Annotated in this window: 47 protein-coding genes and 4 tRNA genes (1 of these 51 running past the window's edge); 6 read left to right on the top strand and 45 right to left on the bottom strand. The window is 62.0% G+C overall.

The window, feature by feature from the left end; genetic code table 11:
• The 4 genes from I2G40_RS07195 to I2G40_RS07180 all read right to left on the bottom strand — a co-directional run.
• A protein-coding gene (locus I2G40_RS07195; protein WP_324252582.1) for a sugar transferase crosses the window boundary here: on the bottom strand, nt 1–565 show its 5' portion. 137 nt of this gene lie to the left of the window's left edge; only the first 565 of its 702 coding nucleotides appear in the window; the start codon lies at nt 563–565; its stop codon lies beyond the left edge, outside the window.
• 84 nt (nt 566–649) lie between these two features.
• A complete protein-coding gene (locus I2G40_RS07190; protein WP_195544640.1) occupies nt 650–1,240 on the bottom strand; it encodes a hypothetical protein in 591 nt (196 codons plus the stop codon).
• Nucleotides 1,241–1,566: 326 nt separating this feature from the next.
• The gene (thrS, locus tag I2G40_RS07185) at nt 1,567–3,330 is read right to left on the bottom strand and encodes a threonine--tRNA ligase (protein ID WP_055251577.1); all 1,764 of its coding nucleotides are present in this window, start codon (nt 3,328–3,330) and stop codon (nt 1,567–1,569) included.
• Between the two features lie 207 nt (nt 3,331–3,537).
• Nucleotides 3,538–3,969, bottom strand: a complete 432-nt coding sequence (locus I2G40_RS07180; RefSeq protein WP_055251579.1) for a double zinc ribbon domain-containing protein — start codon at nt 3,967–3,969, stop codon at nt 3,538–3,540.
• Between the two features lie 566 nt (nt 3,970–4,535).
• Between I2G40_RS07180 and I2G40_RS07175 the strand changes: the two genes are divergently transcribed.
• The 4 genes from I2G40_RS07175 to I2G40_RS07160 all read left to right on the top strand — a co-directional run bounded on the left by I2G40_RS07175 (nt 4,536) and on the right by I2G40_RS07160 (nt 9,350).
• Nucleotides 4,536–5,990 (top strand): NAD(P)/FAD-dependent oxidoreductase, encoded by a 1,455-nt coding sequence (locus tag I2G40_RS07175; RefSeq protein ID WP_195544639.1) that lies wholly within the window; start codon nt 4,536–4,538, stop codon nt 5,988–5,990.
• A 1-nt stretch (nt 5,991) separates the two neighbouring features.
• Nucleotides 5,992–7,392: an NAD(P)/FAD-dependent oxidoreductase gene (locus tag I2G40_RS07170; RefSeq protein WP_195544638.1), complete on the top strand. Its 1,401-nt coding sequence runs from the start codon at nt 5,992–5,994 to the stop codon at nt 7,390–7,392.
• 4 nt (nt 7,393–7,396) lie between these two features.
• Nucleotides 7,397–7,795, top strand: a complete 399-nt coding sequence (locus I2G40_RS07165; RefSeq protein WP_195544637.1) for a DUF1667 domain-containing protein — start codon at nt 7,397–7,399, stop codon at nt 7,793–7,795.
• A gap of 466 nt (nt 7,796–8,261) precedes the next feature.
• The gene (locus I2G40_RS07160; RefSeq protein ID WP_195544636.1) at nt 8,262–9,350 is read left to right on the top strand and encodes a M24 family metallopeptidase; all 1,089 of its coding nucleotides are present in this window, start codon (nt 8,262–8,264) and stop codon (nt 9,348–9,350) included.
• A 351-nt stretch (nt 9,351–9,701) separates the two neighbouring features.
• On the opposite strand, the gene I2G40_RS07155 is transcribed toward I2G40_RS07160, so the two are convergent.
• The 30 genes from I2G40_RS07155 to I2G40_RS07010 all read right to left on the bottom strand — a co-directional run bounded on the left by I2G40_RS07155 (nt 9,702) and on the right by I2G40_RS07010 (nt 46,123).
• Nucleotides 9,702–11,045 carry a bifunctional folylpolyglutamate synthase/dihydrofolate synthase gene (locus I2G40_RS07155; protein ID WP_195544635.1) on the bottom strand — a complete coding sequence of 448 codons (1,344 nt, stop codon included), beginning with the start codon at nt 11,043–11,045 and terminating at the stop codon, nt 9,702–9,704.
• A gap of 280 nt (nt 11,046–11,325) precedes the next feature.
• Nucleotides 11,326–14,022: a valine--tRNA ligase gene (locus I2G40_RS07150; RefSeq protein ID WP_195544634.1), complete on the bottom strand. Its 2,697-nt coding sequence runs from the start codon at nt 14,020–14,022 to the stop codon at nt 11,326–11,328.
• Nucleotides 14,023–14,233: 211 nt separating this feature from the next.
• On the bottom strand, nt 14,234–15,643 hold the full coding sequence (gene clpX / locus I2G40_RS07145) for an ATP-dependent Clp protease ATP-binding subunit ClpX (RefSeq protein WP_195544633.1): 1,410 nt from the start codon (nt 15,641–15,643) through the stop codon (nt 14,234–14,236).
• Nucleotide 15,644: 1 nt separating this feature from the next.
• A complete protein-coding gene (locus tag I2G40_RS07140; RefSeq protein WP_055309566.1) occupies nt 15,645–16,265 on the bottom strand; it encodes an ATP-dependent Clp protease proteolytic subunit in 621 nt (206 codons plus the stop codon).
• Between the two features lie 163 nt (nt 16,266–16,428).
• Entirely contained in the window at nt 16,429–17,730 is a 1,302-nt protein-coding gene (tig, locus tag I2G40_RS07135) for a trigger factor (RefSeq protein ID WP_324252581.1), read from the bottom strand.
• Nucleotides 17,731–17,818: 88 nt separating this feature from the next.
• Nucleotides 17,819–17,902 (bottom strand) — tRNA-Leu (locus I2G40_RS07130).
• A gap of 140 nt (nt 17,903–18,042) precedes the next feature.
• Entirely contained in the window at nt 18,043–20,874 is a 2,832-nt protein-coding gene (locus I2G40_RS07125; RefSeq protein WP_195544632.1) for a molybdopterin-dependent oxidoreductase, read from the bottom strand.
• On the bottom strand, nt 20,874–21,776 hold the full coding sequence (locus I2G40_RS07120; RefSeq protein ID WP_204986362.1) for an FAD binding domain-containing protein: 903 nt from the start codon (nt 21,774–21,776) through the stop codon (nt 20,874–20,876). The genes I2G40_RS07125 and I2G40_RS07120 overlap by 1 nt, the downstream gene beginning before the upstream one ends.
• Before the next feature lie 242 nt (nt 21,777–22,018).
• Entirely contained in the window at nt 22,019–23,374 is a 1,356-nt protein-coding gene (gene gdhA, locus I2G40_RS07115; protein WP_195544631.1) for an NADP-specific glutamate dehydrogenase, read from the bottom strand.
• A 257-nt stretch (nt 23,375–23,631) separates the two neighbouring features.
• Nucleotides 23,632–24,027 (bottom strand): DUF3343 domain-containing protein, encoded by a 396-nt coding sequence (locus I2G40_RS09705; RefSeq protein ID WP_195544630.1) that lies wholly within the window; start codon nt 24,025–24,027, stop codon nt 23,632–23,634.
• Nucleotides 24,028–24,056: 29 nt separating this feature from the next.
• Nucleotides 24,057–24,689, bottom strand: a complete 633-nt coding sequence (mobA, locus tag I2G40_RS07105) for a molybdenum cofactor guanylyltransferase (RefSeq protein ID WP_195544629.1) — start codon at nt 24,687–24,689, stop codon at nt 24,057–24,059.
• A 154-nt stretch (nt 24,690–24,843) separates the two neighbouring features.
• Nucleotides 24,844–24,940 (bottom strand) — tRNA-Sec (locus I2G40_RS07100).
• A 36-nt stretch (nt 24,941–24,976) separates the two neighbouring features.
• Nucleotides 24,977–26,944, bottom strand: coding sequence for a selenocysteine-specific translation elongation factor (selB, locus tag I2G40_RS07095; protein WP_195544628.1), 1,968 nt, complete (start codon nt 26,942–26,944; stop codon nt 24,977–24,979).
• Nucleotides 26,941–28,398, bottom strand: a complete 1,458-nt coding sequence (gene selA, locus I2G40_RS07090; RefSeq protein ID WP_229090700.1) for an L-seryl-tRNA(Sec) selenium transferase — start codon at nt 28,396–28,398, stop codon at nt 26,941–26,943. The genes selB and selA overlap by 4 nt, the downstream gene beginning before the upstream one ends.
• Before the next feature lie 76 nt (nt 28,399–28,474).
• A complete protein-coding gene (locus I2G40_RS07085) occupies nt 28,475–29,365 on the bottom strand; it encodes a molybdopterin dinucleotide binding domain-containing protein (protein ID WP_195544627.1) in 891 nt (296 codons plus the stop codon).
• Nucleotides 29,341–30,591 carry a molybdopterin-containing oxidoreductase family protein gene (locus I2G40_RS07080; protein WP_195544626.1) on the bottom strand — a complete coding sequence of 417 codons (1,251 nt, stop codon included), beginning with the start codon at nt 30,589–30,591 and terminating at the stop codon, nt 29,341–29,343. The genes I2G40_RS07085 and I2G40_RS07080 overlap by 25 nt, the downstream gene beginning before the upstream one ends.
• Nucleotides 30,592–30,713: 122 nt before the next feature.
• Nucleotides 30,714–31,553: a formate/nitrite transporter family protein gene (locus tag I2G40_RS07075; protein WP_195544625.1), complete on the bottom strand. Its 840-nt coding sequence runs from the start codon at nt 31,551–31,553 to the stop codon at nt 30,714–30,716.
• Nucleotides 31,554–31,592: 39 nt separating this feature from the next.
• Nucleotides 31,593–32,096, bottom strand: a complete 504-nt coding sequence (gene hycI, locus I2G40_RS07070) for a hydrogenase maturation peptidase HycI (RefSeq protein WP_195544624.1) — start codon at nt 32,094–32,096, stop codon at nt 31,593–31,595.
• Complete coding sequence (locus I2G40_RS07065; protein ID WP_117847579.1) at nt 32,096–32,677, bottom strand: formate hydrogenlyase maturation HycH family protein; 582 nt, start codon at nt 32,675–32,677, stop codon at nt 32,096–32,098. The genes hycI and I2G40_RS07065 overlap by 1 nt, the downstream gene beginning before the upstream one ends.
• On the bottom strand, nt 32,678–33,460 hold the full coding sequence (locus tag I2G40_RS07060; RefSeq protein WP_022095195.1) for an NADH-quinone oxidoreductase subunit B family protein: 783 nt from the start codon (nt 33,458–33,460) through the stop codon (nt 32,678–32,680).
• 2 nt (nt 33,461–33,462) lie between these two features.
• Entirely contained in the window at nt 33,463–34,179 is a 717-nt protein-coding gene (locus I2G40_RS07055) for a formate hydrogenlyase complex iron-sulfur subunit (protein ID WP_070097519.1), read from the bottom strand.
• Between the two features lies 1 nt (nt 34,180).
• Nucleotides 34,181–35,953 (bottom strand): hydrogenase large subunit, encoded by a 1,773-nt coding sequence (locus I2G40_RS07050; RefSeq protein ID WP_195544623.1) that lies wholly within the window; start codon nt 35,951–35,953, stop codon nt 34,181–34,183.
• A 3-nt stretch (nt 35,954–35,956) separates the two neighbouring features.
• Nucleotides 35,957–37,516: a hydrogenase 4 subunit F gene (locus I2G40_RS07045; protein WP_195544622.1), complete on the bottom strand. Its 1,560-nt coding sequence runs from the start codon at nt 37,514–37,516 to the stop codon at nt 35,957–35,959.
• Nucleotides 37,517–37,519: 3 nt separating this feature from the next.
• Nucleotides 37,520–38,173: a hydrogenase 4 membrane subunit gene (gene hyfE, locus I2G40_RS07040; protein ID WP_195544621.1), complete on the bottom strand. Its 654-nt coding sequence runs from the start codon at nt 38,171–38,173 to the stop codon at nt 37,520–37,522.
• Nucleotides 38,174–38,186: 13 nt separating this feature from the next.
• Nucleotides 38,187–39,644, bottom strand: coding sequence for a hydrogenase 4 subunit D (locus I2G40_RS07035; RefSeq protein ID WP_195544620.1), 1,458 nt, complete (start codon nt 39,642–39,644; stop codon nt 38,187–38,189).
• A gap of 15 nt (nt 39,645–39,659) precedes the next feature.
• Nucleotides 39,660–40,586 carry a respiratory chain complex I subunit 1 family protein gene (locus tag I2G40_RS07030; RefSeq protein ID WP_195239654.1) on the bottom strand — a complete coding sequence of 309 codons (927 nt, stop codon included), beginning with the start codon at nt 40,584–40,586 and terminating at the stop codon, nt 39,660–39,662.
• Between the two features lie 12 nt (nt 40,587–40,598).
• Nucleotides 40,599–42,617 carry a hydrogenase 4 subunit B gene (hyfB, locus tag I2G40_RS07025; protein ID WP_195544619.1) on the bottom strand — a complete coding sequence of 673 codons (2,019 nt, stop codon included), beginning with the start codon at nt 42,615–42,617 and terminating at the stop codon, nt 40,599–40,601.
• Complete coding sequence (locus tag I2G40_RS07020) at nt 42,610–43,227, bottom strand: 4Fe-4S dicluster domain-containing protein (protein ID WP_022095203.1); 618 nt, start codon at nt 43,225–43,227, stop codon at nt 42,610–42,612. The genes hyfB and I2G40_RS07020 overlap by 8 nt, the downstream gene beginning before the upstream one ends.
• A gap of 78 nt (nt 43,228–43,305) precedes the next feature.
• Nucleotides 43,306–45,528, bottom strand: a complete 2,223-nt coding sequence (fdhF, locus tag I2G40_RS09700; RefSeq protein ID WP_195239652.1) for a formate dehydrogenase subunit alpha — start codon at nt 45,526–45,528, stop codon at nt 43,306–43,308.
• 76 nt (nt 45,529–45,604) lie between these two features.
• Nucleotides 45,605–46,123 carry a 4Fe-4S dicluster domain-containing protein gene (locus I2G40_RS07010; RefSeq protein ID WP_022095206.1) on the bottom strand — a complete coding sequence of 173 codons (519 nt, stop codon included), beginning with the start codon at nt 46,121–46,123 and terminating at the stop codon, nt 45,605–45,607.
• Nucleotides 46,124–46,550: 427 nt separating this feature from the next.
• On the opposite strand from I2G40_RS07010, the gene I2G40_RS07005 reads away from it, so the two are divergent.
• Together I2G40_RS07005 and I2G40_RS07000 are read left to right on the top strand one after the other, a co-directional pair.
• Nucleotides 46,551–46,874 (top strand): type II toxin-antitoxin system RelB/DinJ family antitoxin, encoded by a 324-nt coding sequence (locus I2G40_RS07005; protein WP_158554596.1) that lies wholly within the window; start codon nt 46,551–46,553, stop codon nt 46,872–46,874.
• A complete protein-coding gene (locus tag I2G40_RS07000) occupies nt 46,867–47,343 on the top strand; it encodes a PIN domain-containing protein (protein WP_195544618.1) in 477 nt (158 codons plus the stop codon). The genes I2G40_RS07005 and I2G40_RS07000 overlap by 8 nt, the downstream gene beginning before the upstream one ends.
• Before the next feature lie 110 nt (nt 47,344–47,453).
• Here I2G40_RS07000 and I2G40_RS06995 read toward each other — a convergent pair whose 3' ends face one another.
• The 11 genes from I2G40_RS06995 to I2G40_RS06945 form a co-directional block, all read right to left on the bottom strand.
• Nucleotides 47,454–48,455 carry a hypothetical protein gene (locus I2G40_RS06995; RefSeq protein WP_195544617.1) on the bottom strand — a complete coding sequence of 334 codons (1,002 nt, stop codon included), beginning with the start codon at nt 48,453–48,455 and terminating at the stop codon, nt 47,454–47,456.
• A 332-nt stretch (nt 48,456–48,787) separates the two neighbouring features.
• Nucleotides 48,788–48,861, bottom strand: a tRNA-Gly gene (locus I2G40_RS06990).
• 6 nt (nt 48,862–48,867) lie between these two features.
• Nucleotides 48,868–48,944: transfer RNA gene (locus I2G40_RS06985), tRNA-Pro, on the bottom strand.
• A 91-nt stretch (nt 48,945–49,035) separates the two neighbouring features.
• Nucleotides 49,036–50,394: a branched-chain amino acid transport system II carrier protein gene (brnQ, locus tag I2G40_RS06980; RefSeq protein WP_195544616.1), complete on the bottom strand. Its 1,359-nt coding sequence runs from the start codon at nt 50,392–50,394 to the stop codon at nt 49,036–49,038.
• A 68-nt stretch (nt 50,395–50,462) separates the two neighbouring features.
• Nucleotides 50,463–51,602, bottom strand: a complete 1,140-nt coding sequence (locus I2G40_RS06975) for an aminotransferase class V-fold PLP-dependent enzyme (protein WP_195544615.1) — start codon at nt 51,600–51,602, stop codon at nt 50,463–50,465.
• On the bottom strand, nt 51,599–51,850 hold the full coding sequence (locus I2G40_RS06970) for a DUF3343 domain-containing protein (RefSeq protein WP_022095212.1): 252 nt from the start codon (nt 51,848–51,850) through the stop codon (nt 51,599–51,601). Before I2G40_RS06970 ends, I2G40_RS06975 begins: the two co-directional genes overlap by 4 nt.
• 19 nt (nt 51,851–51,869) lie before the next feature.
• Nucleotides 51,870–52,496, bottom strand: a complete 627-nt coding sequence (yedF, locus tag I2G40_RS06965) for a sulfurtransferase-like selenium metabolism protein YedF (protein WP_195544614.1) — start codon at nt 52,494–52,496, stop codon at nt 51,870–51,872.
• Nucleotides 52,497–52,554: 58 nt separating this feature from the next.
• A complete protein-coding gene (gene selD, locus I2G40_RS06960) occupies nt 52,555–53,604 on the bottom strand; it encodes a selenide, water dikinase SelD (RefSeq protein ID WP_195544613.1) in 1,050 nt (349 codons plus the stop codon).
• 70 nt (nt 53,605–53,674) lie between these two features.
• The gene (locus tag I2G40_RS06955; RefSeq protein ID WP_195544612.1) at nt 53,675–54,439 is read right to left on the bottom strand and encodes an acyl-CoA dehydratase activase; all 765 of its coding nucleotides are present in this window, start codon (nt 54,437–54,439) and stop codon (nt 53,675–53,677) included.
• 155 nt (nt 54,440–54,594) lie between these two features.
• A complete protein-coding gene (locus I2G40_RS06950) occupies nt 54,595–55,758 on the bottom strand; it encodes a double-cubane-cluster-containing anaerobic reductase (protein ID WP_195544611.1) in 1,164 nt (387 codons plus the stop codon).
• Between the two features lie 154 nt (nt 55,759–55,912).
• On the bottom strand, nt 55,913–57,196 hold the full coding sequence (locus tag I2G40_RS06945) for a double-cubane-cluster-containing anaerobic reductase (protein WP_195544610.1): 1,284 nt from the start codon (nt 57,194–57,196) through the stop codon (nt 55,913–55,915).
• Nucleotides 57,197–57,671 lie beyond the last annotated feature (475 nt).

The raw sequence follows: 57,671 nt of genomic DNA, 5'->3' as shown, positions 1-57,671 counted from the left end.
TACGATCAGTCGCTTGCCAAAGACCAGTAATTCCAGGCTGAACTGAGAGCAGCTCAGCCTTTTCTTCATCCGAAAAATGCTGTTCAAGCTCATCCCTTGTAATGGGACGGGGACCAATGACTGAAAGATCGCCGTTCAGCACATTGAGAAACTGAGGCATCTCATCGATGGAACATTTACGAATGAATTGACCAATCTTGGTAATGCGGGGATCATCGTTGACTTTGCGTTCGACTTCCCACTGATGTAGCTGCTCAGGACTCAAATACTTCTGCACATCACCCGCATCGGCAACCATGCTACGAAGCTTGAAGATCTTGATGGTCTTTCCGCCCTTGCCGACGCGCTCTTGCGTATACATAGGGCTGCCGGGTGATTCAAGGCTAATGAGCGCACACACTACAGCAAGAGGAATAAGCAGCAGAACACTCATCAAAAGACTGAAGGCTAGGTCGAACAGCCTCTTAAGAAAGCGATAGCCAAGCGTACCACTCGGTTTTATCTGATCGATAGCCAGTGCACCCTCCATTGATGCACAGTTCTCTCTTACTTCTTTAGCAGCCACAGTCAAACTTACGTCCCCGTTCCCCAGGGATCCCCCAATCGGTAAATTCAAAAATGCGAACGAATAGCTGGTGCAACGTCTCCCTTACGTTTTGCTGGGAACGTCAAGCGGTAGCAGCTCCCTAAATGTGGAGTCACCCTCGCCCACGTCTACCAGGCACCAGCGTTTATGACGGTCGATCTTTTTAACGCTGGCCTCTTGCCCCACCAAGGGACCCTGTTCTATGTGCAACACGCCGTCTTCTATGCGCGCAACGCTGTTGCGCACCACGCCGTCGTCGTCCAGAACGCTGCGGTACCAATCCTGCGCATCGTCCGGCATGGGCATGTACGCCCGCTCCCTGCTGCCGGCGATGCGACAGCCAAAGCTCAACTGGGCCAAAGCCCTATCGAGCGCGGCGGCATCGTGCGTGGCGACGAAGAAATATTCCTTGTACATGGGTTTGGTTTGGAGCGACCAGGCGCCATCCCGCTTAAACCAGAACTCCTTTTGCATCACAAAAGCGTCCTGCATCAGCTCGTGCGGGATAATGCAGCGAACCCTTTCGCAGGTCTCGCGCTCTTTTCCATTGGGGGTGTGAACCAGATACCAGCGGACACGGCCGTGCTGGCTGTTGGTGGTGACGCCGTTAAATGCGCCTGGCAGCTTCTCTTGGCGCCGTGCCGTCTGTTCCATGTCCTCGCCCCCTCTTTTGGCTTTGCGATGCACGCAAATGCAGGGGCGTTTAGAACAGGCTTCTCGCTCGCAGCTAGGCGCAGTCGCAAAAGTACAGGTTTTTGTATCGTTCAACAGATGACATTATACCAGAAATTAATCAGCGTTTGCCCAGATTGCGCAAAATGTACTGCCATTAGGTGCATCTCCATACCCCTCTATAAAAACCTGTACCTTTTTGTGCAACAAAAAAAGCCGCTCAACCAGCGGCTTTTCTTATTTCGGCATGAAAAAAGGCGACCGCCCTGTGTAGACGGTCGCCTTTGTTAATTGTTGTAAAGTTTGCCTTAGGCGCGGGTCTTGATCTCCTCGGTCACCTTGGCAACAAACTCGTCAACGCTCATCTGAACGGTCTCGTTGGAGCGATCGCGGACGGAGATGTTGCCGGCCTCGACCTCCTTCTCGCCCAGAATGAGCATGTAGGGCACGCGGTCAATGGAGCGGGCCTCGCGGATCTTGTAGCCGATCTTCTCGTCGCGGTCGTCGCAGACCACGCGGATGCCGGCCTCCTCCAGCTTGGCGCACACCTCGTGGGCGTAATCGCGGCTCTTCTCGGAAACCGGAAGTGCCTTGACCTGCACGGGGGCCAACCAAGTGGGGAACTTGCCCGCAAAATGCTCAATCAGAATGCCGATGAAGCGCTCGATGGAGCCAAAGCACACGCGATGCAGCATGATGGGGCGCTTCTTGGTGCCGTCGGCGTCCACGTACTCCAGATCAAAGTTGAGCGGCATCTGGAAGTCGAGCTGGACGGTACCGCACTGCCAAGTGCGGCCGAGCGAGTCCTCCAGGTGGAAGTCGATCTTGGGGCCGTAGAAGGCGCCGTCGCCCTCGTTGACCTCGTAGTCCATGCCCAGCTTCTCCAGAGCAGTGCGCAGGCCCTCCTCGGCGCGCGCCCAATCCTCGTCGGAGCCCATAGAGTCCTCGGGGCGGGTGGAAAGCTCGACGTGGTACTTAAAGCCAAACTTCTGGTACACGGAGTCGATGAGGTTGACCACGCCCACGATCTCGTCGGTCAGCTGGTCGGGACGCACAAACAGGTGGGCGTCGTCCTGGTTAAAGCAGCGCACGCGGAACAGGCCGTGCAGGGCGCCACGCAGCTCGTGACGGTGCACCAGACCAATCTCGCCGGCGCGGATGGGCAGCTCGCGATAGGAGTGCGGCTTGGAGGCATACACCAGCACGCCACCCGGGCAGTTCATGGGCTTAATGCAGTACTCTTCGTCGTCGATGACGGTGGAGTACATGTTGTCCTTGTAGTGGTCCCAGTGGCCCGAGGTCTTCCACAGCTGCTTGTTCATGATGAGCGGCGTGGAGATCTCCACGTAGCCGGCCTTGTGGTGGATCTCGCGCCAGTAGTCCAGCAGCGTGTTCTTAAGGATCATGCCGTTGGGCAGGAAGAACGGGAAGCCGGGGGCCTCGTCGCGCATCATAAAGAGGTCCATCTCGCGGCCGATCTTGCGGTGGTCGCGCTTCTTGGCCTCCTCCAGCATGTGCATGTGTTCGTCGAGCTCTTCCTTGGTGGCAAAGGCGACACCGTTGATGCGGGTGAGCATCTTGTTGTCCTTGTCGCCCTTCCAGTAAGCGCCCGAGACGCCGGTGAGCTTAAAGGCCTTCAGCGCCTTGGTGTAGCAGATGTGGGGGCCGACGCACATGTCGATGTAGTCGCCCTGCTGGTAGAAGGTGATGCGGGCGTCATCGTCCAGGTCGCCGATGTGCTCGACCTTGTACTTCTCGCCGCGTTCCTCCATAAGGGCGATGGCCTCGGCGCGGGGCTTCTCGTACACGGAGAACTTGAGGTTCTCCTTGACGATCTTCTTCATCTCGGCCTCGATCGCGGGGAAGTCGTCCTCGCTGATCTTGACGCCCTCGGGCAGGTCGACGTCGTAGTAAAAGCCGTTGTCGGTTGCGGGGCCGTAGGCAAAGTCGGCCTCGGGATAGAGGCGCTTGATGGCCTGCGCCATGATGTGCGCGGCGGAGTGGCGGATGACGTGCGTGACCTCGTCCTGCGGGAGCTCGGCCACCGAACCGTCATTGTAGAGTGCCTTCATGGGTATGTTTTCTCCTCTCGGATGCCTGATGCAAGTGCGTGCGATGCGCTCGGCGTTTTTGACTTGCATCATTATAGGCAGGTTGCCTTGGTATACAAGCGCCCGCCGCACCTTAATGGCACGGCGGGCGATTTTCTACGCATGCTTCATCGTGTGGGGCGGGGTGTGGGGCGCGCATGGCTTGCGGCCGGCCCGGCGATGGATGCGTTACTGAATGCGAGTTCGGCAGTACGGGCAGACCTTCCAGTGCGCATCGAGCGGGCGATGGCAGCTGGGGCAGACATTGCGAACCTGGGTATCGCACACCGGGCAGACGACGAAGTCCTTCTCGATGGGCGCGCCGCACTGCGGGCAGGTGCCGTACTGCGCAAGCTGGCGCTCGCGCAGGGCCATGTCCAACTCCTGCTCCTCGCGGTCGGACGCGTAAGAGTGCGGGCGCAGGACCAGGTAGGCAATGAGGCCTACAAACGGGATGAGGGCGATGATGCCCCATGCCACGTAGGCGCTGGCACCGCGGCGGCGAGCGTCGATGAACACATAGACGACCGACAGCACATACAGGGCGATGATAAAACCAACGAAGGCATAGACGACGCCCATAAGCTGCGGCGACATGAGCTCGGAGATGTACTTGGACATTACGGGTACCTTTCGGAATATTAACAGTCCGGTCAAGTTTACCACGGGGTTTGTTTTTATGGGACTACGGCTGGGTACGGGGCTGGCGCGGACACAAACATCTCAATCTGTAACAGGTGGAAGCGGAAACCGGGTCTAGATGTTACAGATCGAGACGAACGGATTACCAGTCAGACTAACGTCTCAATCTGTAACATCTGGGACCCAAATCCTCGTCTAACTGTTACAGATCGAGACATCCAAAATCCGCCGGAAGGTTCGTCTTGATCTGTAACATCTAGAACCCAAATCATCAGCTAACTGTTACAGATTGAGACAAAGAAAGCCGTCCGCACCGAATGTCTCAATCTGTAACAGTAACTCGGCAAAAACAGTCCCAGATGTTACAGATTGAGACAAATCTCCGACACCGAAGGTGGCATACGAGGTTGCCGACGTTGCCGGGTCTCCCCTCGTCTGCCGTTGGCGGGTGTTGCGGGGCTGTTCGCCGCATTGCCGCCGCGTTGGGGGTGTGCAGACCGTAGGATAGTCTTATTGACATCCTGTCAACTTGTCTTGGAGGCACCGTGGCAGAAACGTTTGATATCGCGATTGTCGGCGCGGGCATCACCGGATGCGCCATCGCACGGCAGCTCGCGCGGTTTGACCTGTCCATTTGCGTGGTCGAGGCGGCTAACGATATTGCGCTGGGCGCGTCGAAGGCCAACGGCGGCCTGGTGCACGCCGGTTACGATCCGGCACCGGGCACGGTTAAGGCGCAGGTCAACGCCCGTGGCTGCGAGTTGTACGGTAAGTGGGCGCAGGAGCTGGGCTTTCTGTTCTGCCGCACCGGGTCGATGGTGCTGGGATTTAACGATGAGGACCGCGCGCAACTGGAAAAGCTGCGGTGCAACGGTCATGTCAACGGTGTGCCCGAGCTGTCGATCATCGGACCCGATCGCATCCACGAATTAGAGCCGCGCGCCAGTGCCGATGCAACGTGCGCGTTGTGGTGCCCCTCGACTGGGTTTGTCGACCCGTTTGAGGTTGCCATCGCCGCGTTGGAGAACGCCGTGGCCAACGGGGTGACGTTTATGCGGTCCGCGTCGGTGGAAGCAATTGAAGTCGCGGGCTCGGGCGACAACGCGCACTTTACGCTGGCGACCCCCGCTGGCAACGTGCGCTGCCGCTACCTGATCAACGCCGCGGGCAACGGCGCCGCGGACATCTCGCATGTGACCGGCGCCGAGGAGTTCCAGATGGTCTGGCGCCAGGGAAACATTGTGGTACTGGACAAGGAGCCGCGCGCGCTCATGCCGCTCTACCCCGTGCCCACGCCGGTTTCCAAGGGCGTTATCGTCACGGGCACGGTCCACGGCAACACCGTGATTACCGCGACCGCCGCTGTGCGCGAGCCAGGCGACACGCAGACCTATGCAAGCGATGTGAACGCGCTGCTGACGGGCGCGCGCAAGCTGGTTCCCGATCTGGACACGCGCCGCGTGGTGCGCGCGTTTGCCGGCGGGCGTCCGGTCATTCAGGGGACTAACGACTTCTTTATTGGGCAGTCGGCCGTGGTGCCGGGGCTGTTTCAGGCGGCGGGCATTCAGTCGCCGGGTGTGGCGAGCGCGCCAGCCATTGCCGAGCGCATGGAGCAGGTGCTGCGCGATGCCGGCGTGGTCCTGCGCGAACGGAACGATTGGGACCCGATACGCCGCGCGCCGGATGACTTTGACCGCGCCCCGCTTGTGCGCAAGGAAGAGCTCATTGAGTCCGACCCCGCGTGGGGGCAGATTGTCTGCCGCTGCGAGACGGTACCCGAGGCCGAGATCGTGGCCGCGATCCGACGCCGCCCGGGTGCGGTTTCGGTCGAAGGCGTCAAGCGCCGCTGTCGTGCCGGCATGGGTCGGTGTCAGAGTGGCTTTTGCCAGAGCCGCGTGGTGGCGATCCTTGCCCGCGAGCTGGGCTGCGACCCCAGCGAAGTGCTGTTGGAGGATGCCGGATCCTGGCTGGTCGAGGGACCGCTGAAGGGGGTGCGCTAGGATGGCGACGTTGGATATGCGCGACGGACGCGCGAAAGCCGGAGCTGTAGCGTCGGTGTCGACGAAGGCCTTCGACGTGGTCGTCATCGGCGGCGGACCTGCTGGCATGGCGGCTGCGCTTGCCGCACATAATGCCGGCGCCCACGTGGCCATCGTGGAGCGCGAGCAGCATCTGGGCGGCATCCTGCGCCAGTGCATCCACCCCGGTTTTGGCCTTTCGCACTTTAAGCAGGAACTCACCGGCCCCGAGTACGCCCAACGCTTTATCGACCAGGTGCGCGCAACCGACGTTGCGCTGTTCTTGGGCAGTATGGTGATTGGGATTGATTCGGGCGAGGGCGCGGGCGCGAGCGCGTCGGGCGTGGACGAGGCCTCGGGAGCCACCGCAGTCCATACCGTCACGCTCATGAGCCGCGCCGGCATGCTTCAGCTCACCGGACGCGCGGTCGTCCTTGCCATGGGGTGCCGCGAGCGCACGCGCAGCGAGATCAAGATCCCCGGCAGCCGCCCCGCCGGCGTATTTACGGCCGGCCTGGCGCAGCGATACATCAATATCGAAAACCTCAAGCCCGGCTCGCGCGCCGTCATTTTGGGCTCGGGCGACATCGGGCTGATCATGGCGCGCCGCTGTACGCTCGAGGGAATTTCGGTCGAGGGCGTGTACGAGCTCATGCCGTACGCCAACGGTCTGCGCCGCAACGTCAAGAACTGCCTGGACGACTTTGGCATTCCGCTTCACCTGTCTACTACCGTCACACGCGTAATCGGACACGACCGCGTGGAGGCCGTCGAGGTGAGTAAGGTCGACGAGCACCTGGCACCCATTCCGGGGACCGAGCGCGTTGTTCCGTGCGACACGTTGCTGCTTTCGGTGGGTCTGATTCCCGAGAACGAGCTTTCGGTGGGCGCGGGCGTTGAACTTGACCCGCGCACGCGCGGCGCCGTGGTGGACCAGAGCCTGCAGACGGGCGTACCAGGCATCTTTGCCTGCGGCAACGTGCTGCACGTGCACGACCTGGCCGACAACGTGACAACTGAGTCCGAACATGCCGGCGCGGCTGCGGCGGCGTACGCGCTGGGCGGCGGCGCGGATGCCGAGGCGGGCGCTCCAGGCGCGGGTTGCCAGCTCACGGTCTCCCCTGCCAGCATTGCGGGATACGCGCTGCCGGGACGCATTACGGCCGTGGCGCTCACCAAACTGAACTTCCGCGTGCGCCGACCCGTCGACGCCGCCCGCGTGAGGATCTTGGCCGACGGCGAGGAACTGTTCACCGGCAAGGTCCGCGCGTTTAAGCCGGGCGTTATGGAGAGTTTCCCGCTACCGGCAAAGGTCATCAAACAAGCGCTCGACCTGGGTGCCAGCGAGATTATCCTTTCCGTCGAACCCGTTAAGGAGGCGTAGAGTCATGAGCACGAACGCAATCGAAAAGCTCAAGTTCAACTGCACCACCTGCCCGTCCGAGTGTCTCCTAACCGTAGAGGTGGAGCGTGACGCAGACGGCGCCCTGGTAGAGGTGCACTCCGTGACCGGCAACAACTGCCCACGCGGCGATAAGTTCGCGCATCAGGAGCTCACCTGTCCCACGCGCGTGCTCACGACGACCGTGGCCGTCTCCGGCGGCGACGAGACGCTGCTGCCTGTGCGCACGGCTGAGGCCATCCCGCTGGCACTCCACGCCCAAGCCATGAACCTCATCCGAGGCCTAGTCGTCAACGCCCCCATCCGCATGGGCGACGTCGTGCTAGAGAACCTCCTCAATACCAATATCGACCTCATCGCCAGCATGGACATCGACCCTGCCTAAGTAGCTCATTTGGGACGGGGCTCTTGTAGCTACCCCACCATCCACCCCGCCCCTCCTCAATTGCGGTGAAATAGTTCCTGATTTCCGCCAAACCCCGGCATCCAGGAACTATTCCACCGCAACCATCCTTGGAATCGGTATTTAGCTTGTGCCTACTTTAGTACCAATTCAAAACTATGCCGGATTACGGGGCTAATTCGGAGACCCCCATCCATACCGGCAATTTTCGATTTTTGATAAGCCGTCTACCTGCGGTTTTAATTTAGTGATTTTTCCCATGGTCAAGTAATACAGGTCCAGCCCCGTAATCCGCCATACTTTTGAAACCAGCCCATTTGGAACGGGCCTCTTTTAGCTACTTTTACCTATTAGCCCGCAAGTTTGACGCAGCTAAAATAGCCCCGTCCCAAATTGACTACCCTGGCATTGGGGATACCATGGTGGCAACCTAGCGAAAGGATGTTTCATGGCACATGTCGATGACCAGCGTGTGGCGCACGTGCTTGATGCGCTCGAGGCTCAGCACCCCGGCGCACAGCTGCTCGTAAACGACCCGTGGTCGATTTACTATCTGACCGGTTTTTATGCCGATATGTTCGAGCGTTTTTGCGGCGTGCTGCTCGCACGCGATAGCGAACCTGTGATCTTGGTCAACGCGCTGCATCAGCGACCCGAGTACGACAATGCCCGCGTGGCCTATCACACCGATACTGACGTAGTGGCCGACGCCATCGTTCGCGAGGTCGATCCGAACAAACCGCTCGGCATCGACACCGTCATGCGTTCCGGCTTTTTGATGCCACTCATGGAGCGCCACGCAGCCAGCGAGTTTTTCCTGGGCGACTTTGCCGTCACCGCCGCGCGCACCCACAAGGATGACGCCGAACAGGCGCTCATGCGCGCGTCCTCGGCCGCTAACGACGCCGTGATGGCCGACGTCATCAAGCTCGTCCACGAAGGCGTGACGGAGCGCGAGATTGCCGACCAGATGCTCGGCCTGTATCGCAAGCACGGCTGCGAGGGCTTTAGCTTTCCGCCCATCGTGAGCTTTGGTGCTAACGCCGGCGACCCGCACCACGAGCCCGACGACACCGTGCTCAAGCGCGGCGACGTAGTGCTGTTCGACATTGGCGGGCGTCATCGCAACTACTGCTCGGACATGACGCGCACGTTCTTTTGGGGCGATCCGGACGAGGAGACGGCGCGCATCTACGACATCGTGCGCCGCGCCAACGAGGCCGCCGAGGCACTCATCGCACCGGGTGTGCGCATGTGCGACCTGGACCGCGCCGCGCGCGATGTGATTGAAGACGCGGGCTATGGGCGGTACTTTACGCATCGCCTGGGTCACTCGATCGGCCTGCAGGACCACGAGCCGGGCGACGTTTCACTCGTCAACGAGCAGGTCGTAGAGCCGGGCATGACGTTCTCCATCGAGCCGGGCATATACCTCCCCGGCCGCACCGGCGTCCGCATCGAGGACCTGGCCCTGGTTACCGAGACCGGCGTCGAGATTCTCAACGCCTACCCCCACGATCCGCTCCGCCTAGACTAGCCAATGTGACAAAGGGACAGCCCCTTTGTCACATTGCGATTACGTCGCGCCACAAAAACGGCCTATCTACTACGTTTAACCCGCATGGGTCGACCATAACCGAGTTTTCGCAAAATACGCAAGCCGTCTACCTGCGGTTTTAATTTCGCGATGTTCCGTGTGGTCGAGGGTAACCTGTCAAACGTAGTAGATAGGCCCATTTCGTGACAAGCGAGTCAACTCGGGGTACAGGGCAGCTAAAAAAGCCCCGTCCCAAATTGGCTGCTTTTGAGTTGCGGTGATATACGGATTGTTTGAGGCTTCTGGCTTGTAAAACAGTCCGTATTTCACCGCAACTGATGAGGGGATGGGTTAGCGGAGCAGACCGGCTACTTCGCCGGCTAGGGTGATGGTGCCGGCGGCTACGAAAGGCTCGTCTGCGACATCGAAGGCAGCGAGGGCCTCGGACACACTCGGATATACTCCCGTGAGCTTATCGGCATCAACGAGGGCAGCAAGCTCCTCTGCCGGCAGGGCGCGATCGGAATCGGTCTGGGTCACGACTACGCGCGGAAAGGCAGGGATCAATACGTCAACGATGCCCGCCACGTCCTTGTCGGCCAGCGCGGCACACAGCAGCGTGGGGCGATTCTCCACGCACGGATCGATCTCGTCCAGCGCGCTCACAAAGTTCTCGCAGCTCTGAGGGTTATGGCAGGCATCAATCAGCTTGAGCGGATCGGTCCCCAGCACATCAAAACGACCCGGCGTGGGACAGCCCATAAGCGATGCATCCAGCGCATCGTGGTCGAGCTCGCGACCCAGATACCCCTCGCACAGCATAATCGCGCATGCGGCATTCTGCGGCTGATACGCCGGCTTAACCATGTTCGTCGTATAGATCGCACGCGGCGTGGTGCAGCTAAACTCAACCGTGTCGCCCACACGCGCCGGCACCTTAGTCGTGGCGTGGCTCACCACGAGCGGCACGACACCGCACTCACGGCAGCGGGCATCCATCACGCGCTGAACGCTCGCCTCGTGCGTGCCCTCGCCCAAAACAACCAGGCGCCCAGGCTTAATAACCGCAGCCTTCTCCCCCGCAATGGCCTCGAGCGTATCACCCAAAATACGTGTGTGATCGAGCCCAATGCCCGTAATGGCAACGGCGACGGGATCGGTCGCACTCGTGGCGTCCCAGCGCCCGCCCATACCAACCTCGAGCACGGCAACATCCACGCGAGCCTCGGCAAACACCACCAGTGCGGCAGCCGTCAGCAGGTCAAACGGCGTAATAGTATAGGCGCGCTCCCCCGCCGCCACACGGTGCGCATTCACGCGACGCCCCGCCTCGACAGCTGCCGAAACGCCACGGGCAAACGCCTCATCGCTCACAACACGCCCATCGACCTCCATGCGCTCGGGATAGCGCACCAGCTGCGGCGACGTATACAGCGCGGTCTTGAGCCCCTCGCCGCGAAGAATGGCGGCCGAAAAACGCGTGGTCGAAGTCTTGCCATTGGTACCGGCAACCTGAATGCAATCAAAGTACTCGTCCGGACGCCCCAGCTCATCGAGCATATCGACAACCGTCTCAAGCAGAGGCCCAGCATCCCCAGAAATCCATCCCGTATCAGCAGCCAACCCCACAGCCTCATCAAACGAAAGCAAATCAAACGAAAAAGGAACGACATACGACCCAGAACGCTTAGCCATAACCCAAAGTCCCCCATAATAGAAAAAGAGGCTCATCAAAAAGAATGAGCCCCTCGCGTTGACAATTTCAGCCTTTACCCGATTGCAGCAAGATCAAGGCCACAACCAGGTGGCCCCAACCTACCAGTTGCAAACAACCACGTAAGCGAACTAGGAGCGGCCCGATGCTTTGCTCGCCGCAAGTTCCGCACGCAAAGGACAGCACTTAATGTGCTGTCCGTCTTGCGCAGGACTGTCCGCAGCGGAGAGCAAAGCATCGGGACGCGCCCCCAAGTTAGACCTACGAGAAGTCAGCAACCTGCGAGTTCAGCGCCGCCAGGATCTCCTTGAGCTCAGCTGCACGGTCCCTCTTCTTCTGGACCACCGCGGGCGCAGCCTTGGCCACAAAACCCTCATTGGCCAGCGTCTTCTCGCAGCCGGCGAGCTCCTTCTGGGCCGCGGCGATCTCCTTCTCCAGACGCGCCTTCTCGGCCGAAAGATCAACCTTGCCCTCGAGCACCACAAAGACCTCGACGCCGCTGTCGACCACGGCGATGCTCGCGGCAGGCTTCTCAACGTCGGTACCCATGACCAGCGAGGCGGTGTTAGCCAGCGGCTCAATCGTCGAGCGCAGGCTCTCGAGCTTCTCGATGTCCTCGGCACCGGCGCGCACGACCACGTCGAGCTCGGCCTTGGGGCTCAAGCGGTAACGCGAACGCGTGGCGCGGGCGGCGGAAACGACAGTGCGGCACAGCTCAAATGCGCGCTCGGCGGGCTCATCGACATACTTGGCGTAGTCGGCGGACTCAGGCCACTTGGCGATCATGAGCGCCTCGGCGCGGTCAACGTTGCCCTCGGCGTCCAGATCGAGCACGCTCGCCGGCATGTTGTCCCAGATCTCCTCGGTGACAAACGGCATAAGCGGGTGCATCAGGCGAATGGAGGTGTCGAGCACAAAGATCAGGTTGCGCTGCGCCTGCAGACGGCCCTCGCCCTTCAGGCGGGCCTTGGTGACCTCGACGTACCAGTCGCAGACCTCGTTCCAGAAGAACTGCTGCACGCCGCGGGCCATGTCGCCAAAGGTGTAGTTCTCAATGCCCTCGGTGACCATCTTCACGGCCTTGGCCAAGCGGCTGAACATCCAAGCGTCGGCCGGCGTCTCCACGGCAGGCTCGCCGGGCGTGTAGCCCTCCATGTTCATGAGCAGGAAGCGGCTAGCGTTCCAGATCTTGGTCACAAACGACTTGGCCTGCTCGGTACGCGGGCTGTCGATAAGCTTCTTGGTCTTCTTGTCGATGTTCGCGTCGAACTTAACATCCTGGTTGTTGGTGCACAGCGTAAGCAGGTTGTAGCGCATGGCGTCGGCGCCGTACATGCCAATGAGGTCCATGGGGTCAACGCCGTTGCCCTTGGACTTGGACATGCGGCTGCCGTCCTTGGCCAGAATCGTCGGGTAGATGACGACGTCCTTAAACGGCACCTCGTCCAGGAAGTACAGCGAGCTCATGACCATGCGGGCGACCCACAGCGCGATGATGTCGCGCGCGGTGACCAGCGCCGTCGTGGGGTGATGGCCCTCGAGCAGCTCCGGCTTTTGCGGCCAGCCCTGCGTGGCGAAGGTCCACAGCTGCGAGCTGAACCAAGTGTCCAGCACGTTCTCGTCCTGGTGCACGTGATGACCGCCGCACTTGGGGCACACATCGGTGTCCTCGGTAAGGGCGTCCTCCCAGCCGCAATCCTCGCAGTAGAACACGGGGATACGGTGGCCCCACCAAAGCTGGCGCGAGATGCACCAGTCCTTGAGGTTCTCCATCCAGGTGGTGTAGGTCTGCGTCCAGCGCGCGGGGTGGAAGGTGACCTTGCCAGAGTTGACGGCGTCGAGCGCCGGCCCCTTGAGCTTATCGACGGCGACGAACCACTGCTCGGACAGCCACGGCTCCAGCGCGGCGTCGCAACGGTAGCAGTGCATGACGGAGTGATCGAGGTCCTCGACGTGGTCGAGCAGGTCGTGCTCCTCGAACCACTTGATGACGGCCTCGCGGCACTCCTCGCGGGTCATGCCGGTGAACTCGCCGTAGCCCTCGACGACCACCGCGTGCTCATCGAAGATATTAATCTGAGGCAGGTCGTGGGCCTGACCCATGGCGTAATCGTTGGGGTCGTGAGCCGGGGTGACCTTGACGAAGCCGGAGCCAAAGTTGGCATCGACGTGCCAATCCTCAAAGATGGGGATCTCGCGGTCCACGATGGGGAGCTTGACGGTCTTACCCACAAAAGCGGCCTTCTCGGGGTCCTTCGGGGAGACGGCGACGCCCGTGTCGCCGAGCATGGTCTCGGGGCGCGTGGTGGCGACGACGATGTAATCCTGGCCGTTGACCGGCTCGGTCAGCGGGTAGCGCAGGTGCCACAGGTGGCCCTTCTCGTCCTTATATTCGGCCTCGTCGTCCGAGATGGCGGTGGTGCAGTTGGGGCACCAGTTAACGATACGCTTGCCACGGTAGATCAGGCCGTCGTGGTACCAATCGCAGAAGACCTTGCGCACGGCCTGTGCGTAATCCTCGTCCATGGTGAAGCGCTCGTTGTCGAAGTCGACGGAGCAGCCCATGCGCTTGATCTGCTCGACGATGATGCCGCCGTACTCGTGGGTCCAGTCCCAGCAGGCGTCGACAAACTTGTCGCGACCGATCTCCAGGCGGCTGATGCCCTCACTCTTGAGCTTCTTGTCGACCTTGGTCTGCGTGGCGATACCGGCGTGGTCGGTGCCCAGCACCCAGCGCGTGGACTTGCCGCGCATGCGGGCCATACGGACAATGGCATCCTGGATGGAGTCATCGGTGGCGTGGCCCATGTGGAGCTTGCCAGTCACGTTGGGAGGCGGAATGGTGACGGTGCAGTCGCCCACGCCTTCACGGCGCTTGTAGTAGCCGCCGTCGAGCCACTTCTGCAGGATCGCCGGCTCGTTGGTCGACGGATCGTAGTTCTTGGGCATCTCTTCCATATATCTCTCCCTGTCCCGCCGGGGAGGAATGTAGGCCCGCCAGGGCCTACATTCCTCCCCTTAGGTATCGATTCCTTCAGTCTGATATGACTTCGCTGAGGCTTAAACAAACACACAGAATAACACAGGTAGTTGGGGTTATCGCGTATATATAAAATAGCCTCCGACCGCGGGTGGTCGGAGGCTATTTGCAAGCACGTTTTTGGCTGGTTTAGCCGTAGATGCGCTGGGGCTGTTCTTCGCCCTTTACGGAGGCTTCGGTCACGATGACCTTGGAAACGCCCTCCTCGCTGGGCAGGTCGAACATCGTCTGCTGCAACACGTCCTCGCAGATGGAACGCAGGCCGCGGGCGCCGGTCTTGCGGGCGAGCGCCATGCGGGCGATCTCGTGCAGGGCGGCATCCTCAAACTCGAGCTCAACGTCCTCGAGCTGGAACATCTTGCGGTACTGACGCACCACGGCGTTCTTGGGCTCGGTCAGGATCGACACCAGGTCGTCCTCGTCGAGCGCCTGCGTCTGGGTGACGACGGGCGTACGTCCCACAAACTCGGGGATCATGCCAAAGGCGTTGAGGTCCTGCGGGAGCACCTGGCGCAGCAGGTCGTTCTCGTCGACCGAGGTGGGGCCGGCGATCTCGGAGTTAAAGCCCACGCCCTTGTTGCCCACGCGGTCGGCGATGATCTTGTCCAGACCCACAAAGGCACCGCCGCAGATAAACAGGATGTTGGTCGTATCGATCTGCAGCAGCTCCTGCTGGGGATGCTTGCGGCCGCCGGTGGGCGGAACGCTTGCCACCGTACCTTCAAGAATCTTAAGCAGCGCCTGCTGAACGCCCTCGCCCGAAACATCGCGGGTGATGGAGAGGTTCTCGGCCTTGCGGGCGATCTTGTCGATCTCGTCCACGTAGATAATGCCGACCTGCGCGCGCTCAATATCGCCATCGGCGGCATTGATGAGCTTGAGCAGGATGTTCTCCACATCCTCGCCCACGTAACCGGCCTCGGTGAGCGCGGTGGCGTCGGCGATGGCAAACGGCACCTCGAGGATACGTGCGAGCGTCTGGGCGAGCAGCGTCTTACCGGTACCGGTGGGACCGAGCAGCAAAATGTTGGACTTGGCGAGCTCTACCTCGTCCATATCATTGTCGAGCTGCGAGTCCAAGCCGTCGTCAAAGGCCGAAAGCGCAGCGCCACCCTCGATCACGCGGCGGTAATGGTTGTACACGGCAACCGACATGGCACGCTTGGCGTCCTCCTGGCCCATAACATAGGCCGAAAGCTCGTCATAGATCTCGTGCGGCGTCGGCACATGCGTAATGACCTGGCGGGCGTCGTCCTCGAGCTCAAAGCCCTCGGTCTCGGGATCCACGGCGGGCTGGGATGCAGTCTGGCCGTGGTCGTTGAGGAAGCCCGGCAGCTTGCCGTTGCGGGCGGCGTCCATAAAGTCCGAAGCAAGCGACTCCTCCAGAATCTCGGAGCAGGCGGCGACGCACTCGTCACAGATAAAGATGTTGGTCGGGCCCTTTACGAGGCGACGGACCTGGCCCTGCTCTTTTCCGCAGAAGGAGCAGCGGATGGGGTTGCCGTTCTCGTCAAAGTTGTCCTGCATGTTACCTGCCATCCTAGGCGTCCTTCGCGGCGAGGTCGCGCGAGGTGACGATACGGTCGATCAGGCCGTAGTCGAGGGCCTCGGAAGCGGTCAGGTAATTGTCGCGCTCGGTGTCGGCCTGGACCTTCTCGATGGGCTGGCCCGAGGCGTCGGACAGGATCTGGTTGAGCTCGCGGCGAGTCTTCTTGATCTCCTCGGCAACGATCTCAATCTCGGTTTGCTGACCCTGGGCACCGCCGCTGGGCTGGTGAATCATGACCTTGGAGTGCGGCAGGCAGAAGCGCTTGCCCTTAGCGCCGGCCGAAAGCAGCACGGCAGCCATGGACGCGGCCATACCGACGCAGATGGTGGAGACCTGCGGCTTGATGAAGTTCATGGTGTCAAGAATCGCCAGGCCGGAGTAAACCTCGCCACCGGGCGAATTGATGTAGAGCGAGATATCCTTCTCGGCATCCTGGCTCTCAAGATGCAGCAGTTGGGCAACGACCAGGTTGGCGCTGACGGAGTTGATCTCCTCGCCCAAAAAGATGATGCGGTCGTTGAGCAGGCGCGAATAGATATCGTAGCTGCGCTCGCCGCGCGGCGTCTGCTCGATAACGTATGGCACGAGGGCGGAATCGAACTTAGCGATCATACGCATCTCCATTTCTCTCTTGCGGACCAAATTGGTTCTAGATAAACGTACGGTGCCCGCATGCTATGCATTGGCTGGCACCGTACGAAGCAACCGGATAACCGGTGTATAACTTTACCCCATCACGGGCGCACGCATGCGCTCGCGGGCAAGGTGGCGAGAATTACTCGGCGTCCTTGGCGGTCTCGTCGACCTCGGTCACCTTGGCGTTCTCGACCAGGTGGTCGACGGCCTTGGAGCGACGGATGGACTCGCGGACAGCAGGGATGCGGCCATCAGCGATGAACTCGGCCTTGGAAGCCTCGACGTCCTTGACGCCGGCCTTCTCGAACTCCGCGTTGACGTCGTCCTCGGTGACCTCGATCTTGAGCTCACGGGCGAGGGCGTCCAGAGCCAGGGACTCGCGGGCAACGTCGTTGGCCTGCTTGTGCAGGTCGCCGATGAACTGCTCCATGGTCAGGCCGGAAGCGGGCAGCCAGGTGTCGAGCGTCATGCCGCGAGCAGCGAGGTTGGACAGGAAGTTCTGGCCAAGCTCCTCAAAGACGGACTGCTCGTAGTCGGCGTCCATCTCGTCGAGCTGCAGGCGCTCGGCGAGAGCGGAGACGCAACGGTTCTCCTTCTCGGCCGGCAGGCGGGAAGCCTTGTCCTGCTCGATCTCGATCTTGATGGCGTCGCGCATAGCGTCGATGCTGTCAAAGCCAAAGTCGGACTTGACGAGCTCGTCGGTGAGCTCGGGGGTGTTGCGGACCTTGATGCCCTTGACGGTGACCTCGACGGTGTGGGTCTCGGCCTCCTCGCCCTCCTCGACCTCGTCGGTCCAGGTGACGGTCTTGACGTCTTCAACGTTGGCACCGATCAGGGCCTCGTTGAACTCCTTGGGGTTGCTGTCGCTACCGGCGATGAGCATGCGGCCCTCGGCGGCAAAGTTGTCGGCGTTCTCGACGGCCTTGAGGTCGACGGTGACGTAGTCCTCGGCCTCGACGGCACGACCCTCGACGTCCTCGAAGGTGGCACGGTAGTTGAGGAGCATCTCAACCTGGTTGTTGATCTCGGACTCGGTGACCTCCGCAGGGGGCATCTCGATCTCGACAGCGTCGAAGGAGGAGAGCTCGGCAGCGGGACGCAGGGAGAACTCGACGGTGTAGGTGTAGTCCTCGTGATCCTTGGCGAGGTCGAGCTCCTTGTAGTCACCGTTCTTGGTGGGGACGATGTCCAGCTCGTTGAGGACGGCGGGCTCGTTGGCGGCGATCAGGTCGTTGGTGGCCTGAGCGAGGGTAGCCTCGGCGCCAAGAGCGGAATCGATGACCGGACGGGGAGCCTTACCGGCACGGAAGCCCGGGAAGCGGTACTTCTTGGCGGTGTCCTTGTAGGCCTTCTTGATCGCGGCGTCGACGTCGGCGGCCGGGATGGTGACCGTAGCGGTGAGCTTGGCGTCCTTGACGTCAGAAGCGGTGATGTTCAACACGTTCCTCCTCATACTGCCCAGCTTATCTGAGGTGCTGGTACCTTTATGCAACAAAGTGTCGCGACGGCCAAGGCCGACGCAGGTGCGATGGTGCGGGCGAAAGGACTCGAACCTTCACGGGAATCCCACCAGAACCTAAATCTGGCGCGTCTACCAATTCCGCCACGCCCGCATGAGCGCACAGATTAGGAATGATAGCAGATACGAGCGACAAGCGCACGCACACGTTTTACAGACTCACGACCTCACCACGAGTGCAAAAGGCGGGACGAGTTGCCCCGCCCCGCCCATTACGACTTGTTCGCCGACCCGCTACTCCCCCAGCAGGGCCTTCTCGGGCGTGATCGGCAGCGAGCGAACCTGATGTCCGGTAGCGTGTGCCACGGCCGAGGCAACGGCGGCGAGCGGCGTGTTGATGACGACCTCGCCGATCGACTTGGCACCAAACGGACCCGTCGGCTCGTAGCTCGGCTCAAAGGCCACGCGAATGCTGCCGATATCCAGGCGCGTGGGCAGCTTGTAACTCATAAAGTTGCCGGTGCGCAGGCGACCGCGGTCGTCGTGCTCGACGATCTCGTAGAGCGCGTGGCCGATACCCTGGGCAATGCCGCCCTCGGCCTGGACGCGCGCGAGTGCCTCGTTGATCACGGTGCCGCAGTCCACAGCCGCCGCGTAGTCCACCACGGTCACCTTGCCGGTAGCCTTGTCGACCTCGACCTCGGCAATGCCGGCCATAAACGGCGGGGGCGAAACGGGCAGGCAGGCAGAGGCATGCGAGGTGAGCGCGTCGCCGCCCGCAATGTTCTTAACGCACAGGTTGGCAAAGTCGCGCAGCGTGAGGTAGCGGTTCTGCTCGCGCGCGGCACGTTCGTCGGACAGGCGCACGTACTGGCCATCGAAGACCACATCGGCGGCGTCCACGTCCCACATCTGGGCGGCCTTGGCGCAGATCTTCTCACGCAGCTCGGTCGCGGCGTTCTTGGCGGCAAGGCCCGTCACGTACGTGCCCGAGCTCGCGTACGAGCCGGCATCGAACGGCGACACGTCGGTGTCCACGCCGCGCACCACGATCAACGAGCTCTCCACGCCCAGCTCCTCAGCGGCAATCTGCGCCAGGATCGTGTCGACGCCCATGCCGTTATCGGTGGCGCCGGTGCCGATGGTAATGAAGCCGTCCTCTTCCAGGCGCATGTCGATGCCGGCGATGTCCACGTTGGAGATGCCCGAGCCCTGCATGGTGAGCGCGCAGCCCAGGGCGCGCACGCGGTCGCCAAGGTCCACGGCCAGCGGCTTGTCGCGCCAACCGATCATGTCCATCGCGCGCAGCAGGCAGCGGTCGAGCGCGCAGGCGTTGAGCTTCTCGTTGTAGTACTGCGGCATGGTCTCGCCCTCGCGCACGATGTTCTTAAGGCGCAGGTCGGCGGGGTCCATGTGCAGCATGTCGGCGAGCTCGTTAACGGCGCTCTCCACGGCAAACTGGCCCTGGGTGGCACCGTAGCCGCGATACGCGCCGCCGCGGTTGGTGTTGGTGTAGACGGCGTCCCAGCTAAAGCGGCTCGCCTTCACATGGTTGTAGATGGGCAGGCTCTTGTGGCCCGAGAGGCCGATCGTCGTGGTGGCATGCTCGCCATAGGCGCCGGCGTTGGACAGCGTATGCAGGTCGATGGCCGTGATGGTGCCGTCGTTCATGGCGCCCAGCTTAACGGTCATCTGCATCTGGTGGCGCGAGTTGCCGGCGGTGATGGTCTCCTCGCGCGTGTAGCAGCAGTAGCTCGGACGGCCGGTCTGCTGGGTCACGAACGCCACAAAGATCTCGCAGCAGCCCGTCTGCTTGGAGCCAAAGCCGCCGCCGATGCGCGGCTTAATGACCTGCACCTGCGACTGCGGGATATCGAGCGACTGAGCGACCATGCGGCGCACGTGGAAGGGCACCTGCGTGGAGGTAGTCACCGAGATACGCCCAAACGCGTCGGTCGTCGCGAAGGCGCGGAAAGTTTCCATGGGCGAGGTCTGCGTGGCCTGGCTGGTGTAGGTGCGGGTGAAGACGATGTCGCTCTGGGCGAAGGCCTCGTCCAGATCGCCATAATCGCTGGTACCGCTGCACACCAGGTTGCGAGCAACGTCGCCGCCCTGCGGGAACATAAAGGTCACGTCGCCCTCGGGGTGGACCACGATGTCGTTATCGAGCGCCTGGGTAAAGTCGAGCAGCGGCTCAAGCACCTCATAGTCGACCTTGATGAGCTTGAGCGCCTTGTCGGCGGCCTCCTCGGTCTCGGCGGCGACGATCGCCACCTCCTCGTTTTGGTAACGGACGAGGTTCTCGAGAATCAGGCGGTCGTAAGGCGAAGGCTGCGGATAGCTCTGGCCGGCGATGGTAAAGCGGCGCTTGGGCACGTCCTCGTAGGTGTAGACGCCCACGACGCCGGGCACCTTCAGGGCGCGCGACGTATCGATGGAGCGGATCTTGGCGCGGGCATAGGGGCTGCGCTTGAGCTTGACGATCAGGGCGCCGGCGGGCACCAGGTCGCCCGTGTAGACGGGACGCCCCTCGAGCAGGGCCTTCGAGTCCTTCTTGGGCTGCTTATGAGTGATCTGCTTATAGGAGACGCCGTCAGAACTGGTGTCGTTGACCGGCAGCTCGGGCATCTCAAAGCCCACCTGCACGCCGGACTCGTTGAGGAAGCGCACGATGGCGCGCAGCTGGCTCTCGTAGCCGCTGCAACGGCAGAGGTTGCCGGCGAGCTGGCGCGAGAGCTCCTCGCGCGTGGCGACGAGGCTCGGGTCCTCCTTGGCAGCGCGGGCAAGCGCCAGCACGTTCATGATGAGGCCGGGAGCGCAAAAACCGCACTGCTCGGCGCCTTCGGCAGCCATTGCGCGGGTCAGCGCCTCAGACTCGGCCTTGAGACCCTCGAGTGTGGTGATGGAGCGGCCCTCAACACGGGCGGCGGGAACCGAGCAGCTCAGCACCGGGTCGCCGTCGAGCCACACCGTGCACAGGCCGCAGTTGGTGGTCTCGCAGGCGCAGCGCACCGACGCGCAACCCTGCTCGCGCAACAGCGCAAAGAGCATGGTGTCGGGGGCAATCTGAACCTTGACCTTACGGCCGTTGAGCGTAAAGGAAAGATCGATGAGTTTGGCAGCCATTAGCGCACCTCGCTAGAATCGACGCCGGGCACGCGGCGGCAGGAATACTCGTCCGTGGCGAACTTAGGGATCTGCACGGTCTCGAGCTCGCGGGCAAGCGCGGCAGAAAGCTCGATGCCGGCGGCGCGGCGCACGGCCTGAATCGCCAACGGTGCCGAGATGCGGCGGCGGTAGTCAGCCGAGCCCCACAGGTTGGTGCCATAGCTCAGTGCGCGTACGGACGCGGCCAGGGCGCGAAGCTCGTCCTCGGAAGGCCGCTCGTTCACCAGGCCACACGACTCGCCCTGCAGCAAGGTCGCGCGCAGCGGGCGGGCGCCCACGGTGACATGCCAGCTGTTGTCCCACCAGGCGGCGGTGACGTTCAGCGAGGGGAAGTCCGTCGCGGCCTTGCGCACGGCCTCGTAGCTCGCACGGTAATCGTGCTTGACGACTACGACGTGCTCGATCACGTCACGCACGTAGCCCATGTCCACGAACTCCGCGAGCGGCACGCGGCCGGCGCCCGTCAGCTCAACATAGGAATCGAGCGCGAGAAAGGCGGAGAGGACGTCCGAGAAGCCAAAGCGACCGTAGATGCTGCCGCCCACCGTGGCGGTATTGCGCAGCTGCACGCCCACGATATCGTGGACGGCGAACTCAAAGACATGGTTGACAAGCGCGTTGAGCTCGGCATGGCGCTCGAGCTGGCGCAGGGTACACATGGCACCGATGCGAAACTCGGTCTCGGTCTCCTCGATCTGATCGAGTCCGCAGGCCGAAAGGTCAATCGCCGTCGCCACGCGACGCGAACCAAGGCGCATCCAGATGCCGCCGCCCACAATCTTGTTGTTGCGGTTCTTCTGTAAGAGCTCATAGGCTTCGGCCGCGTTTCCAACACGGACGTAGGTACCGAACTTGAGCACGTTCTCCCCCATCTCTCCACTTGTCCAGTACGTTTAAGTGTACCAAACGAGGGGCCGCACACCGTTTTAGGACAAAATCCACCCACCCATACATAACTTGCGGTGATATACGGACTGATTAGCCGTTCTGGGGCGCTAAACAGTCCGTATTTCACCGCAAGTTATGAGGAGTCCTCCCGGATAGAAAAAGGCTCCCAGCCGGATAGCTGGGAGCCTCATCACATGCTATGTCGAGCGAAGAATTAGCAGACGCCCTGGGCGAGCATGGCGTCGGCAACCTTCAGGAAGCCGGCGATGTTGGCGCCCATGACGAAGTTGCCCTCCTGGCCATACTCCTTGGCGGTGTCATCCACGTTGTGGAACATGCCGCGCATGAGCTGCTCGAGCTTGCCGTCAACCTCCTCGAAGGTCCAGGACAGGTGCTCAGCGTTCTGGCTCATCTCCAGGCCGGACACGAGCACGCCGCCGGCGTTGGCAGCCTTACCGGGCATAAAGGCGACGCCGTTCTCCTGGAAGTAGGTCGTAGCCTCGATGGTCGTGGGCATGTTCGCGCCCTCACCGACCACCTTGCAGCCGTTGGCGACGAGCGCCTTGGCGTCCTCGAGCAGCAGCGTGTTCTCGCGAGCGCAGGGCAGCGCGATGTCGCAGGGCAGCTGCCACACGCCGCGGCCGTCGCCCTCGTGCCACACGGCGTTGGGCTTCTCGTCAACGTACATGGCGAGCGTGACACCCTTGTCGTGGCCGGAGCGCTTCTTGTTGTAGACGTGCTCGAGCACGGTGTAGTCGATGCCGTCGGGATCCTCGACCCAGCCGTGGGTGTCGGAGCAGGCCAGCACCTTGCCGCCGAGCTGGGAGACCTTCTGGACCGCGTAGATGGCGACGTTACCGGAGCCGTGAACGACGACGTTCTTGCCCTCGAAGGAGTCGCCGCGGCTCTTGAGGTACTCGTCCACAAAGTAGGCCAGGCCGTAGCCGGTGGCCTCGGTACGGGCGAGCGAGCCGCCAAAGGAGAGGCCCTTGCCGGTGAGGACGCCGGTCCACTCGTTGGTCAGGCGCTTGTACTGACCGAACAGGTAGGCAACCTCGCGGCCGCCAACGCCCAGGTCGCCGGCGGGAACGTCGGTGTTGGGGCCGATGTGGCGATAGAGCTCGGTCATGAAGGACTGGCAGAAGTGCATGATCTCGTTGTTGGACTTGCCCTTGGGGTCAAAGTCGGAACCGCCCTTGCCGCCGCCCATGGGAAGGGTGGTCAGGCTGTTCTTGAGGATCTGCTCTAGGCCCAGGAACTTGAGCATGCCCAAGGTGACCGTCGGGTTAAAGCGCAGGCCGCCCTTGTAGGGTCCAATGGCAGAGTTGAACTCGACGCGGTAGCCACGGTTGACCTGGACCTTACCCTGGTCGTCGACCCAGGGAACACGGAACATAACGATGCGCTCGGGCTCGACGAGGCGCTCCAGCAGGGCGGCCTCCTCATACTCGGGGTGGGCGTCGAGCGCCGGCTGGATGGTGCCGAGGATCTCGGTCGCGGCCTGGATAAACTCAGGCTGCTCGGGATAGCAGGCCTTGAGCTCGTCGAGAACTTTCTGCGTGTAGCTCATGCTTCCTCCAATTGATGGGAAACGAAAATGTTGGTCGCGGCACCCTATGCGTCGCGAACTTTATCGAGTATGGATAATATCGCACTGTTGCAGCAAAGTTTCGCATAAGCCGACGAGCAGATGTTTCGTTTTGATTACGATGCAGGTAGAAGCGTTTTTGAGTGCCCAACGCGCAAATCGCGTGTTTCGAAGCTGTTTCGTCCACATGTTCCAAACCACCACATTGGGGACAGGCACCTTTGTGGTGATGTTGGTGGTTAGAGGACGAGCTGATGATAGTCGGCGGGGGTTACGCGGCCTTCGGTGGCAGCGCGGAAGGCCGCGAGCGCATCGCCCGAGAACGGCATGGCCCAGCACAGCCCGCAGCCGGCGGTAATGGAGCCGGGCAGCGGCATGATGCGCCCGGGCACACCGGCGGCAAGACACAGCTGTTCGCATTCCATCACATCGAAGGTGCTATCGAACGAAACGATGATCTTGCGTTCGTGATCAGAGGCATCGCCGAACGAGGCCTCGCGGTGCGACTCGCGATACGCAGCCGCCGCTGCCTCTTCCTCGGCCGTATGTCCACAGCTGCCACAGCCGCAGGTGCAAGGCTCGGACCCATCGCAAGTGCAAGGTTCCCCAGTATCGGGGCAAATATCATGTGACACGGCATCTCCCGTCATTGATGTGTGCAGATCTAGGCGAGCAACTCGGCCGCCGCAAACTCCTCGGGCGTATTGACGTTCTCGAAGCAGAGCGTCGAGTCCGCGGCCTTAACGATCTGCGGCTCATCCATATAACCGGCCTGAACGCGATTGATCAGGCAGCGAATGCGCTGTCGGTCGCAGGAGAGCAGCTCTTGGGCAACCGGCGCACACGCGTCACGGCGCCAGACGGCGCAAAGCGGCTCAATTCCCCGCTCCTCGCGCGGCACGCACACGTCGAGCGCCTCGGCCTCAACACAGCCAGCAAGGGCACCGATTAGCTCCGAAGAGACAAACGGCATATCACAGGCGACGATAGCAACGAGAGGCAGCCGGGCCGCAGTCAGCGAACTCGCGATGCCGCGCATGGCGCCCGCCGGCCCCTCAAGGTCCGACACTATTCGCGGCACCAGGCCGCCAAACGCGCGCTCCTCAAGGTAGGCAAGCTCGCTGGGACGCGAAGTCGTCACGACCAACTCGCCGGCAACTGGCGCCAGCCGACCCAGCACGCGTTCGATGAGCGGCTCGCCGCAAAACGCCATGCGAGCCTTATCACAGCCCATGCGCGAGGACAGCCCACCCGCTTGGACGACACAAGAAAGATCGGCACGTCTTACGGTAGTCATACGGCAAAACACCTCCATCGGCATGCTCGAAACCCGGTGCACGAAGCTAAATACAGCCACCGAAATAGCAGCGCTATGAAAAGCTCGTGCAAAAACAAAACAGCGCCTTTGCGGCACGCAGCAAGACCGCGAGCACAAAAGCGCTGGTAGCGTATGGCGGGAACGTATGTGAATCGAACACATCCAAGACGTTTTGCACGCCTCGCAACGGTTTTGAGGACCGCGGAGCCCACCGGAGCCCATCCGTTCCCAAGTGCGGAGGTATTTTACCAAACCAAGCAGCCAATCTAGCGCAGGGAGCGCAGGCCGCCGGCCTCCTTGTCGAGCACCGTAAAGCGCACGGCATCCAGGTGCTCCAAGATGCTGATGGCGCGTTTACGCGACACGCCCAGGGCCTCGCGCAGCACGCTCGTTGTGGCTGCGCCACCGGCCGCCTCAATGGCAGCTGCGACGAGCTCACGCGCATGGGCCTCGGCGGCAGCGGACAGGGCCACGTCGCGCTCGACCTTCACGATGGAACGGTTGAGCGAAAGCTCGCGCAGGGCGCGCGTCATGGTGTCGCGATCGAGCTGCAACTGCTCGCCCACCTCAGGCAACGTCGGCGCATCGAGTCCGGCCTCGTCCAGCAAGGCAACGATGCGTTCGCAGGCCTCGCGCACCACGCGCGCCGCGGCGGCAGCGGAGTGCGGATCGAACACCTCGGCGCCCTCAGAGGCGCACACGCCGCGCAAGCAGCCCTCGGAAATCAGGGCTGCGGCAATTGCATCGTCAGCGGTAGGCCAAGCAGCATGGGCAACGGCGCCGGGCGTAAAGCCCGTTTCCTTGGGAGCCGCCGCATGCATAGCTGACAGGGTCGCCGCCAGCGTGCCCATCGCGGCATCGAGCGCGGAAGCATCTGCATACAGCGAGCCATCCGAGCCAGCAAGCGCGCAAGCAGCGCCCTTCGCCACCAACTCGCGCAACGCTGTCTCAGCCTTGCCGGCAACAAGATCGAGCGCCGCGGTAACATCGGCAGCCGCAACCGGCAGCGCTTGCAGCGCCAGCCACGCACCCACCGCGCCCGCAATATCTCCGGCCTCAAGCGCCGCATACAGCGCGCGCTCCCCCTCAGTAAGCTCGCGCGAACGACGGCAACGCGAAAGCAGCACACGCCCGCCGCCAATGAGCATAACGGGCGAATACGACAGCACCACAGCATGGTCTCCGGCTCGCAGCGGCAGCGGCTCCTCCAAGCGCACCTGCACGGTACGGGTCTCGCCCACCGCCATGGGGGCCTCGCCCTCCATAAGCATGATGCGGCCGACAACCTCGGCCGTACCCGCCATCACATGCACGCGCGCGCCCGACTCAAGCACGCGCGGCTTGGCGCCCTCGCGGCCCAGGTAGGTGAACGTCATCATAAAGCGCAACGTCTGACCAAAGCGGTCCGCCACGCCCAGCATCTCGCCACGGTCAAGCGCCGCGACACCGTCACCAACCAGGTTGAGCGCCACGCGTTGCCCAGGCAGCGCGCGCGGCGTATCGCCATGCACCTGAATCCCGCGGACACGGCAGACCGTACGCGACGGCAAAGCCATCAGCTCGTCGCCCACCGCAACCGGCGCATCGTGCAGCGTTCCCGTCACGACGGTGCCGGCGCCCTTGATCGTAAAGCAGCGGTCAATCGGCAGGCGCGGCGCGGCATCGCTCCGCTCGGCACGCTCGCGACAGGTATCCCAGCAGACACCCACCTGCTCGTCGAGCACCGCAAGCAGCCCGTCAATCCCCTCGCCCGTCTTAGACGACACGGGCACAATTGGCGCGCCCGCAAACACAGTACCCGACAAAAAGTCATCGACATCGAGCTCGGCAAGCTCGGTCATCTCGGCGTCGGCCAGGTCGCACATCGTCAGCGCGACCACCATATGCGTAACGCCCAACAGCTCCAGCACATGCACGTGCTCGCGGGTCTGCGGCATTACGCCCTCAACGGCAGAGACCACCAGCACGGCAACGTCGATGCCTGTCGCACCCTGCACCATAGCGCGCAGGTAATGCGCGTGGCCCGGCACGTCGACAAGGCCAACGATCTTGCCGCTCGGCAGTGCCAGTTCGCCAAAGCCCAGCTCCACCGTCATGCCCCGGCGACGCTCAACCTCCAGACGGTCGGGATTCTTGCCGGTCAGCGCCTCGATCAGTGCCGACTTACCGTGGTCAACGTGACCCGCCGTGCCAACGATAACGGGACACTCCACCAGCGCTTGAACCTCACTCATCGAGCAATCGCCTTCTCAACGCATGCGGCAAGCGTCGACGCCGCCGTCTCGATATCGCGGTCGCCCACAAGCGTACGGACGTCAAACAAAATGCGATCGTGCGAGGTTCGCGTGACGACCGGCGTGTCGAAGTCCTGGACAAGCGAGCGCTTGAGCGCGTCGACCGTCAGGCGCTTGTCAACAAGACGCACGGCAACGCACATCGTCGGCAGTTCCACGGTAGGCAACGAGCCGCCACCGGGCGTTGAGGACTCCTCGACGATCTCCACCTGCACGGCGCACGGGCAACCCGCCTTATCGAGCCCGGCGACCATACGATCGCGCAGCTTGCGGGCACGTCGTTCCAAATGGGCCTGCGGTAGCGTAAGCATGCTGAGCACCGGAATATCGCGATGGGCAACATCGGCGCCGTCCATGTAGATACGCAGCGTGGCCTCGAGCGCCGACAGAGCCAGTTTGCCCGGGCGCAGGGCACGCATAAGCGGATGCGACCCGCAGGCCTGGACCAGATCGCGACGGCCCATGATAATGCCCGCCTGTGCGGCACCGAGCAGCTTATCGCCCGAGCACGACACCAGATCGAGCCCCGCCGCTACCGAAGCCGGCGTGGTTTCTTCGCCGCCGCGCACCAGGATGTCATCGGGCAACAGCGCGCCCGACCCCTGGTCCTCGTAGAACAGCAGGCCATGCTTGTGGGCCAGAGCGGCAAGCTCCCGAGAGCCCACCTCCTCGTAAAAACCCTCGATGCGATAGTTGGAAGGATGGACCTTAAGGATCATCGCCGTATCGGGCGTGATGGCGCGCTCGTAGTCGCCCAAGTGCGTGCGGTTGGTGGCGCCGACCTCGACGAGTTTGGCGCCCGAAGCCGCCATGACATCGGGGATGCGGAAGCTGCCGCCAATCTCGACAAGCTCGCCGCGGCTGACGATAACCTCTTTGCCTGCGGCATGGGTCGCCAGCACCAGCAGCACGGCGGCCGCGTTATTGTTGACGACCAGCGCATCCTCGGCACCGGTAAGCGAGCGGATGAGCTGCGCGGCATGTTCCTTGCGCGACCCACGCGAGCAGGTGTCCACACTGTACTCGAGCGTGCTGTACCCGCGCGCGACCTCGGCCACGGCCTTTGCCGCCGACTCCGCGAGCGGGGCGCGGCCCAAGTTGGTATGGATGACCACACCCGTGGCATTAACTGCTGGGCGCAGGCTCGGCAGCGCAGAGCGATGCGCACGCCACTCGATGGCCGAGGCCAGGTCGCGCTTGGAACGCGGGGCGGCACCGGCACGAATCGCAGCGCGCTCCTCGTCGAGCTCGGCCGTCACGGCAGCATGGACCACCGCGTCGCAGGTCTCCCCCGCCGCCTTCACCACCGGCCACTCGGCAAGCAGCTCGTTGACGGAAGGAATAGCGCGAAGGCGGGCGCGTACCTCATCGGACATGTTCTGGCTATCGCTCATGTGCGGCCTTTCAAAACTAAAGGTGAATCAATCGTTCGAACGTCAAACTATCAGCCAATTCGATCGGCTGAGTCAATCAATCGCTATTATCCTCGCGCGCCGCGATCTTTTCCACGCGAACGGCGTTTTCCTGAGTGAGCGCGGCGCCCGTCAACGGGTCCCAACGCAACGGTGTATGGTCGAGCGGGCCGACGCCCAAGGCTTGAGCGCCGCCGGCATCGGCGCCAAACGAACGTCCGCCGGGGGCGGCCGACGTAAAGATACACGCCGGATGCAGATACGGCGTCGTCTCCACGCGCACGCGGTCGCGGCCCATATCGCTCACGAGCTCGACGATCTCGCCGTCGGCGATGCCCATGTGCGCAGCAGCATCGGCATTCATCTGCACGGCATCCAGGTCCGATCCAGCCTCGGCGGCACCTTGAGCCGCAAGCCTGCGCGAGGTGTGCGACTCAAAGGGACGGTTGCCGCTAATAAGGCGAAACATCCCCGGGCCGGGCTCCACCATGGGCGCAATCCAGTTGGGCACACGACCCATGCCGACTCGTTCCCATACGTCGCTTGCCAGCGCAATTTTGCCGCCGGCAAGCGGAATCACCGGCTCACCCGTGCGCGACGGCAGCGCCACGCCCGTATCGGCCCAGCCGCGCTCCTTGAGCTCGTCCAGATCGATCCCAAAAGGCGCCACCTGGACAGCCGCCAGATCGTCAGACGTAAACTGGAAATACTCGCCCACGCCACACGCCTGCGCCAGACCGGCAAAAATCTCCCGACCGGGACGTGTGCCGTCATGCTGCACGGGCAGCACGGCGTTGCGGTAGAACACACGCGAATCGTTGGCGCCCACGACTGTGCCCACACCGCGGTCGGCCTCCAGATACGTCACGTCGGGCAGCACGAAGTCAGAAGCACGCGCCGTCTCGGACCAACGAATATCAATCGTCACAAGCAAGTCGAGCTGCTGCAAAATACCCAACCAAGCTGCGCATTGCCATAGCCCGCACCGGGGTTACTGGCATAGACGATGAGCCCACGCAAATCGCCGGCAAGAATCGACTGACCGATGGTCGTGCACAGCCCTCGCACCGGATCGACCAGTGGATAGCGCTCGGACCCCAGCTTGGGCTCGCGCGGCACCGGCGGCGTCGCAAAGCGAGTGGGATCGAGGTCGCCCAGTGAAAGCGGTGTGGGCGGATTGAGCGCGCCACCCGCATGTCCAATACAGCCCAGCAGCACATCGACCAAGCAGATAGCGCGTGCGGTCTGGGTGCTATTGGCATACGCGATGCCGATGCCACCATGAAAACCCGCATCCACCACAGCGGCAGGCGCGGCGGCAGCGAGATCGCGCGCCGTGGCGACAATCTCTGCGGCCGGCACGTCGCACATCGATTCGGCCCACTCGGGTGTCCAAGCACTGGCCGCCTGCGCCAGCTCGTCAAAGCCTGTGGCGTAGCGGTCCACGAACTCGTGATCGTACAGGTCCTCGGCTACCAGCACATGTGCGATACCCAACAGCAACGCCAGATCGCATCCAGGACGTACGCGCAACCAGCGGTCGGCAAGCGCAGCCGAGCCACTGCGCCGGGGGTCAACCACGATAATCTTAGCCCCACGTCGACGGGCATCGTTGAGCGCATCAACGGCCCCCATCGTCGACGAATCGACAATGGAGCGCCCCAGATACATGATGCAATCGGTATGCGCCAGGTCGGAGGCGGGGCTGTAGCCCAGACTGTGCTCCCAGCCGGTAAGTCTGCTTACCTCGCAGGCACCGTCGGCACCGTATACGTTGGGCGAGCCCAGCGCATGCATAAAACGATACGCCCAGTAACGGTCGAACGAGGGCACGCCGAGCGTCATGCCCAGCGCGCGCGGACCATGCCCGTCAACAATCCCCAAAAGGCACTCGGCAATCTGAGCAAACGCCTCGTCCCACGAAATCACATCGAACCCCGAGCCATCAGCTCTTCGGCGCATGGGGTGCACAATGCGGTCGCGCTCGTCAAACGGCATTGCCAGGCGATGCCGTCCGCGGGCACACAGGGCACGCGCCGCGCACGGATGCCCTGGCACCGGCAACTCGGCCGCCACGCGACCGTCCTCAACTCGTGCCGCAAAGGCGCAATCGGCATAGCATCCCCCGCATGTGGTCACCACGGCGCGACCGTCACGCTTCACAGCAGATGCCATCTCGATTACCCCTTTCACAAGCCAAACACAACAGGCCAACAGCCCGGCAACGAGCCCCAGACCCAAAAAGCCTCCCGCACGGCAACGCCCCGCGGGAGGCCCAACGTCAAACAGACGGTATCTTACGCCTCGGACTTCTTGGCGTAGATAAACCAGTAGCCGAGCGCGACCAGAGCCGCGCCGCCCACGATGTTGCCCAACGTGGCGGCGGACAGGCTAAACGCAATGCCCGCAGCGTTGAGTGCATCGGCGCCGGCGACGTCGGCACCGTAGCCGCATGCATGCATCACGGCACCCATGGGCAAAAAGTACATGTTGGCGACGCAGTGCTCAAAACCGCAGGCCACAAAGGCGGCGATGGGCAGCAGAATGCCCACAACCTTATCGACCACGGTCTTGCCGGCGGTACCGATCCACACGGCCAGGCACACAAAGATGTTGCACAGGATGCCGCGGAAGAAGATCGTCACCCAGTCGATCGTCACCTTGCCGGCGGCGACGCTCACCATGGAATTGGCGACCGCCTCGCCGTTGAGCTTGTAAATGCCGGCCATGTACACCAAAAAGACGATGAACAGGGCACCGACAAAGTTACCGACCCATACGACGACCCAAGCCTTGAGCATCTGGACCAGGGTGATCTTTTTGCTCTTGAGTGCGCAGACCATAAGCGAATTGCCAGTAAACAGCTCGGCGCCGCACACCAGCACCAGCACCAGGCCCAGGCAAAAGCACAGGCCGCCCACGACGCGCTGGGCGCCCCAGCCCAGCGTGCTATCGCTCAAGAACACGGTAAAGAACAGGCCGCCGAAGGCAATGAACGCGCCGGCGAACATCGCCAAAACAAAGGCCTTTGCGACCGGCAGGTTAGCCTTGGTCACGCCGGCGGCCTCGGTCTTGGCCTCGATCGCGGCGGGCGCCAGGCAATCGGGAGCGGGGTACTCCGCCTTGGAATCTGCCATGTCAATCACTTCTTTCCTAATCAGCAGGGACAAGCGCTCCTATTGCTCTTGTCCCAAGCGGACAAAGTGGGAAAAGTCGTTGGCGGCTACGGCGTCGTACACGGCGTCGACGGCGTCAAAGACCTCCGGGGACATAGGGTTGTAAAACTCCGTATCGCCCGGCTGAATCCCTATGAAGACGATATCTTCGCACGATTGCTCGATTTCCTCGATCAGAATCGACAAAGGGAGCGAATGCGTGGTGAACATCGACTTGCGGGCCACGTCACGTTTGTCGAGCAAGCGGATGGCGCCGACGGGCAGCGCCATGTCGGCGGCATCGACCAAAACCAAACGCGGCGGACGCTCGCGCTTGACCTCGATGATGTCATCCTCGGGCGTTTGCCCGCCGTCGATGGTGTACCAACCGGCGATGGGCGTGTCCTCCATCTTTTTGGAGAGCACGGGGCCAGCGGCATCGTCGGCGCGCAGCACGCTTCCCGCCGTGAGCACAATGCCCGCAAACGGGGCGTCGTTCACACGGCCATCCACAACGCGACCCATTACTGCAACCTCCCCGTCAGATACACGCCCGACACATCGCGCACGCGCTCAACCAGATCGCGAAACTTCATTAAGAACGCAACCTGCTGGGCATGCAGGCCAAAGTCGTCATCGAACACCGAGATGCCGGCCTTGGCCGAACCGCGAAAACCGCGATCGTCGAGCAGCGTGTCACAGGCCTCGAGCAGCGACGGCACCGCCGCCTTGTCAAGCTGGCACTCGCCAAAGGAGCGGATGGCCTCGAACTTGGTCTTGGCCTCCCCCTCCGGCAGCGCGTCGATAAGCGTATAGAACACGTTCACCGGCACCGACAGGCGCGGCTCAAAGCAGTCGAGCACACCGGTGTGGTGGCCCACGGCGAGCGTGTAGTACAGCACGTCGCAGGCCTCCTGGGGAACGTCTTCCTCGGTCTCCACAAACTTACGCGTGAGCTCATAGAAGACCACCTGGTCGGGCGTATGGCCCAGGCAGGGGTCGGCGACGCCCTCGGCGGCCTCGTCGCTTGCGCGCGAGGCATCGCCAAAAGAGCCGCCGAGCATGCCGGGGCCCGCAAAGTAACCAGAGCGGTCCGTGAGCTCCATCTAGCGACCTCCGGCCAGTACCAGATCCTGTAACGCCGAGTACACCTCAACGCGGCGAGGATCATCCTGCTTGTCGATGAGCAGCGCCATGGCACCGCGGATATCGCCCTTGGGCGCGCCCTCGAGCGTATCCATAAACTCGTTGGCCAAGTCGCGGCCGTAACGGTAGCCGCTCATGGCGCGAGCCTCGCGCTCGATGGCAACGCGCAGCTTGTACGGCACGCCGGGGTGCAGGATATCGGCCTGCTCGCCGGCGGCCTCCACCGTGGTCTCGGCATGGAGCTTTTGGTCCAGCAGGCCAAGTGCCATGGCAAAGCCGTAGATGGTCTGCGCGGGGCTGGGCGGGCAGCCGGGGATATAGACATCGACCGGCAAGATCTTGTCCGTGCCACCCCAGACGCAGTAGTTGTCGTAGAAGATGCCGCCGGTGCAGCCGCACGCGCCATAGGACACCACGATCTTGGGATCGGGTGCGGCCTCAAAGGCGCGCAGGGCCGGCATGCGCATGGCACGCGTTACGGCGCCGGTGTACAGCAGCACATCGGCGTGACGGGGCGAGGGCACGACCTTGATGCCAAAGCGCTCGACGTCGAAGACGGGCGTGATGGAACCGAAGATCTCGATCTCGCAGCCGTTGCAGCCGCCGCAGTCAACACGGTAGACGTACACCGAGCGCTTGATCTTCTTAAGAAGGGTCGCCTTGGCCTTCTCGATGCTCTCGTCGAGCTCGATCTTGGTCGGGCGGTACTGGAGCCGCTCGGGCAAAAGCGTGGGTTCGGCCATGGTTACTCCTCCTTCGTTTCAAAATCCATGATGATGCCCTCGACCGGCGCCGGACCGGCGGGAATCTCGGGCGCATCGGGGTTGAGCTCGCGGTCGATATACTCCGGGTTCACGCCGTGGCCGCCCAGATACTCCATGCCGGGGCCCTGGGGCTCACCGGACGCAAGCGTCTCGTTGGCAGCCATGCCGGCAGCGTTGCCGGTCTTTACGGCCGAGGCGGCGCGCAGGGCGTCGAGCTCGCGCTTGCACTCCTGGCACATACCGACGGTACGGGCAGCCTGCTCGGCCTCCATGCCGCCGGCCTTTTGCAGCAGGCGCTTTGCGTAGTCGATCTCCTTGTGCGGGGCAAACGGCTTGCCGCAGCGCGAGCAGTGCTCGAGCGTATAGACGCTCTTGCTGGTGAGGTCGTCCTTGCTCATGACGGCAAGCTCAAACTCCTCGGTGAGCTTGATGGCCTCCATGGGGCAGGCTTCCTCGCAGCGGCCGCAAAAGATGCAGCGGCCGTAGTCGATCGACCAGGTAATGGTATCGGCCGCAAGGTCGGTGTCCATGCGAATGGCATCGGCCGGGCACGCCACGCCGCAGGCACCGCAGGCGATGCAGAGCTCGGCATTGTGCTCGGGCTTGCCGCGCATGTCCTTATTGGTGGGGAACGGCGCAAACGGGTACTTGACCGTCGCGTCGCCGGCCTTGGCGTTAACCTTCCAAAGCTTCAGCATATTAGAGCGCCTCCTCATCGAGCGGAGCGGCCAAGGTGCCCTCGCCCGCAAGCGGCGACTTGTCGCGCCAGACGTTCTCGAACTGCTCCTTGTCGAGCACGTGGTCGCGCTTGGCGGCGACATCGGTCACCGTCACGCGATCGGTGCAGGAGTAGCACGGGTCGAGCGAGCCGACGATCAGCGCCGCGTCGCCCACGGTGTTGCCGCGGAACATGTAGCGCAGGACCGGCCAGTTGCTGTACGTGGCGGCCTTGGCGCGCCAGCGGTAGCACTTCTGGTTATTGCCGAGCATGGCCCAGTGCACGTCCTCGCCGCGCGGCGCCTCGGTGGCGCCGATGGCGTACTTGTGCGGGGTGTACTCCCAATCCGTGGTGAGGATGGGGCCCGACGGGCAGTTCTCGAGCATGGTCTCGATCATGTCGATCGAATCGTAGACCTCCTGGATGCGGACGGCGGTACGGCCGAAGGCGTCGCAGGTGTCGGCCGTGGCGGCGTGCATCTTTTGGACGTCCGGATCGGCGTAGCCGTCGAAGGGATGGTCAAAGCGCACGTCGCGGGCATAGCCCGAGCCACGCATGAGCGGGCCGACCGGCGAGAAGTCGCGTGCAATCTTGCGGTCCAAGATGCCGATACCGCTCGTACGCTCAATAAAGTTGGGCGTGGAGAGCAGCACGTCGACGAGCTCCTGAACCTCGGAGCGCAGCTGGTGGATGGTCGTGAGCGTGGAGAGCTTCTGCTCAGCCAAAATGTCGCGACGCACGCCGCCAATCACGTTGAGGCCGTAGGTCTTGCGGTGACCGGAGAGCTTCTCGGCCAGGTCCATGGACTTCTCGCGGACGCGGAAGAACTGCTGGAAGCCGGAGTCGAAGCCCGTGTAGTGCGACGCCAGGCCAATGTTGAGCAGATGCGAGTGCAGGCGCTCAACCTCGAGCATGATGGCGCGGATGTACTGGGCGCGCGGCGGGACATGGATGCCCTGAGCGCGCTCGACGGCCTCGGCGTAGGCCACCGAGTGGGCGCAGCCGCAGATGCCGCAGATGCGGTCGGCGAGGAACGTCACGGCGTCATAGTTCAGGCGCGTCTCGGCAACCTTCTCCATGCCGCGGTGCACGTAGAACAGACGGTAGTCGGCGTCGACGATCGTCTCGCCCTCAACGAACAGGCGGAAGTGGCCAGGCTCGTCGGAGGTAATGTGCAACGGGCCCATGGGAACGAGCGTCGTCTCCTTGCCCTTGGTATCGGCCAAGAACTCGTAGTTTTCCATGTCGCTCGCGGGAGCGGGACGGAAGCGGTAGTCCATGGAGTCCTTGCGCAGCGGGTACAGGCCGCTGGGCCAATCGTCGGGCAGCACCAGGCGACGACGATCGGGCAGACCCTCGGGGATCAGGCCGAACATATCGCGCAGCTCGCGCTCGCCCCACACGCAGGCGGGAACGAACGGCGTCACGGACGGGAACGTCATCTTGGCGGGATCGACCTCGGCACGCACGGTCACCCAGCCGGGGTCCTCCCCCTCCATGGAGATGACGTAGTACACGGCATAACGGCCGCACAGGCTGCGCTCGTCGTTGCCGATGATCACGGGGATCCAGCCGTGGCGTTCGTAGTACAGGTAGTGGACGGCCTCGGGCAGCTTGTCCTGCTTGACGGTGATCGTCAGCTGGTCCTCGCACTGCCACTCGACCTTCTCGATGCAGCCCGGAACGGCGCGGCGCAGGGCCTCGACATGGCTCTCGCAGCGACGGGCATACACCTTGTTCTCAGTTTCAATCATTCGTTACTCCACCTCGCTCTGAGCGGTCTCGGTACCGAACACAGCGCGGTACATCGGCGTCGCGTGAAGTTCCTCGGTGCTCTGCTCGAGCACGATGCCAGTAGCGGTCTCCACACCGTGCACGAGGGGCAGCGGGGTGGCAATGCCAAACCACAAGATCATGACAGCCAGGATGATTTCGGGGATAAGCATGAGCGCCGGGGCCTCATGCTTGCCCATGCCCTGGGGCGCATGGCCGAATACCGACTTGAGTGCGATACGGGTGAGCGCGGAGATGGCCACGGTAAGACCGAGGGCGACCACGACGACCAGCCACATGGGACCGGCGGTAACACCGGCGACAAAAGTCAGGAACTCAGAGATGAACATGCCAAAGGGCGGGAAGGCGGCAAGGCCGAGCAGCGCCAGGATGGCGAGCGCGGCGGTTGCGGGCGCAACCTCGACGACGCCCTGGATCTTGGCCAGGCTACGCGTGCCAAAGGCGTGCTGGATGTTGCCGGACACGCAGAAGGCAAGCGTCTTGGTAAAGCCGTGGAACACGCAGTGCAGCAGGGCCGCGGCGATACCCAGCGGGCCACCGATACCCAGGCACAGGGCGATAACGCCCACGTTCTCCACAGACGAGTACGCAAAGCGGCGCTTGAGGTCGTCCTGGCGAAACATCGAGAGTGCCGCCACCAAAATGGACAGCGTGCCGACGATCAACAGCAGAAGTTGCGGATACTCGGCACCCACGGCCTGGATGGTAAAGCCGTAGAAGCGCATGATCACAAGCATGGCACACTTAAGCAGAACACCCGAGAGCAGGGCCGAGACAGGACTCGGAGCCTGAGAGTGGGCATCGGGCAGCCAAGTGTGCATGGGGAACAGGCCAGCCTTGGTGCCAAAGCCGATCACGATAAACGCAAAGGCGAGGCGCATGAGCGTCGGGTCGAACTGGTCGGCATACGGCAGCACGCACGACAGGAATGCGGCCTCGTGGGCGTTGGGAATCACGTCGGCGGCGTTGGCGTAGATCAGCAGCGTACCGAACAGGCCAAATGCCACGCCGGCGGTACAGACCATCGCATACTTCCAAGAAGCCTCGAGGGCCGTCTTGGTCTTGTAGATACCCACCAGGAACACAGTGGAAAGCGTGGTTGCCTCCACGGCGGCCCACGTGAGGATCATGTTGTTGGACAGGCACGCGAGCAGCATGGTGAACACAAACAGGCTAAACAGCGCAAAATACTGCTTGGCGCGCTCGGCGGGCATGGAGCCCTCCTCGATATCGGCCTTTACATAGGGCAGCGAGAACAGCCCCGTAAGAAAACCGATAAAGCCGATGAGCAGCACAAAGATGGCGCCCAGCGAATCGAGGTGGAACCACAGGCCAAGAGCGCTCGCGGTTTCGCCGCTCATAAGGACGTCGCCGGCCGTCATAATCGACAGCACCAGGACGGCTGCGACGGAGACCAGGTTGAGACCGGCAAACACGTTATAGGACGTGTTCTTGGGCAAAAACGCCATGACCAGCGAGAACACCAAAGGAGTCGCGAGCAGGGCGAGAATCAACGTTTCCATGGACTACCCCCTCAGCTCGGACAGGTCGCGCGCATCGAGCGAGTGGGAGTCGTCCCAAATGCGACGCACGACGATGGACATGATGATGACGGCAAAGATGGCGTCGGTGACGATACCGATCTCGATGATCTCGGGAGCGGTGGGGGCCAAAAGCGCGAGCGTCACGTGGCTGCCGTTTTCCATAAGGCAGTATCCAAAGATCTGCTTCATGATGTTGCGCTGCGAGATGATGCAGGTGAGGCCCACGAAGAAGTGAGCGAAGCTAATAGCGAGCGCAGGCGTTGCGACCTCGGCCGTGGGCAGGCTGATCTGCGTCACAACGGCAAAGCAGATCGCGACCTCGACGGCGATGATGCAGATGGCCCACGCGGGCTTAAGGCCGGCCTTGAGCGATGCGTCGCTCGGCTCGCCCATCTTCTTGTATGCGCGGTTGAGGATGTAAGGGACCAGGACGACCTTAGTGATAAAGGCAGATCCGGCCCACATAAGCAGCTCCTGCGCACCGGTAGTAGCACCGAGCGTAGCGAGCAGTCCCACGAGCACCAGCGACTGCACCGCATACCAGCGAATGGCGTGCTTGATGTTCTTGGAGACGACCACCATGGTGGACGTGACGATCAGAAGGCCGCCAAGGATGTTGACGATCGAATAACCCATGTCGTTCTACCTCCTAACCGATCCAGCTGGCCGAAAGCGGGCCGCTGACGATGACCATGATGATGAGCACGATGAACACGAACGCCATCGCGCGGGGAAGCGGGGCTCCCGCAGCGACCTCGTCGCTCGGCTCGCCGGGCAGGCAATAGCCCATCCACTTGAGGAACCAGGCGAAGGTGGCGACGGTCTCGGCGACCATGATGCACACGAGCACCAGGATCGCGACGTTGCCGGCACCCACAGAGAAGCCGCCGGCGATAATCTGGAACTTCGAGAAGAACGTGTTCATGGGCGGCACGCCGGCAATAGCGAGCGCGGCGACACCGAAGCCCACGCCCGAGATCGGGTACTTCTTTACGATGCCGCGAAGCTTGGGCAGCATACGCGTGCCGAGCGTAAAGGAGAACGAACTGGCGATCAGGAAGAACAGCGTCTTGGCGAAAGCGTGGTTAAAGATGTGGCAGACGGCGCCATCGAAGGCCAGCTGGCTGCCAAAGACCGAAAGGCCCAGACCAAAGAACACATAGGAGAGCTGGGCGATCGTGGAAAAGGCCAGCAGACGCTTCATGTCCTTTTGCGGCAGGTACATAAGGAAGCCAAAGAGCATGGTGACCATGGCGTCGATAATGGCGACCCAACCCACGATCTCGGGGATCTCGCCGGCAGAGACGAGTGCACGCGCGAACACGCACACGCCGACCTTAACCATCGAGGCGCCATGCAGGTAGGCCGAAACAGGCGTCGGCGCCTCCATGGCCGAAGGCAGCCACATGTACATGGGAACCTGTGCGGACTTGGCCCAGGCCGCAAACAGCACGAGCAAAAGAACGATAGCCTTGAGCTTGGCGTCGAGGCCGGCAATCGCGGTAATGGCGAAGGTACCGGTATGGGCAAACACGATGGCGGCGCCCAGATACAGGCCAAGCGCACCGATATGCGTAATGATCAGAGCCTTCATGCCGGCCTTCTTGGCCGTAGGCGTCATGTAGTAGCTAATGAGGCCCCAAGAGCACGCACCCGTGATCTCAAAGAACACGAGCTGGCCCAAAAGGGTCGAGCTGTACACAAGACCGGCCATGGCGCCGATGAAGGTCGCGAGGTACGCGTAGAAGCGACGACGCGGTGCGTCGGGATGCTCACGGTTATTCTCGCTCATATAGGGAATCGAATAGATCACGACAAGCAGGCCGATACCCACAAAGGCGGGCGCGAGCAGCGTGCTCATGCGATCGAAGGTGAATCCCATGACGAGGGTCTGCCCAAACGAGATCAGGGGGACCTGCGTGTCGGGCATGCCGGCGCCAGCGAAATTCGCGGCGAGGGCGATGGTGCAGACCGTCGAGACGGCGGCACCCAAAACGCTGAACCACTTGGCGTACGGACGGGGGAACAGGGCGACGAGCACCGAGGCCACCATCGGGGCCGCGATAGCGACCAAGCCGAGAAGGGACAGACTGACTGCAAATGACATTGTTTCTCCCTTCTCCTACACGCCGACGACCACGAAGACAAACGCCAGAACGGCGATGCCCACGACGGCCCAGGTCTGATTGCCAAGCACCTTAAAACGCGAGCGCGAGCAGGAGTTCTCGATCACGCCGCATACGACAAAGTCGATCAGGCACTTAACAAGGAAGATGACCGCGCCCAGAACGGCCGCGATACCCACGGCCGCGGGCTCGCCCCAGGGGACGAAGATCGCGCAGAACCAGGCGACGACCAGGACCTGCTTCATGGACATGGCGAGCTTGGCCATCGCAAGCGACGGGCCGGAAAGCTCAGCGAGCGGACCTTCCTGGAGCTCCTGCTCGGCCTCGGCCTGATCAAACGGCAGCTTGCCGAGTTCCATGTAGCAGGCAATCGCAAAGGCGATGCCGGCGAGGATCACAGCGACCGGCGCGTCGATGGCGCCCGTCATGATGTGCTGGCCCATGGTGGCGATGTCGGTGGAGCCGCACACCAGGGCGGCGGCAAACAGCGCCAGCAGCATGGACGGCTCGATGAGCACGCTCATGAGCAGCTCGCGGACGCCGCCGATACCGGCGTAGGCGTTGGACGAATCCACACCGCAGAGGGCGAAGAAGAAGCGGGCGAGCGCCAGGCTATACATGATGGTGATGGCGTCACCAAAGACCGGGATGGGGCTTTGTGCCGTAAAGAGCGGCAGACCCATCGCGAGCATAAAGGCGACGGCGAAGAACAGCGGCGGCATGATGCGCAGCGCAAAGCTCGCATCCTCGCTCTGGGACTCGGGGCGCGCAAAGAGCTTGGCCAGGTCGCGGTAGTCCTGCATGATGCTGGGGCCGCGACGGTTGTGCATCTTGGCGCGGATCACGCGGCCGAGACCGGAGAAGAACGGCGCGACGGCCATAACGACCACGCCCTGCAGAACGGCAAGTACGATGTTGTTCATGCTCTCCCCTCCTTAACCCATTTGCACGGCGAGCACGAGGAACACCACGAGTGCCGCGACGATGTAGCAGATATAGATGCTGTAGTTGCCGCCCTCGAGCTTAGTCGCGAGGTCGGCGAGCTTCTCGACACCCTTATGCGGGGCATCGACGAGAACCTTGTCGGGTACGGGCTCCACAGCCTCGGCCACACCGGTGAGCTTCTGGAAGAAGTGCGCGATGGACCAGCAGACGGCCGTGCAGCGGTCGCGCAGCGTGTAGAGCGGCTGCATAAACCAGGACACCTCGGAGGCAAAGGTCGTGGCCACGACGGGCATATGCTCGTTGGGAGCATAGCCGCATGCCCACGGCTGGGACTTCTGCACCTTGCCGACGGTCTTGAGCTTGCGATAACCGCAGGCAAGGCCGACGAGCACCACGAGCGCAATAGCGATCGCGGGCGTGGAGGTGGCAGCGCCGGAGTACTGGTTCATGAGCTCCATGCCCTCGGCGGCAAACACGCCACCGTACGGATGCAGCACGGACGCAGCGACATCGACCAGCACGGGCGCGATCACGGGAGCGCCAATGCCCAGCACGACGCAGATGGCCGCGAGCAGGCCCTGCGCAAACACCATGGGGGCGGGAACCTCCTTGGCATTGGCCGCGGCCTCGGAGCGGGGCGCGGAGGCAAAGGAGACGCCATAGGCCTTGACGAAGCATGTGACAGCCAGCGCGCCGGTAATGGCAAGCGCGACGGCAGCGAACACGGCCACGATCATGACGGCCTTGTCGCCCTGCATGGCAGCGTTAAAGAGCGACTGGTAGGTAAACCACTCGGACACAAAGCCGTTGAAGGGCGGGATGGCCGAGATGGCAAGCGCGCCAATAAGGAAGCAGATGGCCGTAGCCGGCATACGACGGAACAGGCCGCCCATCTTCTCCATATTGCGCGTACCCGTGGAGTACAGCAGCGCACCGGCGCCCAAGAACAGCTCGCCCTTAAACATCGCGTGGTTAAACGTGTGGTAGAGGGCGGCCATCAGAGCCAGGACGGCGATGCCGACCGAGTTGAGCGCCATAGCGGCCATGGAGGCGCCGACGCCGAGCAGAATGATGCCGATGTTCTCGACGGAGTGATAGGCCAGCAGGCGCTTGATGTCATGCTCCTGCAGGGCGAAGGCCACGCCGAGGACCGACGTGATCGCACCGAAGACCATGACCATAAGGCCCCACCAGACCTGAACGCCCGAGGCGGAGAGCAGGTCGAGGCCCACCTTGAGGATGCCGAAGATACCGATCTTGATCATGCCGCCGGACATGAGGGCCGACACGTTGGACGGCGCCTCGGGATGCGCCTTGGGCAGCCAGCCGTGCAGCGGGATGATACCGGCCTTGGCGCCAAAGCCAAAGAAGGCGAGCACAAAGCACACGGATGCGACCGCGGGGCTAAACTGCGTAGCGCGGAAATCCGCAAAGGCAAACGAGCCACCGGCGAAGTTGGTCATGGTGAGGAAGCTCGCCATGATGAGCACAAAGCCCACGTGCGCGATCACAAAGTAGAGCCAACCGCCATGGATGGAGTTCTCGTTCTCCTCGATCACGACCAGGAAGTACGAGGTCAGCGACATGAGCTCAAAGGCGACCAGGAACCAAAACACGTTGTCGGCGGTGATGACGAGCATCATGGACGCCACAAAGGTGTTAAAGAAGAAGCCGGCGCGGCCCTTTTTGCCCGGGTACTCATCAAAGTAGTTGAGACCGTAGATCGAGCCGGCAAACGCGAGCACCGAGATGAGCGCCACGAACAGGCCGGACAGCTGGTTGAGCAGCAGCTGGAAATGGGCAAACGGGAAGAACACGATGGTGTCGACCGACGTGACATCGCCCAGCACGGCCTGGATACCGGCCACAAACGAAAGCACCGCGGCGACGGCGCCGATTAGGCAGCCGGCGGTCTTGGCGGCGTTATCGGCCTTGATCAGCAGAACCGAGGCGAGCGCACCGATGCACGAGACGGCAAGCGATGCGATAAACAGCGTCATGCTATCCATTGTTTACGCTCCCTTCTGCTTTCTCGGACAGGCCCTGGGCCACAGCGGTAACGTCGACGACCGGACCGTTTTCGATCGAGCGCAGGCGCTTGGCCTCGTCGAGCTCGCGATCGGCCGCGCCACCCATGACGGTCAGCGCCTTGGTAGGGCACGCCGCCACACAATGCGGGCCGTCCGGATCGAATGCGCACAGGTCGCACTTGACAGCGCAGGTGTACTGACCAGGAGCCCACGTAAGCAGGCTGCTCAGGGACTTAGGATACGAAGGCGTCGGGTCGCACATGCCTGCGACACCGGCGATAGACGTGCCATCGGGATGGATGGCTCCGAAGGGGCACGCGATGGCGCACAGCCTGCACCCGATGCACTCCTGCTCCTTGACGTGGATGCGATCGCCATCGTGCTCGATGGCATTCACCGGGCAAACCTCGGCGCAGGGGGCACCCTCGCAATGGTGGCAGGCAAGGGCGGCCGAAATACCGCCGGTCTTCACGAGCGCCAAGCGCGGTGTATCCTGAAGACCCTGCATCCGGTGGGCGTCGGCACAGGCGGACTGGCATGTTCCGCAGCCGATGCACCTCTCCGGGTTGATGTCGATGAAGCGGTTCATCCCCACTTCCTTTCAAAATAACGGGCCGGGCTCCCGAACGTACGGGACGCCCGGCCCAAAAAGCCAACGAGAACGGGACTACACGATTTGGTTCACGTGCGTCTCGTCATCGAACTTGGCGGCGCCGGGCTCAACGTCCTGGGGAGCGGCGGCGTCCACCAGAGCCTGCTTGAGCTCGGTGTACTGACGCTCCACCTCGCCCTCAGCCCAGACCTGGTCGGCGATAGCGTCGACCTGGCAGGCGGAGAACTTGTCCTCGGGCGTATGCGAGACCGGGTCGACCTTGTGAATGGTCAGCTCGTTGCACTTGCCGATCCACCACTGGTAGGTCATATAGACCGTGCCCTTGTTGATGCGGTCGCTCACGTCGGCGCGGCTGTATACCTGGCCACGGCGGCTGTGAATCGAGACGATGTCGCCGTTCTTGATGCCGCGTGCCTCGGCGTCCGCGGGATTCATGCGGACAAAGCCGGGCTCGTCGGCGAGCAGCGCCAGCGTCTTGCAGTTGCCAGTCATCGAGCGGCAGCTGTAGTGACCGACCTCGCGAACGGTGCACAGAATGAGCGGGTACTCATCGTCGGGAAGCTCGGAGGGCGCCTCCCAGTCGTGCGCCATCAGGTTGGCGCGGCCGTCCTTGGTGGTGAACTTGCCACCAGCGAACATGTCGGGCGTACCGTGGTCGTTCACATCGGTGCTCTTGACCGGCCACTGGGCGTAACCGCCCTCGGGAGCCATCTTCTCGTAGGTTGCGCCCACAAAGTTGGGGCACAGGCTGATGCACTCGTTCCAGATCTGCTCGGTGTTGTCGTAGTGCATGGGGTAACCCATACGCGTAGACAGGTCCGCGAAGATCTCCCAGTCGTGACGGCACTCGCCCTTGGGCGGAACGGCCGCGTCAAAGTGCTGGAAGCTACGGTCGGATGCGGTAAAGACACCCTCGTGCTCGCCCCAAGAGGTGGCAGGCAGGATGACGTCGGCGAGCATGGTCGTCTGCGTCATAAAGATGTCCTGGCAAATGAACAGATCCAGCTCGGAGAGCGTCTTGCGCATACCGGCCGAATCGGGCTCGGTCTGCACCGGGTCCTCGCCGTAGTTGTAGAAGCAGTGCACCTTGCCCTCGTCGACCAGGTGGCCCAGGTCGGTGAGCTTGTAGCCCTCCTCGAGCGGGAGCTTTTCCTCGGGCACGCCCCAAGCCTTGGCAAACTTGGCACGCACAGCCGGGTCGGTGACCTTCTGGTAGCCAGGGTACAGGTTGGGCAGCATGCCCATATCGCAGGAGCCCTGGACGTTGTTCTGACCACGCACGGGCGCGAGGCCGGAATTGGGTTTGCCGATCTGGCCGGCAACGCAGGCGATGGAGGCGATGGTGTGCACCGTCTTCAGGTTCTGCTTCTGCTGGCATACGCCCATGCCCCAGCCAATGATGGCAGAGGGCTTCGCCGTGGCGTACATCTCGGCAGCTTGGTGGATCAACGCGGGCTCGACACCCGTGATGTCCTGTACGGATTCGGGAGTGTAGTTCTTGATGGTCTCCCACCACTCGTCAAAGCCGTTCGTGTGCTCGGCGACGAATTCCTTGTCGTAGAGGCCATCGTTGACCAAGCAGTTGGCAAAGGCGTTGAGGAACGCAACGTTGCAACCGTTCTTGATCGGAAGGTAGAGATCGGCGATACGCGCGGTTTCGATATGGCGCGGATCGGCGACGATGATCTTGCAACCCTTTTCTTTGGCTCGCACGATACGCCTTGCGACGATGGGGTGCGAATCGGCAGGGTTATAGCCGAAGAGGAAAATGCAGCCCGCATCCTCCATACCGGGGATGGAGCATGACATGCAACCTGAACCAACCGTGTCCATCAGACCGAGGACAGTAGGGCCGTGTCAAGTACGGGCGCAGTTGTCCACGCTGTGGGTGCCGATGCACGCACGCGTAAACTTCTGCATGACGTAGTTCGCCTCATTGCCGCCGCCTCGCGAAGAGCCGGTGGTCATGACAGCGTTAGGACCATATTCGTCAATTATGGCCTGCATCTTAGATGCGGTGAAATCCAGTGCCTCGTCCCAGCTTACGCGCTCAAGATCCGCGCCCTTAGTGCGGCGGATCATCGGGTGCAGTACGCGAGGAGTCAAGATCTTGGTGTCGTTGATGAAGTCGTAGCCGCTCATGCCCTTAAGGCACAGCTCGCTCTGGTTGGTGATGCCGTTGAGCGGTTCGGTGCCCACGACCTGGCCGTTTTGGACCAGGAGGTTAAACTGGCAACCGGCGCCGCAGTACGGGCAGATCACTTTATGCTTCTCCATGACACCCTCCTTCCTTTCTCTGCTACCGATTAATCGGTACGTATTTGACAATCGTTGGGCCTGTATGGCCGCCCGGCTACGCCTCGTTTTCGATGGTGGCGCGGGCACGCTCGGCAGTCAGTTCTGCCAGGCGCTCCTCGTCTACCAAGGTGAGGCCCTTGGTCGGGCACGCCTCGGCACACGCCGGACCGCCGGGACGGTCCACGCACAGGTCGCACTTGAGCACGAAGCTCTTGGTCTGCGAACCCACGCGCACGTCGCCCATCAAGACGGGGACCTGCGTGGTCGCCACACTCACGGCGCCAAAGGGGCAGGCCATGACGCAGCTCTTGCAGCCGATGCAGTTGTCCTCGTTGACGCCGATGCGATGGTTCTTTGGATCAAAGAACAAGGCACCCGTGGGGCAGGCCTTGGCGCACGGAGCGTCCTCGCAGTGGTGACATGCCACCGGCGCGGAAATCTCGTAGGTGCGCGTTACGCGCAAGCGAGGTGCGGCGATGTTGCCGGGAATATCGTGTGCCTCGATGCACGCCGCCATACAGGTTTGGCACCCAATGCAGCGTGAAGAATCAGCCACGACTCGTTTATTGCCCATGTTGTTCACTCCCTCCTGAATCCCATGCCGGAGAGACCCTGCCGACGTTGCCCCGGACCGCCCGTGGTCCGGCATCGGCGTATCGAGTGCATGCGGCGAAACAGGCACTTCGATAGAATTCCTCCAACGATATACAGGTTAAATATACGCAGTTGCAGGGGGCAAACTTGAGCATAGGCCCTGCAATACGGGTGTATTGCAGGGGTTTTGGCAGGTTGGAATTATTCTCTAGAAGCTATAAAGGTGAGTGTATTACATGCGTACGCCTCAGAGATTTTTACGCGCTCTCATTTTAGATGTACTACGCTTGTATTCAAGTTAATGGTTATTTACTTGAGCGAAATAAAGTAATCGTTATAAGATGCTCAAGTATCGGCACATGCCGCATTTGACCGACTATATTGCACGCTCATTAAGGGGGCCAGTGATGTCATCGACTCAAAAACGAGCCATCCTGCAGGTGCGCATTCGCGAGGAAGACAAGCAGCATGCCGAACATCTCTACGACGCCATGGGCACATCGCTCGCCGAGGCCGTCCGTCTATTTGTCGCGCAGAGCATTTTGATGCGCAAGCTCCCCTTTCAGCCGGTCGCCGTGCGCTCAAAGGACGGCACCGCCGCCTATGGATCGCTCAAAGCATACGGTGACCCCAATCGCCGCTCCGAGGAGCGCAATGCCTGGATTGAATACCTTGCCACAGAAAGCGACGATTCGATTTTGGGTCCCGAGGAAGTAGATATCCATGAGTAGCACCATCATCGACGAGACCGTCATCCTACGCTACCTGCTTGACGACGACGAAGTCCTGTCACCGCGCGCCGCCAAGGTCATCGCCACGCGCACCGCTCGTGTCTATCCCAAAATCATCACGCGCGTCGTGGTCACGCTGCGCGACGTCTATAAGGTTCCCCGCGTTGAGATTGCTGCGGCCATGAAAAGGCTGCTCGATGACGTCATGGTCGACGAGCCCACCGTTGTCGCCCTTGCCGTCAAGCTCTTTGGCAAGACCCATATGGACTTTACCGACTGCCTCCTCGCAGCCCGAACCGCCATCTATAACGACGACGTCGTGAGCTTTGGCAAGCCCATCATCCAAGGCATGATCGATTGCCGCCGCAAGCGCCAAACCGCCGCCGACGCCCGCGACCGCGCCGCCGAAGCCCGCAGCCGAAGCACCGACTCCACCATCGACAAGCTCCGCCACCGCCCCCGCAGCTAACCCCATCCCCACCTAAGTTGCGGTGAAATACGGACTGTTTTATGCCTTTAAAGGCCTCAACAGTCCGCATTTCACCGCAACTTATTGAAGGTGGACCGCGAACGATTTCGCTATCGGGATTCGGCGTAGGGTTTTGTTGTCGGAATGCCGTAGCCGCGAATCATGGCACCGAACGATTCTACGTCGTAGGTGTCCGAGAGTTTGAAATGAATGACGTTGTGGCCCATGGAGCGAAGGTTCGCGTCGCGCATGAGGGCCGCTCGATACATTTTTGCCGCCGCCCGCTCTGGATCATTTTGAGCCTCGTCTTCAAACTTGCCTAGCCCATGCAGCTCTGCCAGCGTCCATGAGCCGTCTGGCATCTGCCAGCCATAATCTGCTAGATAATAGCCAGCGTTTCCCGGTCGCGTTATCTCAACTTGAAGCTCGGGCGCGGCAACCCCAGCGAGAATCATCGCTGCTCTCGCCTCAGACTCGCCGCCATTGTCTGACCTGCCGTCCATATACTCAAAAACGTCAAAAGCACGCGCGATGCCATGCAACCCTCGGCAATTTGCCTGGGCATATGCTCGCAGCTCTTCGCGTTCGACATCGTACTCACGGGCCAAGCCATCGACATAGCCCAGCGCATAGCGAAAGGCGCTCGTTCGAGCGATATCAACAACCGTTCGACACGGATCCGTCAGTGTAAACAGACCTAGCCGCCACACTTCGCCCGCCCGCCAGCGCTTGTATTCAACGAACTCATACTTATCACGCCTTGTAGACCGTGGCAGCAGTACTTGCACTTTATCCAGAAGCGTATACGCCGAGCCGATGCCGTAGAGCAGCGCTGCTGTCGCTCCGCAAAACACAGCATCCGGTTCAACGACCGCAATAGCGGATGCCAGCTGAAAGATACGATCTTCAACCCCAAGATTATTCCAATAGACCGGATCCGCATATACATGGTTGTAAAGACGAAGCATGAGCTCTTCCTGCATAAGCTCGCGCGCACGGCGTTCATCCCAAGGATCAATTGTTATAAGCAGCTGTCCATCTTGATGAATTCCAACGGCCGAGAATAGCATCCTTGCATAGGACTGCGGAAAATGTTTGCCTTTATCGAGCATGGCCAACCCCATAACCATCACGGCGGAGAGAATACCATTACGCTATCGCATGCTTCCGTCCGCAGGCCTTGCCAAAAGCTGACCAAAAGCTTGACGTCGCAGGTCAGAGCTTCAAAAAATATTTCCACTCTCGGTAGACGGTCGCTACGATCCTCCCAACGGCATCAAAATCCAACCTTACAAATAGTTGCGGTGAAATACGGACTACATGGGCCATAAAAGCCGAAAAACAGTCCGTATTTCACCGCAACTTAGGAGGGGATGTGGGGTCCCGGCATGTATATGAAAATGGCTCTGGTCCCAAAAGGAATCAGAGCCGTTCATCTATCTTATGGAGCGGGCGACGGGAATCGAACCCGCGTCATCAGCTTGGAAGGCTGGGGTTCTACCATTGAACTACGCCCGCAAGATATGGTCGGGACGACAGGATTTGAACCTGCGACATCCTGCTCCCAAAGCAGGCGCGCTACCAAACTGCGCCACGTCCCGAAGGTGTTGAGCAGCTAAGGTCTAAACCTTGCGTGTCCCAAAGCGAAGGAAATTATAGGGGAGACTCCCCGCCTGTGCAAGCATTGATGCCTTAGCTCCTCGAATGTGCAACAAAACGACGATGGAGCAGGCCTATCACAAACGCCACCACGGCGACCGGCGCCCACGCGGCCCCAATGTCCGCCAGCGGCAGCGCGTCGAACGGCAGCCACGCGCTCGCAAAGAACGCGTCACGAACCGAGGTGATCACGCTCTGCACCGCGACAACGCCGCCGACCCAAACCCACACCTGCGGATGCGCGTCGCAAAAACCGTGCACCAGGCCCATAAGAACCAGCACAATGGCGACGGGGTACAAGGCATTGAGCATGGGCACCGAGAACATAAGGATCACGTCGAGGCCCACGTTGGAGAGCACGCACGAAAACGCTGCGAACACAAAGGCAAGAACCGCAAAGGGACGACGCATAGCCTCCTCGGAGGCCTCCGCTCCCCCTTCGACCACATACGTCTCGCAGAAGTAACGCGAGCAGCAGCTGATGAGGCCGATGCACACGTTCATGCAGGCGAGGAAAAAGATCGCAAAGACCACGACCGTGCCGACAAGGCCAAAGTGCATGGAGGCAGAGCGGGCAAGGATGGCGGCGCCATTGGTGGCATCGGACATCACGGTGCTGAGCTGCGTGCCGGCAAGCGCCAGGCCGCAGTAGATGATGGCCATGAGCGCGCCGGCGATCACGCCGGAGCGCGAAATCTCGAAGGCCACGCGCTTGTCATCGGTAACGCCCAGCTCGTGGATGGTCTCGGCGATGATAATTCCAAAGGCGAGCGACGCGAGCAGGTCCATGGTCTGGTAGCCGGTCAGAAAGCCCTGCACAGCAGCACCGGCATCGTAGGGAGCCTGAGGCGCGGCAGCCGGTCCCAGCGGCGAGATCACGGCGGCACCCACGACCAGCACGATGAGCGCAATGAGCGCGGGGCCCGTAATGCGACCGAGCACGCGCGTGATGACGCCCGGACGCAGCGTGAGCGCAAACGCGACGACAAAGAAGCCAACGGCAAACACCAGGCGCGCCGTGCCGAGTGAAACACCCTCGGGCAGCAGCGGCACCAGCATCTCGAAGGCCGTGGAGCTCGTGCGCGGAATGGCCAGGCACGGGCCGATGGCCAGATACACCGCCGCGACAAAGAACTCACCAAACTTGGGGTGCACGCGGCCGGCAAGCTCGCGCGCCGTTCCGGCAAGTGCCACGGCGATAAAACCCATGACGGGCAGGCCGATGGCGGCAATCAGAAAGCCGAGCATGGCGACCGGCGTGGCAGAACCTGCCTGCAGTGCCAGCAGCGGCGGAATAATGAGGTTGCCGGCGCCAAAGAGCATCGAGAACAGCGCAATGCCGACGGTAACGACATGGTCGGAGCGCAAACCGCGCGGAGCGGATGAGGCCATATGCACACCTTTCGGGTCGAAACAAAAACGGGACGGGCAAAAACACCCGTCCCGCAAGTATATACGCTCTAGCAGGCTAAATCGCGCAAAGCGTCAATCGCGGTATCGACTTCCTCGTCCGTGTTGAAATACCCAAACGAGAAGCGAACGATACCCTGGCGCTCGGTCTCGAGTGCGCGGTGCATGAGCGGAGCGCAATGGGCGCCGGGGCGCGTCGCAATCCCCCACCCTTGCATGAGCGCGTCCGAGATCTCAGCAGAGTCGATATCACCCACGTTGAGTGAGACGATCGCCGAGCGCGACGGCTGGTCAAAGGCGCCGTAGAGCTTGATCTCCGGGATTTCGCGCACGCCAGCGAGAAAGCGATCCGCCAGTGCTCGCTCATGCGCCGCGATCGCCTCGACTCCGCCTTGCGCCTCGATAAAGTCGAGACCTGCGGAAAGTCCCGCGATGCCGTGGCCGTTGAGCGTGCCCGCCTCAAGGCGCGTGGGCCACCCAAGCGGCTGCAGAGCATCGAAGCTGTGCACGCCCGTGCCGCCCATGGCCCACGGAGCCACATCGACGCCCTCCGCCACGGCCAGGCCGCCGGTCCCCTGCGGACCCATGAACCCCTTGTGGCCGGTAAAGCACACAATGTCGAGCCCCATGGTTTGCATATCGATATGCGCCGTACCGGCAGACTGAGAGGCATCGACGATCACCAGCGCACCGGCCGCATGGGCGATGGCAGCCACACGCGAAACGTCGACCGCGTTGCCGGTCACATTGGAAGCGTGCGTCACCACCACGGCACGCGTACCGGGCGTGACCAACCGCTCGAGCTCGTCGTAGTCGAGCGCGCCGTTCGCGTCGCAGCCCGCATGCTCAACCGTCACACCCTGCTCCGTCGCCAAGCGATTGAGCGGACGCAGCACGGAGTTGTGCTCAAGCACCGTCGTGACCACACGGTCGCCGGGGCGCACCACGCCATTGATAGCGGTGTTGAGCGCCGCGGTGGAGTTGGGCGTAAAACACACATGGTCCGCCCTCGGGCAACCAAAAAGGCGCGCAAGCTTGGCGCGGCAGCCGTGGATGGTACGCGCGGCGTCAAGCGCACCCGACGTGGCACCGCGCCCGGCATTGCCGAGCGAGCACATCGCCTGCGTCACGGCATCGATGACCGCCTGCGGCTTGTGCATGGTCGTCGCCGCGTTATCCAGATAGATCATCGCACGACCTCCCACATATCGATCACGGTATAGCCCTCGGTGGGAACGCCCGCCGCGGCGAGTTCGCCGCGCAGCAGCTCCTCATCGGCAGGCAACGCCTTCCACGCCAGACCGCAGCCGGCAGCGACCTCCCCGGGCACGGGAATCGTTCGCCCAGGAAGGCCGCGCTCGATGCATAGGGACTCGCAGCCCATGGCGGCCGCCGTGGTGGGAAACGTGATGACAAGCGCCGGGCGCTTCTCCCTCATGACAACTCCAACCAATATGCTACGGGCGCACGACGCGCACGGCCTGCTCCATCTTCTCCACGATCACGTACATGTTGGTGACCTCGCCCACCGCAAACTGGTCTTTAATGCCATAGTGGTCGAGGCAGGTACCGCAGGTGAGAATCTCGACACCCTGCTCGGCCAGGCCCTTCAGATCATCGAGCACCGGAGAGCCCTCGACGGTGAGCTTGGCGCCGCCGTTGTAGAACAGCATGGTCGCGGGCAGCTCCTCCTGCTGCGTCACGGCAAAGATGAAGGCCTTCATGAGCTTGTGGCCCAGCTCGTCGTCGCCACGGCCCATACAATCGGTGTAGACGGAAATGACGAGTTTGCCCTTGCTGGCGCTGGCACCACAGAAGGCAGCGCCATCCTGCTCGGGATCGGCCACGGCAACGGCGCCAGAAGTCGCGACGGTCACGTGCCACTCGGCGTCCGAGATCTTCTCGACCGAGGCCGTGCAGCCCTTCTCCTGCGCCATCTTGGAGATGTTCTTGACGGCGGTCTCGTTGTCGACCGAGGTCACCACGGCGCCCTCGCCGTCAAGCTGTTTGAGTGCCTTAAGCGTCTTGACGACGGGCAGCGGGCAGGCATCGCCCATGGCATTGACTTCAATTTTGGTAGACATAGTAAATTCCTTTCGAATGAATCAATCAAGAACGATAGATAGTTGAATAAACAAACCGTTAACGGACAACGCGGACGGCAGGACCGCCCGGCTCCGCCTCGCAAACGCGACCGACGACGGCGGCAACGCGCCCCTCGGCATGCAGACGACGCGCAAGCTCATCCACATCCGCCGCGGGCGCCGCAATAAGCAAACCGCCCGAGGTCTGCGGATCGTACAGCGCATCCAGCATGCCCGGCTCCAGGTCCTCGTCGGCCGCCACGCGCGGGCCAAAGAAGTCCTGGTTGCGGTAGGAGCCCGCGGGGATAATGCCCAGACGCGCCATGTCGAGCACCTGGTCAAAGAGCGGCACCGCCCCCGATGCAAGCTCAACCTGCACGCCCGAGCCCTCGGCCATCTCGCACGCGTGCCCGATCAGACCAAAGCCCGTAATGTCGGTGCAGCCGTGAAGCTCAAGTCCCTCGGCCAGACGAATCGGTGCCTCGTTGAGGGTTCGCATCGAGTCAAACATGGCTGCGGCCTCGTCCTGCTCGATGAGCTCGCCCTTAATGGCCGTGGTGATAATGCCCGAGCCGATGGCCTTGGTCAGCAGCAGAACATCGCCCACGCGCGCGCCGCTGTTGGCGAGCATACGGTCAAGCGCGACAAAACCGCTCACGGACAGGCCGTACTTGGGCTCGTCGTCGTTGATGGTGTGACCGCCCGCGATGGAGCAGCCGGCCTCGACGCACTTGTCGGCGCCGCCCGCCAGAATCTGACCGGCAACCTCAACGCCCAGGCAGCTCGGGATGCACAGCAAGTTCATGGCATGGCTCGGCCGCCCGCCCATGGCGTAGATGTCCGACAGCGAGTTGGCCGCGGCGATCTGGCCAAACAGAAACGGGTCGTCGACCATCGGTGGGAAGAAGTCGATGGACTGCACGAGTCCCAGGTTCTCCCCTACGCGGAAGACGCTCGCATCGTCGGAGGTATCGAACCCCACGAGCAAGTTGTCGTTATGCACATTGGGTAAATCGCCCAGGACCTGGGCGAGGGCTCCGGGGGCCAACTTAGCGGCTCAACCGCTCGCGGCCGTCATGGACGTGAGCTTAATCTGATCGTCAGCCATCGATACCTCCTCTCATCGGTCAATCATTTCCTCCCAGTATACGCATGAATGCGAGCCTACGGCGGATGCATTAATTGAGCGCCTGTGCGCGAATCGCCGCGCCGATGGCTCCGGCAAAGCGAGCCTGGGGCGAGGTGGTCACCGGCGACCCCAGTAGCTCGCCCAACCGCTCCACCACGAATGCGTTCTCGCACAGGCCTCCCGTCAGGTAGTACGGGGCGCCCGCCGCCTGCCCAGCCATGGTCGCCACGCGCGAGACCACGCTGTCGATCACGCCACGCGCAATGTTCTCGCGCGGCTCACCGCGACCGATCAGGCTGATGACCTCGCTTTCGGCAAACACCGTGCACATGCTGCTGATCTTGGTGGGTTCGCCGGAACGCGCAAGGTCGGCCATCTGCTGTTGGGAAATACCCAGACGGTCGGCCATGATCTCCAAAAAGCGCCCCGTGCCGGCAGCGCACTTGTCGTTCATGGCAAATTTGGCCACGCGACCGCCCTTGATCTGAATGACCTTGGTGTCCTGACCGCCCACGTCGATCACGGTGCCGTGGTCGCCAAACAGGCGCACAGCACCGGTACCGTGGCAGGTAATCTCAGTCACGACCTTATGCGCATAGGGCACGGCGACACGACCGTAGACGGTCGCGATCACGCGCACGTCGTCGGCAGCCACGTCATAGCCGGCCGCGGCAAGCTCGCCGCGCAGACGCTCCGCCGCATCGACCGAGGAGAACCCGGTTGGCTGCACGCACGTCCACGCCACCGAACCCCCTCCATCGACCACAGCAGCCTTAGCCGCCGTAGACCCGATATCGATCCCGATCCCTATCATGGCTCTCTCCCAATCAAAACATCAAAGGTAGCGGCGCGTTCAGGCGCCTTAGCTCTAGGTTTCTCAGGTGCCGGAGATTGACCCGAAAGAGGAGCGCAGCGTACATTGGGTACGCAAGCGACGGTTTGAGGAGCAAGATCCGGTGCCTGAGGAAGCTAGAGGGTTTCGATGAAGGCGGCGATGCGGGTCTCGATCTGTCCCATGTCGCCGTTGCTGTAGTCGGTCTCGATCTTCATGTACGGAATGCCCGCACCCTCGACAGTCTCCTGCATGCGCGCACTCTCCACGTTAAAGGTGTGGCACGCCTGGAGCACGCTCTCCACTACGCCATCGACGTGATACTTCTCGCACATGGCCAGCGTGTTTTCCATACGACCGTCGTTGGGCGTCATGACCGAGCAGTTAATGTCCAGGTAGCGGTCGGCGATGGCGCGCAAGATGTCGGGAGCCTCCGGGTCGATCATCATGGCCGCCGTGCGCTCGCCCGAGCAGTCGTCCATGCACACGACCACACCACCGTTGGACTCGATGGTGCGACCGATCTTGTTGATCACGCCGCCCACCGGGCAGCCGGTGATCAGAATGCGCTTGGCATCCGCCGCAACCGGGCGCTCGCTCGCGTCGTAGGCCTCGCGCAGCTTGACAACCTTTTGCTCCAGCTGCTGCGTATAGGCCTCGATATCAAAGCTAAACGTACCGGCAAACATGGTGCTCATCAGGTCGACGCCGCTCATGGCCGCCGGCTGGTTGGCCTGCAGCGCAAACATCTCGAGCTGGGCCGCACGCAAGCGGTTGCGACGACGGACGGCAGCGCGCAGATCATCGTCGGTAATCGTGATGCCGTAGAAGTTCTCGAGCTCCTCCTTGAGCAGACGGCACTCCTCGTACCAGCCCTCGCGCTCGTAGGCTCGATCGCGGCCCTGCGGAAGATGCAGAATGTGCGTGCGCTTGAGCTCGTTGAGCAGCTCGTACATCTTCTTCTTGCCGTCGCAGGTGGTCTCACCGATGATCATGTCGCTAAAGTACGTAAACGGGCACTTTTGCGAATAGGCAAAACCATACGTAGACTTGATGAGCGGGCACAGGTTTGCCGGCAGCACCTTCTCGGCCTCGGGAATCACCTCGTCGGACGTGCCGCACAGCGCCACGCTCGCAGCCCCCGCGGCATCGATAATCTCGAGCGGCGTGTAGCTGCACAGAAAACCGACCAGGCGATTACCCGCCTGCTTATAATCCTTGACGCGAATAAACGCCGCCTTGCGTTGCTCGTTGAACTCCTCAAACGTGGACGGCAACGGCTGCTCAATATTGTCCGACATATAACTCCTTAACAAACCTTTTAACCAACCAAGGAAACGGCTTTCCCAGGTGCCCGAGGTTGCCGTGAAAGAGGAGCGCCGCGTACTTTGGTATGCAAGCGATGGTTTGAACGGCAAGATCGGGTGCTTGGGGAAGCCGCTGGACCGGATAGCCCTAAATGGTTTCCAAGAAAGCCTCAATCCTGGTTTGCAGTTGGCCTGCATCCTCGCCGGCGTAGTCGGTCGTGATGTGCATAAACGGGATGCCGGCCTCTTCGGCGGCCTTCTCCACGGCAAACGACTCCATCTCGTAGAGCGTGCAGAACTGCAAGGCCACGTCGACGATGCCGTCGGCATGCAGGTCCTTGGCCATCTGGACAATGTCCTTCATACGCTGGTCGTTGGGCGTAAAGACGGCGCAGTTGATCTTAAAGTAGCGCTCGGCGATGGCGTCGAGCATCTCGTCAACCGTCTCACCGGACTCGTCGACCAGGTCCTTGTAGTAGCGCGAGCCCGTGCAGGACTCCTCGCCCACCACGACGCCGCCGGCCTTCTCGATGAGGTTGAACAGCTTCCAGTTGGGCACGGCCATGGGCGTACCGGTGTACAGGATGCGCTTGGTGCCCTTGGGCGCCACACCCTCGCCGGCCTCAACGCGCTGCTCGCACTCAGCCGCCATTTCGTTGATGGCGCCGGTCAGACGCGGCGTGTCATCCATAAAGGCGGCCTGAACGGTCAGCAGGCTGTCGAGACCGCTGATGGGCGCCGGATCGGCAGCGCGGGTCGCAGCCAGACGCTGCAGGGCGCGACGCTTCTCGTTGACGGCGTGGATGGCAGCCTTCAGGCGCTCAGGCGTAATCGTGACGCCGCACTCTTCCTCGATCTTGGCGGCAAGCTTTTTAACCTCGGCCTTCCAGGTCACGAGCGTCGACTCGTCGTGCACGTTGGGAATATCCATGACGTACATGTTCTTTTGCGTGGCAAAGAACTCGTAGGCCTTCTTCTTGCCATCGCAGGTGTTCTCGCCTACCACCAAGTCACTCGACTCAATGTAGGGGCAGACCTCGCCCAGCTTAAAGCCGGCAAAGCTCTTGATGAGCGGGCAGGTGTTGCGCGGCAGATGCTCCTCGACCTTGTCGGTCGCCCAGTCGGCACCCGAGCACAGACCAACGGGAATGCCGTCACAGGCAAGTACGATCTCCTCGGGCACGTACACACAGAACGAACCGACGATCTTGGTGGCCTCGCCGGCCTCCTTCTTGTCGAGCATCTCCTTAATACGGCCGCTGTGGATGTTGGTGGCGACAAAATCCAGGTAGGACGTGGACTTGGGGCGATTGTTCTGCGTCAGGAACATATCGCCGTACATCTGGCCCACGGCGCCCAGCAGCATGTCGTGGTCGGCAAGATTCATGCCGAGGCTCTCCCACATCGGATGGAAATCAAATTCTTCAGCCATGACGGTTCCCCTCTCGAATCAAAAATGAATAGCTACGGTATTGCTGCACGGTGGGTGGCGAAAACCCAGCCGTGCTCAAACCCGGAATTTTGGGGAACCCGCTTTGCGGTCGATTATTTAGTTGTGCGTCGTCTCTCCCGGAGCCGTGAACATACCTGCTCATATGCGGCTCCGAGCCATATACAGGGCGCGCGCGGCAACGCGACGCGAATATGTCTTCTGCAGCATCGGCGCGCCCTCCTTTTCTCGTCGAAGGTAACTATATCAACGGTTGTCGTCAAGACGAACACCGTCGACACGCGTACGACAACGTTGGGATGTGAGCATCTCGCTGTCTGATAATTCATTATCAGACTGATAAGGTTTAGTCATGTAGAAATCGGCGAACGGCGAAGTGAAATCAGAACCACCCTTAAAAAGGGTGGTTTGCTCTTAGGGTATAACCCACGGGCCCCGGGCTCGCGTCTAAAGGCGC

It is taken from the genome of Collinsella aerofaciens (genome assembly GCF_015558785.1).
Lineage (GTDB): Bacteria > Actinomycetota > Coriobacteriia > Coriobacteriales > Coriobacteriaceae > Collinsella > Collinsella aerofaciens_P.
Note: the sequence above shows the minus strand (reverse complement) of the source record. Positions and strands in the feature narration are given on the sequence as shown.

Bases quoted from the DNA above. Each gene is read 5' to 3' on its own strand.
- I2G40_RS07190 (WP_195544640.1), bottom strand. From the start codon at position 1,240: ATGGAACAGACGGCACGGCGCCAAGAGAAGCTGCCAGGCGCATTTAAC.
- thrS (WP_055251577.1), bottom strand. From the start codon at position 3,330: ATGAAGGCACTCTACAATGACGGTTCGGTGGCCGAGCTCCCGCAGGAC.
- I2G40_RS07180 (WP_055251579.1), bottom strand. From the start codon at position 3,969: ATGTCCAAGTACATCTCCGAGCTCATGTCGCCGCAGCTTATGGGCGTC.
- I2G40_RS07170 (WP_195544638.1), top strand. From the start codon at position 5,992: ATGGCGACGTTGGATATGCGCGACGGACGCGCGAAAGCCGGAGCTGTA.
- I2G40_RS07165 (WP_195544637.1), top strand. From the start codon at position 7,397: ATGAGCACGAACGCAATCGAAAAGCTCAAGTTCAACTGCACCACCTGC.
- I2G40_RS07160 (WP_195544636.1), top strand. From the start codon at position 8,262: ATGGCACATGTCGATGACCAGCGTGTGGCGCACGTGCTTGATGCGCTC.
- I2G40_RS07155 (WP_195544635.1), bottom strand. From the start codon at position 11,045: ATGGCTAAGCGTTCTGGGTCGTATGTCGTTCCTTTTTCGTTTGATTTG.
- I2G40_RS07150 (WP_195544634.1), bottom strand. From the start codon at position 14,022: ATGGAAGAGATGCCCAAGAACTACGATCCGTCGACCAACGAGCCGGCG.
- clpX (WP_195544633.1), bottom strand. From the start codon at position 15,643: ATGGCAGGTAACATGCAGGACAACTTTGACGAGAACGGCAACCCCATC.
- I2G40_RS07140 (WP_055309566.1), bottom strand. From the start codon at position 16,265: ATGATCGCTAAGTTCGATTCCGCCCTCGTGCCATACGTTATCGAGCAG.
- I2G40_RS07125 (WP_195544632.1), bottom strand. From the start codon at position 20,874: ATGGCTGCCAAACTCATCGATCTTTCCTTTACGCTCAACGGCCGTAAG.
- gdhA (WP_195544631.1), bottom strand. From the start codon at position 23,374: ATGAGCTACACGCAGAAAGTTCTCGACGAGCTCAAGGCCTGCTATCCC.
- mobA (WP_195544629.1), bottom strand. From the start codon at position 24,689: ATGACTACCGTAAGACGTGCCGATCTTTCTTGTGTCGTCCAAGCGGGT.
- selB (WP_195544628.1), bottom strand. From the start codon at position 26,944: ATGAGTGAGGTTCAAGCGCTGGTGGAGTGTCCCGTTATCGTTGGCACG.
- selA (WP_229090700.1), bottom strand. From the start codon at position 28,398: ATGAGCGATAGCCAGAACATGTCCGATGAGGTACGCGCCCGCCTTCGC.
- I2G40_RS07080 (WP_195544626.1), bottom strand. From the start codon at position 30,591: ATGGCATCTGCTGTGAAGCGTGACGGTCGCGCCGTGGTGACCACATGC.
- I2G40_RS07075 (WP_195544625.1), bottom strand. From the start codon at position 31,553: ATGGCAGATTCCAAGGCGGAGTACCCCGCTCCCGATTGCCTGGCGCCC.
- hycI (WP_195544624.1), bottom strand. From the start codon at position 32,096: ATGGGTCGCGTTGTGGATGGCCGTGTGAACGACGCCCCGTTTGCGGGC.
- I2G40_RS07065 (WP_117847579.1), bottom strand. From the start codon at position 32,677: ATGGAGCTCACGGACCGCTCTGGTTACTTTGCGGGCCCCGGCATGCTC.
- I2G40_RS07060 (WP_022095195.1), bottom strand. From the start codon at position 33,460: ATGGCCGAACCCACGCTTTTGCCCGAGCGGCTCCAGTACCGCCCGACC.
- I2G40_RS07055 (WP_070097519.1), bottom strand. From the start codon at position 34,179: ATGCTGAAGCTTTGGAAGGTTAACGCCAAGGCCGGCGACGCGACGGTC.
- I2G40_RS07050 (WP_195544623.1), bottom strand. From the start codon at position 35,953: ATGATTGAAACTGAGAACAAGGTGTATGCCCGTCGCTGCGAGAGCCAT.
- I2G40_RS07045 (WP_195544622.1), bottom strand. From the start codon at position 37,516: ATGGAAACGTTGATTCTCGCCCTGCTCGCGACTCCTTTGGTGTTCTCG.
- hyfE (WP_195544621.1), bottom strand. From the start codon at position 38,173: ATGGGTTATTCGATCGTCAACATCCTTGGCGGCCTTCTGATCGTCACG.
- I2G40_RS07035 (WP_195544620.1), bottom strand. From the start codon at position 39,644: ATGTCATTTGCAGTCAGTCTGTCCCTTCTCGGCTTGGTCGCTATCGCG.
- I2G40_RS07030 (WP_195239654.1), bottom strand. From the start codon at position 40,586: ATGAACAACATCGTACTTGCCGTTCTGCAGGGCGTGGTCGTTATGGCC.
- hyfB (WP_195544619.1), bottom strand. From the start codon at position 42,617: ATGGATAGCATGACGCTGTTTATCGCATCGCTTGCCGTCTCGTGCATC.
- I2G40_RS07020 (WP_022095203.1), bottom strand. From the start codon at position 43,227: ATGAACCGCTTCATCGACATCAACCCGGAGAGGTGCATCGGCTGCGGA.
- I2G40_RS07010 (WP_022095206.1), bottom strand. From the start codon at position 46,123: ATGGGCAATAAACGAGTCGTGGCTGATTCTTCACGCTGCATTGGGTGC.
- I2G40_RS07005 (WP_158554596.1), top strand. From the start codon at position 46,551: ATGTCATCGACTCAAAAACGAGCCATCCTGCAGGTGCGCATTCGCGAG.
- I2G40_RS07000 (WP_195544618.1), top strand. From the start codon at position 46,867: ATGAGTAGCACCATCATCGACGAGACCGTCATCCTACGCTACCTGCTT.
- I2G40_RS06995 (WP_195544617.1), bottom strand. From the start codon at position 48,455: ATGCTCGATAAAGGCAAACATTTTCCGCAGTCCTATGCAAGGATGCTA.
- brnQ (WP_195544616.1), bottom strand. From the start codon at position 50,394: ATGGCCTCATCCGCTCCGCGCGGTTTGCGCTCCGACCATGTCGTTACC.
- I2G40_RS06975 (WP_195544615.1), bottom strand. From the start codon at position 51,602: ATGATCTATCTGGATAACGCGGCGACGACCATGCACAAGCCGCAGGCG.
- I2G40_RS06970 (WP_022095212.1), bottom strand. From the start codon at position 51,850: ATGAGGGAGAAGCGCCCGGCGCTTGTCATCACGTTTCCCACCACGGCG.
- yedF (WP_195544614.1), bottom strand. From the start codon at position 52,496: ATGTCTACCAAAATTGAAGTCAATGCCATGGGCGATGCCTGCCCGCTG.
- I2G40_RS06955 (WP_195544612.1), bottom strand. From the start codon at position 54,439: ATGATAGGGATCGGGATCGATATCGGGTCTACGGCGGCTAAGGCTGCT.
- I2G40_RS06950 (WP_195544611.1), bottom strand. From the start codon at position 55,758: ATGTCGGACAATATTGAGCAGCCGTTGCCGTCCACGTTTGAGGAGTTC.
- I2G40_RS06945 (WP_195544610.1), bottom strand. From the start codon at position 57,196: ATGGCTGAAGAATTTGATTTCCATCCGATGTGGGAGAGCCTCGGCATG.